This window comes from Granulicella arctica (genome assembly GCF_025685605.1).
Taxonomy (GTDB): Bacteria; Acidobacteriota; Terriglobia; order Terriglobales; family Acidobacteriaceae; genus Edaphobacter; species Edaphobacter arcticus.
Window position 1 is genome coordinate 1 of the sequence record NZ_JAGTUT010000001.1, and the last position, 57,365, is coordinate 57,365.

A 57,365-nucleotide genomic window follows, 5' to 3' on the forward strand; every position below is an offset into this window, starting at 1 on the left:
GGATGCATAGGTTCCACTTGCGGCTGCTTGTCCAAAGCCTGGAACATCTGCGTGAACGAACCTGGCGCGGCGGCCAGAGGAGCAGAGGTGATGGACGGTTTCACAGCCTCACTCGCCTGGGGTAAGTCATGACGCTCCGTCACGCCGACAGGCGACGGCTGCACATCAAGCGTCCTGAACATCTGCGTAAACGAAGGTGGCGCGGCGGAGGGTTGAGCGAGACTCTCGCTCTTGACAGGAACCGTATCGAGGCTCTCCGAAGGAAATGACTGAGTCGGAGGGTCTGTGCTGAGCGCCGAGGTTGGCGCCACGACTGCTTGCTCGTCAAGTGTCTTGAACATCTGTGTAAACGAACCAGATGGGGCAGCGGCAAGCATACTCGAACCGGAGGATACGTTGGCTGCACTCTCGGAAGTCGCGGAATGCTGCGCAGACGGTACAGGTAGCCGCCGTTCCTCTGGCTGTACACCTACAGCTTGAAACATCTGCGTGAAGGATCCAGGTAAAGGTGGAGCTTCCAATGAGTGCGCGACGGGAATGACCGCTGACTCCTCGGCGTGCGAACCTTTTGTTTCGATAGATTTCGGATCAAACCCCGCGAAGAGTTGCGTGAATGAGACCGGGGTCTCAGCGGTAGGCGACTTTTCTGCAGGCACGGCGGGGGAGTTCTGGGAAATAGTAGTGGCTGCTGCTATTTTGGCTTGCCTTGCATTCTCCAAAGCACGGAGGGCAGATTGAACTGTCGACTCCGGCACCGCAGCAGGGGGACCCGACGGTTCAATCGCGGCGCGAGTGGGTTCCCAGTCGCCCACAGAAGGCGAGGGCGCTGTTGCTAATGGAGCTTCGGACGAGTCAATGGTTTTTAACAGTTGAGTGATCGACACCGCTGTTGCCGAAGTCGGCAGGGGTGGAGCGGCTATCGCTGGCGCTACCTGAACGGGTGTGATTGCTTCCGGCTTGAGCTGCTCGTAGTTCAGCGCACGTAAAAGCTGAGTGAATCCTCCTGAGGAGGGTTTGGTCGCTACAGGGGGCTGCGCTGCTGCAGTTGGCGGGGGGTCCTGCGCCTTTGCTGACGCAGGCGACGATCGGAGCAGTTGCAGCATTGGATCAGAACCGTCAGCCGAGGAGGCATCGGCCTTGAAGACCACTTCGTGAACAATCGGCGGTGGCGTTCTACTTTGCAGCGGCTCGGACGCAACTTGAGGCGGAGGTGCCGACTTTACCGATTTGGGAAGAGCGGCAGGAATCTCACGAACTGTCGACCACTCCGAAACCTGAGATGGAGGAATTGTTCCAAATATGTCCGTGGCGCTGCCTTGGGACGGAGGTGCGCTCGCTCCATTATTCTCGGTCTGGACGGGCTTCTGTCCCGCGTCGTCGGCGTCTGTATTGGAGAATCGATCGGGGTTCAATTCCTACTCCATCGCGTGTATCGTGCGTTGCAGAATAATAATCGCTTTTCACAACGATTACTTGACACCCACCTTGAAGATTCCTAGTATACCGCTACAGTCAAAGAAGATTTTTCTGCATAGTTACATCTTCGAGCAGTTCGATAAGTCGTTCGCATGAGACGATTACCCGAGCGGATTTAACCACTCTACTTTGCACCTTCGGCACTGATGCCTTCACTTAACTCGCCGAGTAATGGATCGCCCCTATGAAGTTTTTGTCTCGCGTTGTCTGGTCAGAGGGGATGCATCTTGGTCCACATCACTTCCAGACGCAGAGCCGCTACTTCGAGGATTCACTCTGGTTCCACAGTGCCAGCCTCCGGCGCAATCCTTGGGGCCTGATCAGCCTGTCGCTGGACACAGAAGCCATCCGTAACGGCAATGCTGTCCTTCGTTATGCTTCCGGAATCTTTCCAGACGGCCTGATCTTTGATATTCCGGACAGCGATCCGCCTCCGCCTGCCGTAAGTCTTCGCGACCTCTTTGCGGCAACCGACAGCGAGATCATCCTTTTCCTGGCTGTTCCGAAGCGGAGCAACAAGGGTTTTGACTGTGATGTTGACGGAGCGCGCACGACGGCTCGCTACCATTCCGTAGACCGTTCCTTGAGCGATGAGACCATCGGACAGGATGAGTATGTCGTTGCCTTCGGGAATAAGAATCTGACTCTTTGCAGCGAGGCCCAGGTTTCCGCCGAGAGCATCGCATTTCCGATCGCACGCATACGCCGCGACGGCAAAGGCGGATTTCTGGCTGACCCGGACTTCATCCCGCCTTGCCTTCGTATCAGCGCCAATGAAAGCCTCCTGCTGCTTCTCAAGCGCCTCGTCGAATCTCTCAATGAGCGCATGAAGACCGTCACTCGCAACAAACGCCGCGAGGGCCAGTTTGAAGCGGGAACCTCTGCACTTGATGTCTCGAACTATTGGTTTCTTCACGCCCTCTGCTCCTCCATCCCAGCGCTTCAACAACATCTTGAGGCCAAGCGGAGCCACCCGGAAGAGTTGTACGTCGATCTTGCCCGGCTCGCAGGTTCTCTTTGCACCTTCTCACTCGAGTCGAATCCGAGCGATATCCCGGCGTACTCTCACTTAAATCTTTCAGGCGTCTTCCAAGCGTTGGATGATCATATCCGTCGGCACCTGGAGATCATCGTTCCTTCGAACACAGTGACACTCGACTTCCAAAAAGCTGGATCATACATTCATGTTGCGACCGTCCAGGATGAGCGCTGCTTCCGTAGGTCCCGCTGGATCTTTGGCATTCGGTCAAGTCTGGGCGAAGCGGAGCTTCTTCGCATGACGCCGCAGCTTGTGAAGATCTGTTCCGCCGAGGGGGTCGCCAAACTCGTGCAACGTGCCCTTCCCGGCCTTGAACTGCTTCACCTCGCCGTCCCCCCGTCGTCTATCTCGGCCGAGGCCGACATGCACTATTTCAGCGTCAGCGCTGCTGGAGCCTGTTGGCAGCATATTCTGCAGACGAAGCAGGTCGGCGTCTATCTGCCGGGCGATATCCGAGGCGCGTCCTTTGAAGTGATTGTGATTCTGGAGGCAAACGCATGACCTCGCCCCCGCCCGTCAGTGTGGCACTTCCCGTAGCGCGGACCAACAGCCTTGCGCTCTCCTTTCAGGATGTCGTCACCGTAATCCTGCGGATGCGCTACGGCACCCAGCGCGTCGCCGACGCAGCAGGCTTCCGTGCCAGCATTCGCAAGATGATCGCAACAGCCGTCCAGGAGGTGCGCAGCCTTGGCTACTCGGATGCGACCAGCCACATGGCCCTTTATGCCATCATCGGCTTCCTTGATGAGAGCGTTTTGAACTCTCAGGATCCGACCTTCGCGGATTGGGCACGGCGGCCTTTGCAAGAGGAGATGTTTGGCGGCCACTTCGCCGGTGAAACCTTCTTTCGACAGGTATCCGATCTGCTGAATGCGCCCGAGTCCTCCGAGGTCGCCGATGCACTTGAGCTACATGCCATCTGTCTCCTGCTGGGCTATCGCGGCAAGTACGCCTTTGGAGACCATGGTGAGATTCACGGCATCCTGAGCCGCATCCGCGACAAGATCATCCGTATTCGCGGACCGTTCGCCATGGCTCGTCTCTCGGAGGTTCCCGCAATACAGCTTGCAGCCAAGCGCGACAAATGGATTACGGCGCTCTGGGCGACCGCCGCAGTGCTTGTTCTGCTGATCGTGATTCTCTTTGCCATTTACACACTGACCCTTGGGTCCGGCCTCGGCGGCATCCAGCAAAGCGCCATGCTTCTTTTTGTTCCCGCCTTTCGCAGCATGAGGATATCTCTGTGAAACGCATCTGGATCGTCATTCTCGGCTTCGTGATCTACCTGCTGATCGTTGTAGGCACAGGCTTTCTACTTCATCTGCAAGGTTCGAAGCTTGTTTTTTTCATCGTTATTCTGGCTTTGCTTGGCGCAGCAGCTTGCGCAGTCATTCTCTGGTACCTGAAGAAGACCGCCCCGCCTGAGGAGACTGGCGAGGAGAGCAGCGCCACGGATATGGGCAACCTCGATGCCCTGCTCCGTGACGCAGATGCGAAGCTAAAGCAGGCTGGTCGCACAGGTGCCAAGTCGCTTTCGGCGATGCCGCTCATCTATGTGATCGGCGACGAAAACTCGGCCAAGACGCAGACGATCCTGCAGTCAGGCCTTGATCCTGAAGTACTTGCGGGACAGGTTTATCGCGATCAGGTAGTTGCTCCGACGCAACTCGCAAACATCTGGCTTACAGGTTCCGCAGCAATCGTTGAGGCGGGCGGCGCACTCCTCAGACAGCCTGCGCTCTGGCAGAAACTGGTGAAGCTTACTGCGCCGGGAAAGATCGGCGCGGCATTCTCGAAGTCGGCTCTTCAGCCTACGCGGGCCGTAGTCATCTGCGTCAGCATGGAACGTATCCTCGCGCCAAGCACCAGCGAACAGATCCGTGCGCTCGCGCAGACGTTGAACGAGCGTTTGCGTCAGGTCTCGCAGACGCTGGGTATTTCGCTACCTGTGTATGTTCTCTTTACCAAGCTCGACACCGTCTCGGCGTTTGCTGAGTACACGGCAAACCTGACGCAGGATGAAGTCAGGGTTCCGCTTGGCTCGATGCTTGCTCGTCTTGAGACAGGCGCTGGGCTTTACGCCGAACGGGCTGCCACACAGATCGGCACTCGCTTTGACGAGGTAGCTTACCTGCTGTCGGAGTTTCGGCTGGAATTGCTGGCTCGCGGTGGAGAGGCTCCTGCACTTGCTCGCTCCTATGAGTTTCCTCGTGACCTTCGCAAACTGCGAGCCGGGATCGTGGACTTCCTGGTTGAGATTGCGCGACCGAGTCAGCTAGGCGTCAATCCGTTTCTCCGCGGCTTTTTCTTCTCAGGCATGAGGGCTCATATTGTTGAGGATGTTCTCTCGGTGGGAGCACAGCAGTCTGCGCCGACACCTATCGTCGATGCTGGCGCTACGCGGGTCTTCTCCTTCTCGGCTATGCAACAGGCAGCGCCTGCGCCGGTTCACCGGAGTTCCTCGCGCAAGGTGGCACAGTGGGCTTTCCTTCCCTACTTCTTTACACGGCTTGTTCTTTCCGACAAGACTGCCCTTGAGAGTAGCCGGGCAAGCACGAAGGTTTCGGGCGTCAAGCGGGTATTCATTGCCTGTCTCTGCGGCATTCTTGGCCTCTACCTCATCCTGCTGACGATCTCCTTCTTCAAGAACCGGGAGCTTGAGGAGCGCGCTGCCGCAGCCACGAAGCATGTCTCCCTGATGACCGGTAAGGACGTAGCTTCGGTCGCCGAGCTACAGACACTTGATCAGCTTCGCCAGGTTCTGGTCGAGCTGGACGATTATCACAAGAACGGCGCTCCGTTGATGTATCGCTGGGGACTCTACCGGGGCAACGATCTTCGCATTGCAGCTTGCCATGCTTACGGGCAGCGGTTCTACAAGTTGCTGCTCGCGCAGACGCAGGCAAACATCGTGACGAAGCTATCCGCTTTACCTGTCAAAGCGGCTCCAACGGACGAATACCAGGCCAGCTACAAGCCTCTGAAGGCGTGGCTGATTACTACTTCAAACCCAGACAAAAGCACAACTGACTTCCTTCCTCCGGTGCTTGATGGTGAGTGGACTGCAGGAAGGTCGATCACTCCCGAGACGCAGCAGCTTGCGCAGAACCAGTTTGACTACTACGCTGCGGCGCTGACCGAGCGCGATGAGAAGGAGCCGCAATCGTGTCTGGCAGCGCTCGGTGGTGCAAAGCCGGACATGACGCTCGTGGCGAACACGCGAGGTTATCTGAACAGCTTTCAGGGGATCGATCATGTGTATCTGAGCATGAAGGCTGCAGCAGATCGCAAGTTTCCGGCGATCGAGTTCAAGAAGCTTTATCCGAACTCCGTCGGTCTGGTAAGCGCGCCAACGATCGTTGACGGAGCGTTCAGCAAGAACGGTTTCGCGTTTATGCAAGATGCCATCTTGCATCCTGACCAATACCTGACGGGCGAGGAATGGGTGACTGGACCAACGACCGGAACGGTTGATCGAGCAACGATGGCGTCGCAGTTGCCTCCGCGCTATCAGGAGGACTTTCTCACGGCGTGGCGAACCTTCCTCAAGACGGCGAACGTAAACGGCTTCGGCAGTATCGAGGATGGAGCGAAGCGTCTCCATGAGCTTGATGGACCTGCTTCGCCGCTGCTGCAGATATTCGGCGTCGTGTCGCGGAACACCTCAGTGCCGATTCCAGCGTTCTCGCAGCCCTTTCAGGCTCCGCAATCGATCGTTCCGCCGGGAAATGGACCCGCTGTGAATCCTGGCTACAGCGAGAAGCTAATCGCGATCGAACAGGCGATTCACCAGATGCTCTCGAGCCCTGCGACTGCAGACGATCCGACGCAGGTCAATGGCGCTGTCGCAACGGCTTACAGTGCAGTCAGTACCATGCGCGGCGGTTTCCAGCCTCCTGATCCGGCCGGAATCGCTGACTCAAACTCCGAGCGGCTTCTTCGGCAGCCGATTCGCCTGATCGAAGACTTGGCAAGTAAGGCTTCTGCGGGCGGACCAAACAAGGCTGGTGCAGCGATGTGCAAGGCTGCGACGGGTGTTCTTGGGGCGTTTCCGTTCAATCCGGATGCCAAGACGGACGTGTCGCCAGAAGATGCTGCTGCCTTCTTCGGTCCAACTGGGCCGATTGCGGCCTTCGTTGCGACGCAGTCGAAGCTCATTGCCTTCAATGGGACTCTCTACACTCCTGCGTCATCGCAGCCAGTTACTCCTGCCTTGCTCGCCTTCTTGAACACGACCCATGCGGTCGCTGCGACACTCTTCGCGAATGGAAGCACACAACCAGCGATCACCTTCACGATCGCTCAGGAGAAGGCGAATGACCTTTCGCCTGCGACGCTTGAGATTGACGGACAGACACTGGCGAACATCGGCGTTCCTAACCGCGTGAACTGGCAGTATCGTCCGCAGGGCGCTGTGAAACTTACAGGTTCTGGGCAGACGAAGAACAACTTCGGGCCTTGGGCAATCTTCCACTTCGCCTATGGGGCAAAGCACCCTACGCCGAATAAGCTGCAATACATCTTCCAGAACAATGGGATCACTGAGAAGACTCCCAGCGGAACGGACATCATCTACCAGTTCGACATCGAAGATAGTGGGGCGAAGCTACTGAATCCTGACTTCATGCGACGGCAACTGCGTTGTGTTCCGACGGTGGTGAAATGAACGTCTTAACTGCACGACTTTCCTCCAGATCGTCTACCTCCATGAGTTCGACAGGAGCATTGCGTGGCTATTAAGGTGGAGTTTGCAGCCCTGACCGATGTGGGTTGTGTCCGCACCAACAATGAGGACTCCTTTGGGTACGATCTTGGCCGACAGATCTACGTTGTGTGCGATGGAATGGGCGGAATGGCTTCCGGAGAGGTCGCGAGCCAGATGGCTGTAAGCACTTTTCTGGACGTCGTTGCGACGAACGATCGGAGTGTTCCGGTCGAGATGACGCTTCACCAGGCGATCATGTCCGCGAATGACACGGTCTATCGAACGGGAACGATGCCTCAGCACAAAGGCATGGGAACGACACTCGTGGCTGCTTGCGTCGACGATGGCAAGCTGTATATCGGGAATGTTGGCGACAGTCGGGCTTACATGATTCAGAACGGTCAATGTATGCAGCTTACGGTTGACCATTCGTACTTGAATGAACTCATTCGGACTGGCGCTGTTGCGGTCGAAGATGCTGGAACGGTCGACTTGAAGGGTATGGAATCTGTCATTACGCGGGCTGTTGGCGTTACGGCAACGATTGATCCGGACTTCTTCGCGGTGGATCTGACTGCTGGCGATATTGTGCTGCTTGCCTCCGATGGTCTTACGCGGTATCTGAATGCTTCAGATATTGGTGTGCTCGTGACTGCGGGAGATTTGAATCGGTCATGTGAGCATCTGGTTGCGATCGCCAAAGAACGTGGCGGAGCAGATAATATTACCGTTCTCCTTCTCCATATTGCAGATGTACAGAGTGAATTGCTGCCAGCCTAACGAGGGGTTTTTGTTCCTGGCAGGGGTACCCCTACCCCCCGTACATGAAGTACGAAAGTATTCAAAACAAAGATGTTAGGTGCGGACTCAGGTGCGACGGGCGGCGTACCCTTATAGGGTCACGGGCGCGCACTGTGGCCGCGGGGAGAAGCCATCTGTCAAGTGTGATAAGGTTCAGCCGAAGTGCGGCATGACTGATTTACCTTACTCTCCGATGACTCGCCGTGCCTTCTGCACAGGCTCTGCCGTCGTGCTTGCTGGCGGACATCAGGCACTGATGTCGCAGCCAGCTTCGCTCTATGGGTCGGTCCGGCCGAACGTTGCTGCGATCGATCACGACCGCATTCTTGCTGCCGCTGATCGTGCGCTCAAGATTCTGCCGGCTCCTCTTTCGGCGATTCCGGCACCAAAGTCTCCGGGAAGTCGGCAGGACTTCTACTCGGAGGCCGGCGAGGCTTCGCCGTTCACCGCTCATCGGGATGCTGTTTTTGCGCTGAGTCGACAGGTTGCGGCGCTGGCTGCGGCGTTTCGAGTGACGCACGAAGAGCGGTACGCTGCCCATGCGGTCCTGCATTTGCACGCCTGGTTCGTTGATCCTGAGACCCAGATGACGCCAGCGCTTGCGTACGGATCGGTCGCTTCTGCGGTCGGCAAGGCTGATCCTAAGCCCGGCTTCGAAGGGGTTCTGGACACTGTGTTCTTTGCGGAAGTGGCGCAGGCGATCTTCACGCTGAGTACGTCGCAGGCCCTGTCACCCGACGAGATGGCCGGACTCAAAGGGTGGTTCGCGAGCTATCTACAGTGGTTGACGGAATCACGGCAGGCGGGGCTGGCCCGCGATCAACGGGACCACCACGGGAGTTCATGGCTTCTGCAGGCGGCTTCGTACGCTCGGCTGACGGGCAACGATGCCGTGCTGTCTGACCTGCGGCATCGTTTCAAGACGGCTACGCTGCGGGCGCAGATTGTGGCTGACGGCAGTTTTCCGCGCGAGCTGATGACGCCTTATCCCTATCGCAATTCCCTCTTCAACCTGGACATGCTGACGGCATCGTGTGAGTTGCTGTCGACACGCTTCGAGAGCCTATGGGAGTTTGAGCTTCAGGATGGGCCAGGGATGCACATCGTGATGGCACGTCACTTTCCGTTTATGCAGAATCGTCGGTCGTGGCCATATCGAGCCGATCTAACGCATTTTGACGATCTTCCGGTCAGAAATCCGAGCCTGCTCTTTGCGGCGAAGGCGTATATTCGGCCGGAGTATGCCGAGCTTTGGAAGACGCTGAATCCCGACCCAATCGTGCCGGAGATCGAGCGGACGTTCCCGATTAGCCAGCCATTGCTTTGGATTGATCGTCCGCGCTCCTGAGAAGTGCATCTGATGGAGTAGAGGAACACACGCATGTCGTTTGACAATCACCAGAGAGCGCAGGAGCTTCACCTGACTGCCGCGCACGCGCACACCGCAGCCGCAACAGCGCACGGCAAGGGCGATCACCTTACTGCACACGAGATGTCGCGGCAGGCCCATGAACACTCGACCCACGCCTTCGAGGCGTCGAAGAAGGCAGCGGAGGACAAGTCTTAGAGCTACTTCTTGTGGAACCAGCCGTTGAGGACGACGCGGCTCGAGAGAACATCCTCAGCGCTTGACTCGACGGGTGTGACCTCGTGGAGGCGGTCCGACGGAAAGAAAACAGCACAGTTCCTTCTGGGAATGATGCGGGTGAAACCCTGGCCGAGCGGGGGTTCGTCGTGAAGCAGCAGGTCGCCGCCCGTGAAGCCTTTCGGCTCGTCGTGGATAAACCAGACGACTGTCAGGACGCGCCCGTTGTCGACGCTTGGGGCGTTATCGCGGTGGAGCGTGTATTTCCCACCTGAGGCATAGGCGATTGCTTCGACCTCATCCTTGATTTCCGAGATAAGTTCGAGGCCAAGCCGTTCAACGACATTTTGCGCACGGATATGGTTCCAGAAGAACTCGCGGGTCATCTCGCGGAACTGATCGTCCGCGCGAACGTAGACTGCAGCACGGGCGTTGACATCGACACGCTGTTTTTCGTTGTGGCCGACGGTGGCGACGGCGAATCGGTCACGTCGATCCTCGATTGCTTTGCGAATCTTGACGAGTTCTTCGTCCGGCGCGAGATTGTGAACGAGGACGAAGGGCACCACGCCGTCAGCGTCGCTCACAGGAGTTGTGGTGGTTCCCTGCATGAGATCCCGCATCACCTTTGCGCTGATCTCTTCGGGATGGAGATCAGCGTAGGTGGCGAAGGCCTCTCCGGCTGCCTTGAGGTCGCCGAGAGCACGATCAAGTTCGGCCAGACGCCAGAGAATACGGCTGTCTTTCTGGGCTTCGTAGGCGGCTGCTGTGGCATCGCGAAACTTGCCCAGCAGTCCGGGCGAGAGCATTTTGGGAACAGCGGAAGGTACGACGACAGTCACAGGGTCACCACGGTGCTAAGAGTAGGATTTCTGGACGACTTTACCATGCCGGAAGTCTCAACTTGAATCAGCGAGCCATGCAGGCTTGGTTCGCTGAACCTCGGAGGTCGGGCCTAATATCCAACCAGCAAAAAGAAGCAGAGACAAAAAAGGAGTTTGGACAGATTCTAAGAGGATGATCCGTATCCCGTTTGACGACCTCTATGCGGCCCTGCACAGGGCGATGCTTGACCTTGGACTGGCTGGAGAGCGAGCAGCGCTCTGTGCGCGTCTGTTTGCAGAAACGACGCGTGATGGCGTCTACAGCCATGGCCTGAATCGCTTTCCGCGGTTTACGACGATGGTCAAGAACGGAAGCATCAACGTCCATGCGGAGGCTGAGCGGGTCGGAGCGTTTGGGGCGCTGGAGCGTTGGGAGGGGCACTTCGGGCCGGGAAATCTCAATGCCCACTCGTGTATGAACCGAGCGATTGAGCTTTCGCGGGTACATGGAATGGGGGCGGTGGCGCTGGCCCATACAACGCACTGGATGCGTGGAGGGACCTACGGCTGGCTTGCTGCGGAGGCGGGTGTCTTCGGCGTGTGCTGGACGAATGCGATGCCGAACCTGCCGGCGTGGGGCGGGACGAACGCAGCGCTGGGAAACAATCCGCTGGTGCTTGCGGTGCCGCGTCGGGATGGCCCGGTGGTGCTGGATATGGCGATGTCTCAGTTTTCGTATGGAGCGTTGGCAGGCTACATCAAGCGCGGCGAAGAACTTCCTGTGGCGGGAGGTTATGACGCAGCAGGTGAACTGACGCGGGATGCGGTGGCGATTGAGGCGACGCAGCGAGCGCTGCCGATCGGGTACTGGAAGGGCTCGGGGCTGGCGATCATGCTGGATCTCTTTGCGGCGATGCTCTCCGGCGGGCAGGCTACGCATGAGATCTCAAGCGATCCGCAACGGGAGGCCGGCGTGTCGCAGTTTTTTCTGGCAATCGATCCTTCGAGCTTTGCTGGCGTGGAGGAGTTTGAGCGGATCGCCGATGGGATACTGGCGTCGGTGAGAGAGTCGGCGCGTGTGGATGCAGGGAAGGCGGTGCGCTATCCGGGGGAGCAGACGCTGTTCCTGCGTGAGGAGAATCTTCGGCTAGGAGTTCCAGTAGACCCGGATCTTTGGGAGAAGTTGCGAGTTTGAGAAGAGGAATTACAGAACAAAGACGCGGAGCTTGAACATGTCCGTTATTCGGCCAGAATGTGACGTTTTTCCTTTAGAACCATCTACTTATGCAGAGGTTCCAAGATGCCAAGGCCGAATGTAACTCTTATGCTCACCCTGGCGACTATGTTGGTTCCTGCCTTCGGGCAAGGAGCTAACCCAGCCCGCCCAGGGACTCTCAACTATATCGAAGGACAGGCCTCGCTCGAAGGTCATCAACTTTCTCCACGTTCTGTCGGTCATGCGGAGCTTCAACCGGGACAGTATCTGGCTACCGCGGCTGGGAAGGTGGAAATACTGCTGACGCCGGGTGTGTTTTTGCGACTCGATAACAACAGCACGGTCAAGATGATTTCGCCGGACCTGATGCATACCGAGGTGCAACTCTCGCAGGGTCGGGCGAGTGTTGAGGTGGATCAGATCTACAAGCAGAACAACCTGTTGGTCGATTTGACGAACGGACAGGCGCAGTTGCTGAAGCCGGGTTTGTACGAGTTCGACGCTACTGCGAATACAGTTCGGGTTTATGACGGCAAGGCTGCCGTGTTTACCAGTCTCGTGCCTAAGACGAACGAGAAGGCGATCGACGTAAAGGGTGGTAAGCAGTTAACCCTGGTCGGCGAGGTTGTGAAGCCGGTCGGGTTCAACAAGGATAAGACGTCAGCTACGGATCCGCTCTACAACTGGAGCAGTCTGCGATCGTCGTATCTTGGTGAGTCGAACGTTGATCTTGCATCGTCGTACGGTGGCGGGGGATATGCCCCAGGATGGGCTTGGAACCAGGCTGACTATGGCTACACATGGCTTCCCGGCGGTGATGATTTCTTCTTCAGCCCGTTTGGGTATGGCTTCTACTCCCCGTATTACGTCTATGGGGGTGGATTTATCTACGGCGGCTATCGTGGTGGGTACGGTGGGTATCGTGGTGGCTACGGTGGTCGCGGTGGCTACGGAAATCGTGGTGGTGTAGCCGGCGCGCATGCTGCAGGTGCTGGTGGCGGCGGCTTCCACGGAGGTGGTGGTGGCGGCTTCGGTGGGGGTGGCGGCGGTGGTATGCACGGTGGCGGTGGTGGTGGCGGCGGTCATCGCTAACGGCCGCTGAAGTAAGGGGAGAGTCTCGGAGGGTTCGAGTCTCTCCCCTTTTTGCTTTACCTGGAGAGCACCCAAAATCCTGCCTGCCTCATCTGACCTACAATCGAATGCACATGAATTTGATGGCTAAATCCGCGCTGCTTCACAGAACCCTGGAAGAGCTTGGCTCGGTGTTGGTGGCTTACTCGGGTGGGACGGATTCGGCGTTCCTGGCGCATGCGGCGCATGAGGCACTCGGGGAGCGGGTGCTGGCGGTGATCGCTGATTCTGCCTCACTGCCGCGTACGGAGTTAGCGGCAGCGCTGGAGTTTACGGCTAGCAAGGGTATTCCGACCCATATTCTGAGCACGCATGAGTTGGAAAATCCTGATTATCAGCGGAATGATGGCCAGCGATGTTTCCACTGCAAGGATGAGCTGTTTACACAGATGGAGGCGTTCCGGGCGGTACGTGGGTTTGCGCACCTCGCGTATGGGATGAACCTGGATGATCAGGGAGAGTTTCGACCCGGTCAGCAGGCGGCGGCAATGCATCATGCGGTCGCTCCGCTGGTCACGGCTCAGTTGACGAAGGCGGAGATTCGCATACTGGCGCAGCAGGCTGGATTGCGCATCTGGGACAAGCCTGCTTCGGCCTGCCTGGCGTCGCGGGTGGAGTACGGACGGGCGGTTACGCGCGAGACCCTGGGCCAGGTGGAGTTGGCGGAAGAGGCGCTGCACCGATTGGGCTTTCGTCAGGTACGCGTGCGTCACCATGGGGACCTGGCTCGAGTCGAGATTGCCCGGGAGGAGTTGGCGGGTGCGCTTGATCTGGTGATGTTGGATCGGATGACGGTGGCTATACGGGCTGTTGGTTTTCTTTATGTCACGCTGGATATGCAGGGGTATCGATCGGGTTCGATGAACGATGTGCTGCCAGTTTCGGCGATTAGCTCGGCTCTTTGATCAAGCTTCTAGAAGGATGTTGCGGCTCATGCGTATTGCTTATCTCGACTGCTTCGCCGGTATTAGCGGCGATATGTTTCTTGGTGCGTTGATCGATGCGGGGGTTGATCCGCAGGTACTTCACACGGCGACTGCGGCTCTTGGGCTGGGAGCTTCGCTTCGGGTGGAGACGGTTGACCGAAGTGGAATCTCTTGTACGAAGGTGCATGTGCTTGAGGGTGAGCGGCTGGCCGAAGATGCACCGAAGGTTGCTAAGGCACACACTCATGACCATGACGATGGACACACGCATCAGCATCATCCTCGGACGCAGCATGAGCATAAGATCGGCCACGCACATACGCATGATGATGAACACACGCATCAGCATAGTCATGGACGCTCGCTCACGGTGATTCGAGGGTTAATCCAGTCAGCTGCGTTGGCTGCGCCGGTGAAGAGCCTGGCGATACGAGCGTTTGAGTTGCTGGGGGCGTCCGAGGCGAAGATTCACGATGTGCCGGTAGAGCAGATTCACTTCCACGAGGTGGGGGCGGTGGATGCGATCGTCGACATCGTGGCGGCTTCCGCTGGCATTCATGCGCTGGGCGTGGATCGGTGGCATTGCAGTCCATTGAATGTCGGGGGCGGTATGGTGGATTGTGCGCATGGGCGCTTCCCCGTGCCTGCGCCTGCTACGGCAGATCTCTTGAAGGGTATTCCGACCTACTCGGCAACGGTGCAGATGGAGTTGGTGACGCCTACGGGTGCGGCCTTAGTGCGTGCGCTGGAGTGCAGCTTTGGGCAGCAGCCAGCAATGCAGGTAGAGAAGATCGGGTATGGCGCAGGATCGCGGAATCCGGCGGGATTTCCGAATGTGTTACGGCTGAGCGTAGGGGAGGCTGATGAGAAGTCTCTGCAAAGCGGCGCCTCGGACACGGTGATGGTGCTGGAGACAGCACTCGATGATCTGAGCCCGCAGATACTGGCCCATGTGACGGAGACGGCGCTGGCGCTGGGTGCTCTCGACGTAATGTGTACAGCGGTACAGATGAAGAAGGGGCGGATGGGGACGCTGCTGACTGTGCTCGCGGACGAGATGCATGCCCCTGCGCTGGAGAGATTGCTGTTGCGCGAGACGACGACGCTGGGCATACGCGCTCATCGGGAGCATCGGTCGTGTCTTGATCGCTCTTTTGTTAGCGTCACGACGGAATTTGGGGAGATACGGATCAAGGTGGGCTCACTGCGGGGCGAGGAATTGAATGCCGCGCCAGAGTTTGAGGATTGCCGGAGTGCGGCTACGGCACATAAGGTTCCGGTGAAGCAGGTGATCCAAGCGGCTACAGCAGCTTACTTGAACGGGAAGGCGCGATGAATCCGAGTTCCCTGCTCACTCTGCTGGCTGAGGTTCAGCGAGGCACGATAACGCCGGATGAGGCTTCAGCGCGTCTAGCTAATCTGCCGTTTGAAGACTTAGGGTACGCGAAGATCGACCACCATCGTAGCCTCCGAAGCGGGCTGCCGGAGGTGATCTTCGCCGCCGGGAAGACGCCGGAGCAGACAGCTGAGATCTTCGCCCGGATGGCAGCGGCAGGCACCGACGTGATTGCCACGCGGGCTTCGATGGAGGCGTTTGAGGGGGTGCGAGCGCTTGTTCCTGCGGCGAGTTATGAGGCTGTGGCACGGATCATTACGCTTAGAACCTCTACTGCCGAGGCTTCGAAGGGGACGATCGCGGTGGTTTGTGCGGGAACCAGCGATCTGCCGTTTGCGGAGGAGGCTGCGATTACGGCTGAAGTCTTTGGGACTATCGTGACGCGTCTCTACGACGTGGGGGTGGCGGGCATTCATCGTTTACTGGCACAGCGGGACGCACTTACGGCTGTCGATGTGGTGATCGTATGTGCGGGGATGGAGGGTGCCTTGCCTTCTGTCGTCGGCGGTTTGGTGGCTGTCCCGGTGATCGCTGTGCCAACGAGCGTGGGGTATGGAGCCTCGTTTGGGGGTGCGGCGGCGCTGTTGGGTATGCTGAACTCCTGCTCGCCAAATGTGACCGTCGTCAATATCGACAACGGTTTTGGCGCGGCTTATACGGCGACCTTGATTGCGCGGGCAGCACACAGGTAGCGCAGGACGTTTCGGTTGCATCCAATCTCGCAAAACGACGGACATGGGAGAAGAGCATGGAGCGCAGGGACTTTCTGAAATCGGCCACAGTAGCTGGCGTCGCGGCAGTAACAGGAGCGACTGCCTCGGCTGAAGCACAGGCACCGGCACGTACGCTGAACGCAGTTGCGCGGCCACAGTCGCCCGACATGGTCTACCGGCAGCTTGGGACGACAGGCGAAAAAGTGTCGGCGATCGGGATGGGCGGCTTCCATATCGGAAAGCAGGAGAATCCTGACGAATCGATCAAGCTGATCCACACCGCGATCGACCGTGGCATCACGTTTATGGATAACTGCTGGGACTATAACGATGGCACCAGCGAGGTGCGCATGGGCCAGGCCCTACGGAATGGCTACCGCGATAAGGTCTTCCTGATGACGAAGATCGATGGTCGGACGAAGTCGGAGTATAACAAGCAGTTGGAGCAGTCAATGGGGCGTCTGCAAACGGACGTGATCGACCTGGTGCAGTTTCACGAGGTGATCCGGATGGAAGATCCTGACCGGATCTTTGCGGTAGATGGAGCGCTTGAGGCGGCTGTTGCTGCTCGGCAGGCTGGCAAGATTCGGTACATCGGGTTTACGGGTCACAAAGATCCTTCAGTTCACCTGCGCATGCTGGAAATGGCTCAGAAGCATGGCTTCCACTTCGATACGGTGCAGATGCCGGTCAATGTGATGGATGCTCATTTCCGTTCGTTCACTCACGAGGTAATGCCGGTTGCGCTGAAGCAAGGGATTGGGGTGCTGGCGATGAAGACGTTTGGAGACAACTTCATTCTGAGCAGCAACACCGTCAAGCCGATTGAAGCTCTGCACTACGGGTTGACGCAGCCTGTCTCCGTGGTGATTACCGGAATCGACCGAATGGATATTCTTGATCAGGCGCTGGAGGCGGCGAGGACGTTCAAGCCAATGAGTCAGACCGAGGTAGCAAGTCTGCTGGGCCGGACGAAGGTGGCCGCGAGTGAAGGTAAGTTTGAGCTTTTCAAGACGACGTCACACTTTGATGGGACCGCCCAGAACCCAAAATGGCTTGGCTAAACAGGGCAAGTTACCAGGGTTTCCTGTTCTGTTTGTCTAACGCTTGCATCTCATGAGTACGCGAGTATATTGTTTGGGCGCGTAGCAAAGAGGTGTCACCATGCTTCCCTTTGATCGAAAGCCCTGGGCGAAAACAGTCGCGATGGTCGTAGTCATTCTGTCGTTTGTCGGTGCGATTTGCCTGGCGTTGTACTTCCGAAGTGTTGACTCACTGCACATCTCCGAGGTGGTCGGGATCTTCCTGCTGCTCCTGACGATTGTTCCGCCGAACGTGGCGATCCTGATGCGGAGGCCGGGCGAGCCAGAGAGCATGAACGCGCATCTGGGCCATAACCGTTCCACGGTGCGCTAGGCACGGCTTGTTTACTGGTTGACGCCGCTGGCAAGGAAGCCGCCATCTACCACGAGGATTTCGCCTGAGACGAAGGCGGACGCATCACTTGCCAGGAAGATCGCCGATCCCACCAACTCCTCTGTTTTGCCGAACCTGCCCATGGGTGTCCGCATCCTGAGTTCTTTGCCGCGCTCGCTCTTATCGAGCAGTTCTGCGTTGAGCGCGGTGCGGAAGACTCCGGGTGCGATGGCGTTGACGGTGACGCCGAGGGCGCTCCACTCAACGGCGAGCGACTTGGTGAGTGCGCCCACTGCCGCCTTACTGGCAGCGTAGGCGGTGACCTCTTTGAGCGAGACAAAGGTGTTGAGTGAGGCGATGTTGATAATGCGCCCATAGCCCCGTTCCAACATATGCTTGCCGAAGATCTGACAAGCCCGGAGAGTCCCGGTCACATTGGTGTCCATGATGTCGTTCCAGGTCTCTTCGGGAAAGTCGACCGTCGGAGCTCGCTTGATCTTGCCAGCGCAATTGATAAGTATGTCGACCTTGCCGAATACCTTGAGCGTTCCAGCTAGAAGCGCTTCAAGTGAGGAGCGATCTCCTACGTCCGAGGTGAGTCGCAGCGAGCGGACACCTCTGGACTCAATGGCGTTTGCGGCTTCATCGACCTGCTCGGCGCGGCGGGAGCTAGCAACCACGTCGGCTCCTGCTTCAGCGAGACCGATGGCCATGGCGAGGCCGATACCAGAGGTTCCGCCAACAACGACTGCGGTCTTTCCATGCAGATCAAACAAGGGGTGCGACATGGTTACGTCCTCTTCTCGTTACTTAGGTGAAGCGAAGTCATGATCTCCTGGACGACCTCTTCGGGGGTACGGTCGTTGAGGACGTGGAGGGCATTTTCAGGCACTTCAAGGGTGGCGAACTGGCTATCCAGAAGGGCTGGATTCATAAACTCGTGATGGCGTTTCTTGAGGCGCTCGGCGATCTGTTCCTTCGAGAGTTCAAGTGACACGAGGCGGATGATGGCTGGCGGAATGCCATCCATCAATGCGGCCCGGTACTTTTCCTTGAGAGCAGAGCAGGCGAGGACGCCTCCGGTGCCAGAGTCGAACCAGCCCTTCAGCAAGGAATGCAGGGTCTCGAACCACGGCTGGCGATCTTCATCGGTCAAGGCATGGCCAGCCGCCATCTTCTGCTTGTTCGCAGCGGAATGGTAGTCGTCGGCGTCGGCGAAGACAATTCCGGCGTGCTGAGCGAGAAGTTCACCGATCGTTGTCTTACCCGAGCCGCTTACCCCCATAAGGATGACGATCATGGTCAGAGCCCTAGAAACACTGGTTTGATGTGGCGCTCGAAGAGGTTCGTCGTGACGTTCTGCGCAACGATCTGCTCATTGGTCTCCAGGGCATCAAGGTATCGGGAGCCCATCTTCGCTGCAACCTTGAAGCCAACATGAAGAAGTTGGCGGAAGCTTGGGTTGTAGGCGGTGTTCGCCTGATCGTGGCGGAGGGCGGAGGTGAACTGCTCGCTCGTCCAGGCATCTACAAGCTCGGGCGTCGGTAGCTTCGCGGCGTCGATATCGATCACGGTGGCGTAAGGGGCGCAGAGTTCGGCGGCGTGCGCGTATGCCTCGGCGTAGACCTCTTTCGCGATGACGAGGCCGGAGCCGCCCGCTTCGGCGAGTCCGATAAGCTCCTCGAGCCATGTGGTTCCGGCGGTTTTGAGGTGGACGCCGGCGCCGAACTTCTTGACACTTTCGTGGATGGCTTTGTAGATCGAGAACTTGTCAGAGCCGGAGTGGACGCTTAGTTTGAGGTTCTCGGGCAGGCCGTAGGTTTTGATGGCAAAGGCGATGGCTGCCAGGTCTTCCTCAAATTCTTTGGTGAATTGCGCGACGTCGCCCACGTAATCTACACCCTTGTTGAAGCGGCCGGTGAACTTGGGCGCAATGGTCTGGATGGGGATCTTCTCGTCGGCGATTGCGGCAAGGATGATGAGCAGTTCGATCGGTGTCTGGGGGGAGTCGGTCTCGTCCATGGAGATCTCGGCGACAAAATTTCCTTCGCCTTTTCTCTCGACGAGGAGACGGTAGATCTCGCCGGCATGTTGGACGGCGGCGAGGAACTTGTTGGCTACGGATTCTACAAACGATCGATCGGTTTGAAAAGGTTCGGACGTGTTGGGGATGGTGACGGTGCCGAGCAGCTCAGGATGCCTTGTGATGAAGGTTGTAACGTCCTCTGGCTTTGCAGGCTGGCCGATGAGGTCGGCTACGTCGAGGGTGAAGAAGTCGCAGGGGGCCAGGAAGCGCTCGACCGTCTTGAGGTTGATGTGGTCGGCATCGAGGAAGTAGGGGCTGGTCCACCCAAGTTCTTTGATGGCTGCGTCTGCCGCGGTGCGGGTCTGTGCTGGCTCGGAGCCAATGATCGTATGCTCACGATTGGACTTGTTCCAGACGGGAACCACTTCAATACCTGCCTCTGCAGCCAACTGGCAGGCGGCAAGCTGGGCCTTTGCCTGATGAGCAAAGCGATCACCTACCCCGATTGAGAATCGGGGAATCTTCAATCCAACAGACATCACAAGACACCACTTTCCTGGAGACTACTGTTCTCTCCGTCGACCAAGCATACCGACTTGCGATCGTGAGCGGCAAACTGCGAGAGCAGCTAATCCTTAAACCGGCCTTCGTAGGCCCACAAGCCCAGACCGGGGTTGGAGATGTAGAAGATCTCCTCGCCATCGACACGGTTCCAGCCATCGTTAAGGAGTGCGGGGCTGTACTTCGCCATATATTGAGCGAGATCGCCGTACTGAAAGTGGACACTCTCGATCTCATCGCGGGTGAGGTGACCGGGGCAGTAACGAATGGTGAAGCGGCCTTCGCTTGAGCCGTGGATTAGATGCGCGGCTGCGCTGAGATTGGCGGCCAGGTCGGCATCCTGCTTCACGGCGTCCAGCGTGGCTGGGGTGCCACAGTAGCCATATTTTCGAATTAGCTTATCAATAGCAGCATCTTCGCCGAACTCGTGTACACCCGGCGCAAGGACGATCAACTCTGCGTCGTCGGCGAGAGCCATGCGGGTTCGATAGATGCTCTTGTTCCCGAGCCAGGTGCTGCGAAACTCGTGTGGGTCGAGGAAGACAACCGCCTTCTTGATCTCGCGATCCATCATCTGGAAGTTCACCTTGAGGCTGAGTCGGGCGGCATGCTCGAAACACTCCGCGTCGTCTCCTACGTACATGCCACGGATGACGAGTTTTCCAGCGGTATTCTTGCTGACAACTGTCTGGACATAGACCACCTGCGGGAGTTCATGGCCAAAGTGCTTGCTTGCATAGTTCAGGACGCGGCGGACTGGCGTGTCCGCACGGCCCATCATGCGCTCCATGCCGTAGACGGCACCAAGGAAGTGGGAGCGATGGATGCCCATGGCTCCGCCAGTTCCGATGAAGATGTTCTTGTTGCCGTTCGCCATGCCGACCACTTCGTGGGGAACAACCTGCCCGATCGAGAGGATGAGATCGTGACCGCCATCGCGCAGGAGGCGATTGACCTGCGCTGGCCAGGGGTAGTCGAGCTTGCCCTCGCTGACCTCGTGCATAAAGGTTGACGGGACTTCGCCCAGGGTGACGATGTCGTTCCGCCAGTCGTGGACACGGAAGAGCGACCGTGGAGTGTTGCCAAACATGGTGGCAATCTCATGGTCAGTCATTGGCTTATGGGTACCGAGGGCGGGAAGCACGTCGGTAAGGTACTCGTCGTAGAATTCGGCAGCCAACTCCGTCAGGACGCCACTCTGCGAGTGCATCCGGGTGAAGTCAGGAGGCACAATCATGACCTTTTCGCGGTGACCCAGGTTGTCGAGCGCGGAAAAAAGATTGCCCCGGATCTCTTCCGACGACATTTCGGTGGTGGGCGAGCCTGCTGCGAAAAATAAACTCATCGCCAATGATGGTACGCCGTGCTACTATCCGCCCTAGTACTTCATTTTAGGTTACGTTAGTAACGTTACTAGGCCAGTTAGCTGAGCCCTGCCCTCTCAGACACTTTCACTGCTCTGCACCTGAACTTTCGAGGTCTTTATGACACGCTCTACATCATCCGCCGTTCTAAGCCTGGCTGCGCTGAGCTTAGGCATTTTATCGAGTAGTACTTACGCTGCCGAGAGAGCCGTCCTCAAGGATCGTGTCGCGGCATCACAGCCGGTTGCTTTTGATGTCTATCTCCCCGTGCAAAATCGCGTTCAGCTTGAAAAGGATCTGCACGATCTAAACGATGCCAGTTCGGCTAAGTACCACAAATGGCTGACTCCGGCACAGTTCAACAGCCGCTATGCTGCGACGCCAGCGCAGGTCAATGCGATTCAAAGTCAGTTGAAGAGCTATGGTTTGCAAACGAGCGTCATGACCGCGCATCGCATCCATGTCACGGGATCGGCGACGTCTACTGAACAGGCTCTCGGCACTGTTCTAAAACAGGGGACCTTCAGCAATGGCAGGACCGTGGTAGCTGCAGCACAGCCGATGACCAAGCCTGCGGCCCTGCTAAGCACAAATGCCGTCATAACCGGGCTTTCCGGAACAGTTCGCATGCGGACGCACTCCCACCCGAAGGTCGTTCCTCAGAGCCGGACAGGAATCACTGGCGGATACTTCTTTGACGATTTGAAGCAGGCATACAGCTTTCCGAGCTACAAGAATTACACGGGCAAGGGCGTGACGATTGGCATTCTAAGCACTGGAGATTTCAACCAGGCTGATATGGATGCGTACTTCTCGGAGGAGAAGCTCACGACGCCGAGCTACACGACCATTCCCGTGGATGGTGGAGCACCGTTCGACGCAACCGCTTCCTTCGAGACGCACCTCGATCTACAGCAGAGTGGCGGTATGGCTCCGGATGCAAAGGTACTTCTCTACAACCTTCCTAGCCTCGCCGATAACTACATCATCGATGGACTCTCGCAAATTGTCACGGACAACAAGACTGACGTGGTCAGCATGTCCTTCGGCGCTGCAGAAGCTTTTTACACGGCTGACTACAACAGCGGTGAAGACCAGACGAATCTGCTGCAGGAGGAAGATGACCTGATGGCGCAGGGTAATGCCCAGGGGATCACGTTCATTGCATCCTCGGGCGACTCCGGCGCGCTCGCTTCATTCCCCGCATCCTGCTTCGATCCGACGGCTACTGCCTGCGGCGCAGTTGAGGCTGGAGCGCAGTTCCCCGCCTCGAGCCCCCATGTTACGGGCGTTGGCGGCACGAACCTGGTTACAACCTTCCTCGGCTTCCTTGGGGATCTCAGTTCAATCTATGTTCGCGAGAACGCCACTGCTGAGCCGCTGGTGAGCGACATCTTCTACGGCACAACCGCGACGGGCAGCTACTGGGGTTCGGGCGGCGGCGACAGCATTCTCTTTCCGAAGCCGCTGTTCCAGATCTTCACCGACACCGGTAATGCCAACTTCCGGACGGTTCCAGATGTCGCACTCCACATGGGCGGCTGCCCTGCTGGCGTTCTTGGCACCTGCAACCCAGAGGATAGCTTCGACTACATGACAATCGGCGGCCAATACTTCGGCGCAATCGGTACGAGCGCGGCGGCACCGGACTTTGCCGGACTTACGGCGCTGAACATTCAACGGCAAGGCCAACGACTCGGCAACGAGAACTACTACATCTATACGCTCGCGTTGCTGCAGAACCTTGGCTTGCCCATCAACGTCTTCAAGGGCAATATCCCAGGATTCAACGGGCTCTACAGCACCACACCAAAAGGCTACAACCGGGTTCTCGGGAACGGAACACTCAATGGGGTCAACTTCCTGCTGGCTCCGTTCAGCACTGTTGCCGGCACCCCACAGACACCTACTAATCCATAAGGTTGTGATGTGTCTGTTTGCAGAAGGGCCTTCGATCATTGAAGGCCCTTCTGCATGAGTGCCTACTTACTCTTTTGCCAGTCCTCGTAAGAAATTCTTGGGAGATGGATGAAGGCGTCGCGCGTTTTTACATATGCGCCTTGACCGTTCATTCGCCCGACCGCATGCAGGTCCTCTGAAAGAACATACGGTCCAGCCGGGTCTACGAATCGATCTTCTATATACATTGCGACAATCTTGCCGAGGATGATCCGAGAGCGGCCAATCTCGAGCGTAGTGAACTCCACACACTCCATGGCGGCATGTGCCTGCGCAAGTCGGGGAACACTGATGTGTTTCGAAGGCAAGGTGGTAAGACCGGCCATGTCGATCTCGCTGACGTCGGGTGGGAAGTCTGTCGCGCAGATATTCATCTGGTGCATCAGGTCTTCAGTGACGACGTTGATGACGAACTCACCAGTGCGTCGGATATTGCGTGCAGTGTCTTTGGGGATGAAGCCGCCGCCCGGCCGATCCATTGCGCCAATCCCAACGATTGGTGGATCAGTGCAGAGGTAGTTATAGGCGCTGAAGGGTGCAGCATTGAGGCCTCCATCCTCATTCCTACTCGTTACCAGCGCAATTGGCCGTGGGGCAATCAGCCCGATCATCAGGTTGTACGTTTCACGCGCTGTCAGCTTTTCCAGTTCGAAATCCATGCAGTCCTTTCGACTTACCGTGACCCGAAGCTTGAGCGATCAGCGGGTCACCTCTTTCGATGCGCATGCGAGATGCATATCTTCTACAGAAGCAACATGGCCCGCACTGTATGACGGATAACCGGCCAAACCGCGCTTTGTGGGTCGACAACATCGAAGTGGCCTGCGGATGGGACCATGTGAATCGTGACCTCGTCGCCTTGTCTTCGCGCCAACTGTGCCCACCGCGCGGGTAGCTCCGCTGGGATCTGACCGTCGTCGGTACCCTGAATGAGCACCTGTTGTGTCGAAAGGGGAAGCAGGTCCCCCGGATTGCCCGCGCGGTAACGATCGTCGGCGTAACGCGGACCTTCTCCCATAAGGCTGAAGACCTCCTGCTTATCGTGAGCGAAGCTGAAGTAGCCAGCAAGGTCGATCGTGAGTCGCAGATCGACTGCTCCTGCAAGCGAGATGAGACCATGGAGCCCGACGCGAGGTTGAGGATTGTAGATCGGGCTGTGCGGTTCAATGTGGTGCCGGCCTGCGAGCCAGAAGGCCAGGTGCGCCCCAGCGGAATGGCCCATTGCTATGACGCGAGACAGGTCCAGGGGATAGCTTTCGGCGAGGGCAGCGAGGTGGTCGAAGCCCGCGGCGGCGTCCTGAAAGGTTGTCGGCCATCCGCCTCCGCTTGAGCCGACCCTCCGATATTCGACGGACCAGACCGAAATTCCTTCCGCCTTGAGCGCGGCGCAGAGATGTCCACCGTAGTTGAGATCATAGGTGGACTGCCACCATCCGCCGTGAAAGAAGACGACTACCGGAGATCGACCTTGCGACCCCTGATTCGACATTGAAGGCAACCACAGATCGCCAAACTGAGATTCTGACGTGCCGTACGTTATTCGATGATCGGCCAAAGGCGGAGTGCGCGTCAGAATATTCATACAGGCATAGCGCGTGAGCTTCCTGTCTGGATGTTCTAAATGCTAATTCAGGTAAACTTAACTCCGTGACTCTAGCTATTTCCCGCTCTCTGTTTCTCTCGGCCGCACTGGCCGCTTCGCTGCTTTTCGCCTCAGGGCTCTCGGCACAGGAGTCAGCCCGGCTTACGCTTCCTATCCTGCCGGATGCACCACGTCCGCAGTTGGACCCTCTCCTCTCAGCGAACACATTCGATCAGGATTCATCCTCGCAGGCCGTTCCCCAGCAGCCTCCATCTCCAGATACGCAGAAACCGTTGACAGACGAAGAGCGCCGTAAGGAATCCGAAGAGCAGCTACAGCAGCAGTTACACCAGCGAATGGCGGGTGTCGTACCGAACTTCAATGCTGTTCTAAACGGGACGGCTCTGCCTCTCAGCGGACGTCAGAAGATTCGTGCTTCCTTTCGCGGGGCGATTGATCCCTACCAGTTCGGTCTGGCGCTATTTACGTCAGGCTACGGTCAGGCAACCGATTCTCACAGCACGATCGATCCTGACGGATTCCGCCATGGCTATGGGCAGGGTGCGGAGGGCTATGGGAAGCGGTTTGGATCGAGTTACGCGGACCAATTTACAGGGGCTATTCTTGGCAATGGCGTCTTTCCCGCCATCCTGCATCAGGATGCGCGATATTACCGTATGGGGACTGGAAGCTTTAAGAAGCGATTCCTCTATTCGCTAAGCACCTCAGTCGTTTGCAGGGGCGATAACGGCAAGAAACAGCCGAATTACTCCAATCTGCTTGGGAACCTGGCATCAGGTGGAATTTCAAATCTTTACTACCCGGCAGCGGATCGCGGCTTTGGTCTAACGATTGAGCAGGGACTTGTGGTCACGGCAGAGGGATCGTTTGGCGCCCTGCTCATCGAGTTCTACCCGGATATTCGCAAGCACATCCATAAAAATCATGCCGCTGACGCACCGGCCAGCGCGACCCCATAGACGATTGCTAATTGCTGGGTGGTGGAGAAACAGGTGCTGATCCTGCCTGGGCAGGTGTGGTTGGAAGCGTGTAGATAACTTCGCCAGGCCGCGCGTAGTGCAACTCTTCGCGGGCCTGATGTTCAATCGCACTCGGATCGGTCTGCAAGCGATCTACGTGGCCTTTGAGGAGATCGTTCTCCTGGCGCAGGGAGCCGAGCTCTTTATCCAGTCGGACTGCGTTCTGACGCTTCTGCTCATAAGCGGTCAGGCCATTCTGGCCGAAGATCACGTGGTATCCCAAGGCAACAGCAAGCACTGCGGCGGCGCCTGTAGCGACCCTGCGACGCCCTGTGTAGATCTGTTCGCATACACGGACGAGACGTGCGGACATTCCGCGGTGAGTGTGAGTTTTGATTACCTGAGCCATCAAGGATGAGTACAGCGTGATCCTTCACCCGCGTCAAGCGTAAAGCTGGACAAAAACGTAAAGGAATCAACCTGTGTATGCTCTTTCGAATTTGGCCTCAGCTTCAAAGCTGCGGCCTTGTTTCGGTGCGATCCCGATTCCTCCGCACGGCACAGCGCGAAGTTGTTATCCTTGAGATAGCGCTATGCGAATCATGATTGCTATTTCGGTACTCTGCTTTACGACCCTGCTATGGGCTGCGCTGTCCATCCGCAGAGCCCTCCAGTCTTCCGGACCTTCAAACAAGCCGTTTCGCCAGACTCCTTCCACAGGAAACTTCGGGTCTGCACGTCATGCGTCATCTCGTGAAACGCAAACTGCAGCGCGTTCCTGAGCACACAGAAAGGGCGTTCCCATGCAATCCACGCTTAGCACTAATCTCGATTCAGTTGTCAGCGCAAACTCCTTCGCAGACTCACTCGCTGGCAAGGCAGCCTTCGCCGTCGCAGCCACCGGGCTGATGGCGCTCGCAGCACACATCTCGCTGCCACTTCCCTTCTCTCCAGTACCGCTGACTCTTACGCCCTTCGCCGTTCTGATCATCGGCATGACACTCGGTCCAGTCACCGCCTTTGCTGCGATGGTCCTCTACCTTGCTGAGGGTGCAATGGGCCTGCCGGTCTTTACACCGCAAGGTCCGGGAGGCATCGCCCAGTTGCTCGGACCGACGGCTGGTTACCTGTTCTCCTATCCGCTGGCTGCCCTTGCTGCTGGATGGCTCGTACGGAACTTGAAACTCGTTTCATCCCCCCTGGTACGAGGATTGGCTGCCGGCATTATTGCAATTGCGATTGTCTTCACCTGTGGCGCGGGATGGCTTGCAACACTACTGCACCTCAATCTCAGCGCCGCCTGGCACCTTGCAGTAGCTCCCTTCCTGCCAGGAGAGATCGTAAAGATCGCGGCAGCCGCCACCTTGTACAGCACGATGCGCCGCTGGCAGCGATCGTAGCTTGCTCGTTCTCGACTGCACTAATCGCACAATCTCTCAACCGCGCCACCGAAGGATATTAGAACAATGACAGCCTCAAGCACCGCTATTCAAGAGATCAGCATCGCCCATAGCCCCGATTCTGATGACGCATTCATGTTCTACGGACTTGCCACCAATAAGGTCAGGGTTCCCGGCTATAAGTTCACTCATGTTCTAACCGACATTGAGACTCTGAACCATAAAGCTATCGATGAGCAGTTCTATGATGTAACGGCCATCTCGTTCCATGCTTATCCATACCTGCAGGACAACTACACTCTGATGGCGTGTGGAGGCAGTGTCGGCGAGGACTACGGTCCGATGATTGTGGCGCCACGCAAGATCAGTCTTGATGATGTGAAGAAGCTCCGCATCGCGGTTCCAGGCACACTTACAACGGCGTATCTGACGCTCAAGCTTTTTGCACCCGGCATCGAGACCGTGACTGTTCCCTTCGACCAGATCATTCCCGCCGTTGTTGCAGGAGAGTTCGACGCTGGCTTGATCATTCACGAGGGGCAGCTTACGTACGCCAGCGATGGGCTCGTTAAGATCCTCGACCTGGGTGTTTGGTGGAAAGAGCAGACCGGTTTGCCGCTCCCACTTGGAGGCAATGCCATACGTCGCTCGCTGGGCAATGAAGTGATGACGATTACCACAAATGCCTTGCGCGACAGCATTCAGCACGCGCTGGATAATCGTGAGGCGGCACTCGAGTATGCGATGCAATTTGCGCGTGACCTCGACCCTGCACTTGCGAACCGCTTTGTGGGCATGTATGTCAACGAGCGGACATTGAACTACGGTGAAGATGGAAAAGAAGCCATTCGTAAGTTGCTCGACATGGGCTATGAGCGCGGAGTTATTCCGCATCGCGCCAAGGTTGACTTCGTAGGATAGAGAGAACGTTCAGACCTGCTCATGGCCGGCGAACTATGCTATTCTTAGGGGGTGGATGGATGCACGATTCGTCGCTAATCGCGACCGATATTGTCTTTATCGACCCCTTAAATTGCAGGGTGCGTAACTCAAATGGACGCGTAGCTCAGTTGGTAGAGCATTCGACTCTTAATCGACTGGTCGTAGGTTCGATCCCTACCGCGTCCACCAATAACTAACGTAGAATAAATAAGTTGCGGCATCGCGTCGTCACAACCTAGAGCGCGCATTAGGCCAATGGCTGTTGTGGTGGCTGTTCCGTCTTTCTGGCCATCGTTGACTAGGTCTCTCGCCTACAGTGTTGACACGATTCTCGGCGCCTCGCATTGCAATCAGGCAGAAGGCGCAAATGCTTCGTTCGACGAAGTCATCAGTTCCGCGGACGGGGGCAAAGAACGTTCTCACTGATTGCCAAATTGAGTCTCGAAGGTACGCAGAGCTGTTCATCGCAAGGGACAAGTCCGATAATAGAACTTATGTGTAGTCAAGGTATTAGCGCCGGATAGAAATGTCCTACCGTAGCCCGATAGAAATGTCCCAAGTACTCCCCTAGGTCTGGCCTGGGAGACGGATGTTTATGGAATGGGTGCTGATGAGTGAACGGGACGTACGGCGCATCGAGGTTTTGAAGGAAGTGCTGTCTGGCCGGCGGACGGTAGCTTCGGCTGCGGTCGTGCTGGCCATCACCGCTCGCCAGGTCAACCGGCTGCTGATCCGGTTTCTAGAGGACGGTGGCGGCGGGCTGATCCATAAGGGTCGAGGTCAGTCCTCGAACCACAGCATGAGCGCTGGCGTTCGTGAGTACGTGCTCGATCTCGTCAAGTCGAAGTACACTGACTTCGGGCCGACGTTGGCGACTGAAGTTCTGCTTGCGAAGCATGAGATCCAGGTTGTGCGCGAGACCCTCTGATCGTGGATGTTGGAGGAAGGCCTCTGGCAGTCCCGCAAGGAGCGCAAAAGCTTCCACCTGCCCCGCCCGCGACGCGAGAGCTATGGCGAGTTGATCCAGATCGACGGCAGTGACCACAGCAAGTGCAGCGATTTCACACATGCCCACCGCACCGACTACTACGACTTATCAGAAGGACCTATACTGACATTTCTATCCGGCGCCCACAGAGACATTACTATCGGGTGCCAACACGATGCAATTCGGCATGGCCACTCAAGAACAACTCAGCGAACTCCTAACAACGTGGACTGCAGACAGCGACAGGTTCCGCGCGGAAGCTCGTCGACTCGAACTCTCTGACCTCAGCCGTCATGCCACATCGATCGCGATGCTTGAGGCACAGGCGCAAGCCATTGAGCGGTGCATCACCCAAATCGGTCTACTAAGCAGCATCTAAATCTCTGAGAGCGCGGTGCTTCCCTTGTCATCGTTCTTGCTTAAAACCCCGTTTAGCGGGAATGTACTGATCACTGGCGATAAGCCGACATATCGGTAGTAAGGTCGATCATTTCAAGCGCTTCTCATGTCAGCAAGGCGCTTTTTTTCTCAGAACGGGGTTGTTGTGACCTGAGTACCACGGCGGGCTTATCCTTCATTCGATGCATCCAATTGTTTGAATCATTGCAATCACCCGATCGTTCACGTGGAGGTCAGTCGTGGTTCATCAATTCATTGAGGGAAGCTACCGTGAGACGAACCTCACGAATGAGCCAAAAGAATATCTGGCTCGACGTGAGGAACTGCGTCTGGCCGAAATTGCGTTGATGGAACAGCAGGAGCGAGTGGCTGCGATGCGGAGGGCGTTAAGAAAGGAGGAACGTCCACTCGTGATTTACCACATGATGTATGGCAAGAAGCAGAAGACACCTTGCCCCATGTGCACCCTGTGGGTCGATGGATTCAATGGAGTGGCCCGTCACCTGGCCCAGAGCATCGATTTTGCGGTCGTGATGGCTGCGGACCTGAAGGAGATTCGCGAGTTTGCGCGCACACGCGGATCGAATCATCTGCGCCTGCTGAGCGCGGCGTCGAGTATTTTCAAATTCGATTTAGGCAGCGAGGACGTGGAGGGAACTCAGGACTCTACTATCTCCGTGTTTACGAAAGAGAAAGGAGGCGTGATGCGACACTTCTACACGGCGCACCCCCGGATGTCGCCTGAGATCAAGGAACGTGGGATCGATTTGCTGACTCCAGTGTGGGACACGATGGATCTGACACCCCAGGGACGGGGGAAATGGTACCCCGCAGTTGCATACGGAAACGAATAAACCCGCTTAGGAGAGCAATTATTCGTCCTGAGAAATGCCGCTCTCGCCCGTTGAGTAATCACTTCGACAGGCCGACATCACGGTACTAATGTTTCATGCTACTGCACGAACGCCCTTGCGGATCAACCACACCCCAAGAGGGACCTCGTACAGCAGGATCGGGAACCAAAGCCAGTTCACGACTCTTCCCGGCAGGAGAGTGGCTACGTACATAGGCACACAAACCAACTGCAGCCCTATCGCGATGACACCGGTCCAAGCCATCCAACGAGGAATCAGCCGTCCCGCGAGTAGAAGGTAGGCGAAAAGGAAGCCACCTATAACAAAGCAGAACTGACCAAAAAGGTCATCCGGTCGGTTGAAGATCTCACCCGCGACTGCGAGACACACGGCGCTACTCACGCACAGGGGGGTCGAGGCAGTTGCCAGCTTCATCAGCGCCAGTTTGCCCAAGAGCGGCACAAAGCCGGCGAGCCCTTCGCCGAAACGGAATGCCATGGCAAGCAAGGCGAGGGTGGCGTCGACCGTCCGGGAGAGCCGGTACAAGGTCACAGCCAGCACGACGGCACAGATAATCTGCAGCAGGTCGAGAAGGACGGTGACCTGCGCGAGAGCAATCGTGCTGCGCAGGGTGGACAGCATCTGTGAGGTGTCCCCCCGGCTGTGGTCTTTCTAGAAAGGATCGCTGCGGACATTGCGAAGACGATGTAAGCGAGATATGCATAGCCCGCCAATTTACCCTCGGTACGTTGCGTCATTGCCGCTCCTTTGCCACGATTGATGGCTCCGTAATGCGCCATCCCCACCCGAGCAGCCAAACCATAAAGATCAGTTCCGCAGCGAAGATAACCTTGAGGAAGGAAAGATGTGGTTCCGGTACAAAGTAGAGGGCGACGCTGTCGACAACCCACGCCCAACCGGCCAGGAAGAGGAGCCAGCCAATCCATCGCGGAAGATAAAACGATTGAGCAATTAGCCATCCGGTCACCACGAGATGCAAGCCGAAGAGGACTAACGACAGACCCCATCCGGAGTGGTAGGCTCCGAGAAGTTCGGCAATCTGCGTTGGAAGTCCGCCTGTAGAGGTATGCCGCGCATAGGCGGGAACGGCCACCAGACGGTAAATCAGGCCGAGGTTTGAAAGCGCGGACAGCCACGCCGCCGCATACACAAGTTGCAGTACGGACCCGAGCATCGCCAGAGCACGATCGATGGGCCGCAGCAATACGTAGAGAGCCCACGCCATCACAACGTCGCCAACCGCGCTGACGACGTACGAAAGCACAGCTGCAGAAAAGAGGTGTGGGTGAGCCGTTAGGTTCCTTAGGGTCTCTACCGGGTCTGCGGATATCAACCGCGGCATGACATAGGCTTCAGCGAAGGTCACCGGATTCAGCAGGTAGGTGATCCCCGCGACCAGAGCAGCTTGCCTCGGGCTCAGACCACTCGTCCCATTCTCATCGTTGCAGGATGGCATTGTTGCCTCTCAGAAGAGTTCTACGGAGCAAATGAGTAGGGATTGCTGCAAGCGTATACGGAATGGAGAGCGCACGGGTTCCGCGAAGTTCATGCCCAAGTCCCTATAAACGCCATTGTGTTTACTGACCCTGGCGGAGTTCCTGCAAAGTCGGTGTTTTCAGAAAGCTCGACCGGAATAGACTCCGCGAATGCGACGCCTCTCGACTAAAGTAGCCTCGTATAATCTCCTGCATGATAATCGTGTCTGTTCTCTATCCTAAGAGCGCCTCCTCTCATTTTGACCATGAGTACTACACCCGGAAACACATATCGCTGGTTCAATCATCGTGGGGTGGCTTGGGCCTCGAACGCATCGAGCTCATGCAGGGAATGGCCGCTCTAGACGGCTCCCCACCCGCCTATGAACTCATCGGAACACTAACCTTCCTCTCACCCGCGCACCTGCAGATGCAATCGGGAAAGGTGCCGCAGTGTTTGCCGACATCCCGAACTTCACCAACGTCCAGCCGCTCATTCAGACGAACGAGGTCGTGACCATATAAAGCGCGGTAAGGAACCTCTCTAATAATCTTTATCGGTTGACGACATTTCGGCGGTCCCACCCGGACCAAGTTCCGAAAACCCCGTTTTTCAGCGATAAGAATAAACGGGCCACCGTTGCAGTCAGTTCTTCGGCGACGGATGTGATTGTGGTCGACTTGGAACGCGTAGGACTAGTGGTGGTCGTAGCTGATGACGCGTACCAGCTTCCAGTACCCGCTCTCTTTGCTCCAAATAGTAGTGAAGCTTGCTGTTGCATCCAGGTGCTCTTGTCCGTCCTGAGTTCGGGAATAGAACCGTTGGATGCCCGCCTGTATCGCGCCAAATCCAGGTGCCGAGTTCACTACCAGCGAGTTCGGATCAAGTTCTCTACGCAGGCGGATGCCCTCAGCACAGCGATCCTTGAGAGCCTTCAAGTTCTGCTCATATCCGGTCTCCCCCGTACGGTCCTGATAGAACTCGAGATTGTTGCTGAGGAAGCTGGCATAGCCAGCGACATCACAGTTACCAAATGACTCGTAGAGTTGCCGGTCAACCGACATAATCTCCTGTTCGAGACGTTGGTGCGGCATAAGCCCAGGCGCCGGTCTAAGGTCGACTTGTGCTTTGATTCCTGAGCCGGCTGCGGTACCCGCTAGGTGTTCCCCGGCTAGAGCCAGACTGACATTCAGGCCGCCCGCAGCATCGAGATGAAACTTGAGATGGCTGTTCTCAAGAGCTCCCTCAGTCCATGGCGTCAACTGATCGATCGTCCTCCCCATGCCGCCGATAATCTGAGAGCCAGATTTCTCGATGATAAGCACTGCAGTGTCGTGGCTGATCTTACCGTTGATACTGGTGATGACAATGCTTCCGAACCAAGTCCCGACAATCATCGGGGCCGTCTGGGTGTAGGCAGGTTGCATGAGGAAGCTGGACGCACCTAGCAATCCAGTCAGAACTAGGAGGATCTTTTTGCACATAATTCAGCAATACGCTTTAGAGCGACGACGCGTTCCCAAGTTCCTCGAAAGTCGGTGTTTTCGGCAACTCCGGCCGTTATTGCCGAAAACGCCGTTTTGAGGGAGCACGCCGCATCAGTGGGAGCCGTCATAACGCCTCACATCGTCCCAGGAAGAAGCCATTCCGCAGAGCGCGAACGCGATAAAAGGAGCGATTCTCCAAAAAGAACGATCTGCCCAATCGGCAGATTGAAAACTCAGGAAGAAGGCATAGCACCAGAAAAGCAAGCTCAAGCAATGAGTTCTAAGGGATGCTGGAGCGCCAGTCCGCTTCATGCCTCGTAGTCGATACAAATCCCCGGAGATCACGTCGCGCCATTTTCGACTGGTGGAGCCGCACAAACAGGCGCATACCGCCGCGCCAGCCGCCAGACGAAAAACCAAAAGAACCGGGCCAGTGAGCGGGGCGATCAAAGCGAATGTCATCAAGATGCTGGCCTCCTCATCATGATCTTGATCTTCAATATCGTTGCGAGTCTAGCGCAATCAACTAGGCACCGCTGGACTTCCTCGAAAGTCGGTGTAATCGGCAAGAACGATCCGCTATTGTCATGGCATGGCTTTCTCTGACCTCACTCGTTCGGACCTCGAAGTCGTTCAGCAGTGCATCGGGTTGATTGTTGTTGGTCCATACCTAACAGCCACTGAGGTGCAAACACGCACTGGTCTATCGAAAGCAGAACTTGAGGCCGCTCGACGCGCTTTGTCCGGATTGACGCGGGTTGAACCTGGAGATTGCCCCAGCCTAGCAACTAACAACTTCTCAATGAGGTTGTGAATGGGATTTGGATTGAAGCGTCTGATGGGTCTCGGTGGTTCAACGTGAGCCTATCCGAGGTCACTGACGTTCTGCTCCGATGGCAGCGCTGAGGCAAGCTCCAGCAAAGTCGGTATTTTCTGCAACTTCGCCTATGGCCCTCCCGAATCTGGTTCCAAGCCAATCTTGTGGTTGACGGCCGAGGCGCTGGCGTGAGCCGAGATAACGTTCCGTCGTTTCTGCCGACCGATGGCCGGGCAGGAACTGGATCTGCTACAGCTCGCCGCCGGCAGCATGGCACAGGCGGCCACAGGTGCGACGAAGGTAGTGAGGAGCCAATCTCTCAATTCCTGCAGCCTCAGCTCACCGATATCTTGTGCCATCGTGAACAACGATACGTGGGTAACCAGCTCACGTTGCCCTACCGCCTTCTACTCCGACAAGCACGACGGGTTGAGTCTTATCTCACCTGCAGATCTCGCGTCAAGAATGAGATTCGTTTCGGAAACGAGCTCTTCGACACGGTCGTCGCAGCATGGTTGAAATAGTAGCGGGAAACACCGCGGCCAAGGAGTTGATGCAGAAAGCCCCTACTGGGTAGTGGCTAGCCAAGTCGAAGGAAAGCCGCTAAACGACTTCGTACTGGCTTCCGTCTTAATCGGTATGCGACTGAAGCCGGAATCCGCAACTCTATTTCGGTTCCAAGTCCTGTCCTACTCCAAATTTCCAGCCTGCCGCCGATCTTTGCAGCCCGCTCCCTCATTCCAGGCAAACCCCAATGCCCTTCGCGGAAGCCATCGCCCAGGATCGTTCTGTCCAGGCCGATCCCGTTATCACGTATCCGAAGTCGGAACTCACTCCTATCAAAATTGATCTCGGTCTCCATCTCGCTGGCCTCCGCATGCCGAAATCCGTTGGTGAGCGCTTCCTTACCTATGCGGTACGCCTCTTCAAAAATAATTGGATGGAGGGCCTGTATCGAACCATTGCATATTGAACGGAAGGTGACGTTGCCGAGCTTGCGCAACGAAAGTGCCACTTCGGCGAGCGCCTCGGAGAGATCATTCGTATCTCGCGTAGGACTTCGCAGATCGAGCACGAGTTCTCGTCCCTCCAGCATCACGCCATCCGATTGCTGCAAAGCCTCCTCAAAAATGGCCCGCGCGGGTTCGTCTTGCCTGAGCTGTGTGGTCCCAGTGTTGAAGCGAAGTAAAAGGCCTTGTATTCCTTGGAAGAACGTGTCGTGAAGATCTCGGGCAATTCTCTCCCGTTCCCGCATTCGTTCCTCAAGTACCAATCGTGCCTGGTTTACAAGGACGTTTACGCGGAATAGATACAGAGCAGTTATTGCAAAAAGTGCCATGCCTGCCAAGAGCAGGCGAAACCACAAACGTTCATAGAGGAATGCTTGTTGCTGGACGTCATAGGCAAAGTCAGATTTGCCCCAGACGCCATCACTGTTCGTCGAACGCACCAAGAATCGATGTGTACCTGGTGGAATCGTTGTGTAGACCGCGGTCCGAGAAGCGGTTGTATTTTGCCATCTTGAGTCGACTCCTTCGAGACGGTACTGCATGCGAATAGTATCCGGTGCATCAAGGTCCACAGCCGCCATTGTGATCTCAGTGCGGTGTGCTCCCGGCGACAGCGTGAGACTTTGACCCACAGGAACGTCAATGCCCTCGACAGTGATTTCTGGAATAAAGATGATGGGTTTTTGTGTTGCCCTAGGCCATTTGGTCACATCAAGCTCGGCTAGGCCTTTCACGGTGGCTACCCAGACCTTACCGTCCGTAGTCCGAACGATGTTCGGAGATCCCGCACTTGTTTGGCTTGAAAGAAGGCCATCACTGGTATTTATCCAACGATAATCAAGCGGCGACTCAGGGCTAGTCAATCGTTTCGTTATCGATTCAACAGGCAGCCTGTAGATGCCGTACCGGCTACTACACCAGAGCTGAGAGTCAGGCAGTTCGATCATCCCGTTCACATTCAGACTGTCGAAGATCGTTTTGAGCTGACCATTTTCCAGCCTGCTCAATCCGTATCGAGAGCCAGCAATATAAAGGTTGCTCCTTCCGTCCTCGACGAATCGAGAGGGAGGTCCATCGCCTGCGGTCAGGGTTAGGTCAAGGCGCTGAAAACGCTCTTTGACCAAGTGATCGATGCCCTGTGGCGAAGCGACCCAGATTGTATCTGCCTTATCCTCGTGGATGTCGAGCACGTGATCACTGGATAAGCCTTCCGCACGTCCGTAGTTGTGAAATTTCTTACCTTGCATGTGGCTAACGCCGTTAGGAGTCGCAATCCATAACGAATCATCGTGCGCAACAAGAATCTTCGTGACCACCGTATCAGGGAGTCCGTCGGTCTTGGAGAATTGAGTGAAGTGCCCGTTCGTGAATTTGAACAGCCCACCTCCATACGTCCCGATCCACACATTGTCTTTAGAGTCTTGTGCAAGAGACCAGACACAGGTATTGGTGAGACCGTCCTTCTCGAAGTACTTGTGAAAACGCTTCCCGTCGAAGATGGAAAAGCCGCAGTTGCTCCCGACAAATAGCTGTCCATCAGGACGCGCAAGAAGGGCCATCGGCTGATCGTTCGGCAACCCATCCTTCTTGGTATAAACGCGGATTGCTCGTGGTTTGTAGTGCCAAAGTCCGTTCCCATTCGTTCCCAACCACACATCGCCAGATTCGGTGACATAGATTGATCGGGGAAGGTCTAGAGTATCCAGATTCTCTAACCGAGTTCCACTAACCAGGTACAAACCGATGCCGGTGCCGACCCATATGTGGCCTTGGGAATCCTCATAGATGTGGTTCGTCGCCGTATTTCCCACATGACTTGGCGTCAGCGACGAGACAAGACCATTACACTGACGCCTAATGCCGGCATGCGTGCCGTACCAAACGGTACCATCACTCCCTTGGTGAACTTCAAAGACCTGGTCAGGTTGAACCCCAAGTTGCTCGGCCGTCACGGTAGCCGGGATCCTCGTCTTTCCCGCAACTTCAATTAATCCGTCGCTTGTCACAATGTAAAGGTGTCCGTCAGCCGCTTGGCTGATCCTGTTGACGTATACGTTCTCCAGAAGTGGAACCAGCACCTTCCCGGAATAAAGATAGAGTCCGTGCTTGCCTCCAACAAAAATATCTCTATTCCGAGTTTCAAAGATGACTTGGACGTCCTCTGAGACCCCTGCTGCCGTACGAAGCAACTTCAACGTGCCTGGATCGATGTGGTCTTGAGCAGCCTTCGGAAGAACTGTCGCACCGGCGTCAGTGCCAACCCATAGATCTCCGTTAGAAGCCCGGAGAAGAGCGTTAACAGCGCCAGCGGATGCAGACCCCTCGACCTTCAATCGAAGCGGGTGAAACGCAACACCATCAAAGCTTGCAAGGCCGGTACCCGTTCCGATCCACAGCAACCCATTTTCGGTCTGTGCGATCGCATTCACGACGTTGTCGGGTAAACCTTGCTCAACGGTCAATTCAGAGCGAATGTACTTGTTCCGGAGGGGATACTCACTTGAATCTGGATATTCCGCCCGCACAACCTGCGCGCAAAGCAGCACAACGATAAAGCAAAGACAGCTTCCTATGCTTCGGCCCTTTATTTGCCGGAGATGCGAAATGATCTTCATACATTATCTAGCAGGCAAGAAGTTTCTTATCGCCATCTATCGTCCTCGAACCCTCTGCTGAACAGGCAGTAATGGATAAATGATCACAAGAGACAGATGAAGCAATTTGACGGAGGGTGAGGATTGCGCGTTAGGGTTGGCACATTTCGGCGATTAGCCTTTCTCCACCGACTATACAGAATGGTTCTGGTGCAGACCGCGCGATTCGGTCAGCTACAGCGGTCAAAAGGAAGCCCGAGCGGAGGCTGGAAAGCTGAGCAGCATGAATCGCTATTTCCAGGGCGGCAGTCTTTGGAAGCCGGAGTATGGCGGTTCCCACATTACGCACCGCCCTGGACTACGACCCGCTGTGATAACAGGATCACTTTACAGATCCAGCGAAGCTTTAGCTTTGCGGCCTATTGACCCAGCTCAGAAAAGCATCGCGGGAGAGGGTTGATCGCAGGAGTTCATTCTTCACCAACAACTCACAGATGCATTGCTCCAAGGTGCAAATCCTCGATTGCAGATAAACGATTTCAGCTTCAATCGGATCTGTACCAATTAGCATTGCCATGCTCCCGGTTCGAGTGATTAACTTGGAGGTGATTCGAAGGGTGCGCCTCTGTCTGAGGCATAAGGCGCTCCCCCTCCTGTTTGAAAGCAGGACTTCCTACAGGGTACCTGGAGGAGTCGGACTGGACTTCGCTGATGCCGCGTTAGTGATGAAGTCGGCTACTTCATGTGGCTTTGAAATCATCGGAACGTGACTTGTCGAGAGAGTCAAAGTTTTAGCATTCATTCTCTTAGCCGTCACTCGTTCTTGCTCCGGTGCGATCATTCGATCATTTGCAGCCACGACAAACCAAGATGGCTTTGTACGCCAGGCAGCAGTTGTGATGGGGGCTCCCAAGGCAGCACCTTGCGTTGGAACTTGGGTCGCAATCATCAATGTACGGTCTGCGAGAGCAACATCGGGCGCAAAATCTTCCAGGATGCCTTTGTCTGTGAGCACGAGAAACCCATCCGCCAACGGGCGAAGCTCGCCTACGCCCGGCGTTGCTCCGTAGGGTTTCCCGAGGCTACCGGCTGATTCTCCCTGATCTGGAGCGAAGGCGGCGACATAGACGAGTCCAGCCACCTTGGGGTCGTTGCCAGCTTCTGTGATAACCGCTCCTCCGTAGGAGTGGCCGACAAGTAGCACAGGACCCTCCTGCGCATCAATGATCCGCTTTGTGGCTGCAACATCATCTGCAAAGGAGGTGAGTGGGATCTGAGCACAGACGACGTGCAAACCCTCTGCCTCAAGAAGCGGGAGGATCTTCAGCCAGCTTGAGCCATCTGCCCATGCTCCATGCACTAGAACCACGTTCTTGATTGGCTCTTTGGATGGCACCTGCGACAGGCCGGTGACGGGGACGGTGAGAGAAACGAGAGGAGCGCACAGGAATGCCGCAAGGAGATTACGTCGTAAGTTCATGAGGGTGTCCCTTTCACTGTGGAGGACCTGCATCACGGCGTGTTCTCGTGTGCTGCATCCCATCCTGTGCTGAAGGTAAGGCAGGTCCGTCCATTTCGACAGTCTCAATCCGACCATAAGCAGATGGCTCAATAGAGCCACCAAGTCTTACATCTCGATGTAACCACGGCGAATTGCAATGATCGCGGCATCGGTGCGATCGTTGGCGTCCAACTTCGAAAGAATGCTCTTCACGTGGTTTTTGACTGTGTTCTCAGAGATACCAAGCTCCGATGCGATGATCTTGTTAGCTTGGCCTTGAGAAATAGAACGGAGCACATCGATTTCTCTCGACGACAAGGAGTCATCTGCAGCGTGTTCTGCCATCTCCCGAGCAACGTCTGGCGGGATTCTTCGACGTCCTGAGTGAACTACGCGAATCGTATCGACTAGTTCGGTGCGCAACAGGTTCTTCAGCAGGTAGCCCACGGCACCCGCCTTGAATGCTCGAAGCGCAACAACATCTCCGGCTGCCGTCGTAAGAATTACAAATCGCGCATTCGGGAAATCCTTTCGCAAGATCTCAATAGCGTCGATCCCGCCTAGCCCCGGCATACGCACATCCATAAGCGTGACATCAGGACGATGTATATGGAAGAGTTCAATCGCTTCCCTGCCGTCTGATGCCTCGGCAACAACATGCATATCTATTTGAGCGTCAATTTCGCCGCGCAGCCCGGCTCTCATCATCGGATGATCGTCAACAACGAGAACCCGGATTGGCTGTGGGTCAGACATTGGGCTGAGCCCCGATAGACAGTTTTTTACCAACCACGCGATGCATCCAGCTCGGACGGCGTAACGCATGAGAAGCTGCGCCCAAGACAACGAAGGTCGAGGCAATCAGCGCGACCGCGCCTCTGTCGACAAACCGCAAACTTCAGGCTAACGGAGGATGAACGCAATTCGATCCTTTAGAGACGGAGATGCAAGAACAATACTCTCTATTTGGCGCTGTCGATAGGGGCTCAAAATGGCTACAGTTGTCCCTTCATTTAGGGTCTTCAAGCCGTAGGCAAAACCTGCTGAACTCTGAAAGTGCAAAGACTATTCACGATGTTTCCGGCTGGACCGCCGGGTGCCGGATTGATTCTCTTGCGTCTTTGCGCAACAGCGATGGTAGTAGGTTACGCTCTCTGCGTTGGAGGAACGGTCCCGAACTGGGTCTTTTTCGTCCTTTGGCCGGTCGCAGGCTTCCTAGTCGCGGGGCTGATGACACCGTTTGCTTGTGCAGCGGCATTAGCTTTGCAAATGACCGTCGCGTGGGAGACAGGGTTCGGTGGCCTTCCCTGCTGTGTTCTCGGAGTGCTGCTTATCATAGCCGTTCTGTTGCTGGGACCCGGTGCCTATTCGCTTGACGCACTGTGGTTCGGGCGTCGAAGAGTGACTGTCTCGCGCGGTTAGATAGTCCGCAAAGCTTCAGACATGGATTTGTACTGAGACCGCAGCTAAGCGAACATTAGCCCAAAAGGGCCCACGTTCAGCGGCCCAATCTGGTCTTTGCCACATAGATATTTGCACCTAGGCTTGCAACTGAAAGCACACCTTTCCAAGCAGCGACTTTTAGAACGCAAAGAGGAGACAGACTGATGAAGGCTAGCAACGCTCTTTTCACACCGACGGCACTTGGGGCTCTGCGATTGAAGCACCGCGTCATCATGGCGCCTCTTACCCGTTCGCGTTCAGTTCAGCCTGATTCCGTTCCAGGTGATCTGATGCGTGAGTATTACGAACAACGTGCATCGGACGGCGGACTCATTATCACGGAGGCGACGAACATTTCGTTGACCAGCCGTGGTTGGCTCGGTGCCCCGGGGCTTTACTCCGATACCCAAGTTGAGGGGTGGAAGAAGGTGGTGGGTGCCGTCCATGCCAAAGGCGGCCTTATGGTCGCGCAATTGTGGCACAGCGGTCGCTCCTCCCATACGTCCATGACTGGCGGAGCCACCCCAGTGTCGGCTTCTGTCGACTCTAAGTATTGGGAAAACCCCAACCATCTTGTATCTATCCCTGGAGGCTGGGTTCAGCCATCCCCCCATCGTGCCCTAGCGGTGGATGAAATAGCCGGAATCGTTGAGGACTACCGTGAAGCGGCTGAGCATGCGATGTCCGTCGGATTTGACGGGGTTGAACTACATGCCGCCAATGGATACTTGGTGGATCAGTTCTTGCAGGACGGAAGCAATAAGAGAACCGATGAATACGGCGGTTCGCTTGAGAATCGCACGCGGATGCTGTCGGAGATCGTACGTGCGTTGATTTCGGTATGGGGAGCAGATCGAGTTGCCGTTCGTATCGGACCCTGGGGAACTTGGAACGGTATGTCCGACAGCAATCCAGACGCTCTCTTCGCACACGTCGCTAAAGATCTGAATGAGTTTGGTCTTGCCTACCTGCATCTGATTGAGCCCCGGGTCTCCGGGAGTGACGACGTACAGACGGCCGGTGGTCTTGCGGCAGAGCGTCTTCGTCCGTTGTTCAAAGGCAAGATGATTGCTGCCGGGGGCTTCGAGCCAGACACGGCCGAGCGAGTCGTCTCTGATGGAATCCTCGACGCAGTAGCGTTCGGACGCCATTTCGTGTCGAATCCCGATCTCCCTAAGCGTGTTGCCGAGCACCTGGAGCTAACGCCTTACGATCGCTCAACCTTTTACACATTCGACGAAGTTGGCTACACCGATTATCCGGTCTATGCCGCTGTTGCTGCAGCTGTCTGAGCGGCATTTCGCGAGAGACGTTTCCTCATTCACAAGCAAACCTTGGAGATTTTTATGACTAAGAAAGCAAATATCATGCTAGTACACGGAGCTTGGGCAGACGGTTCGTGCTGGAGCAAGGTCATCCTCTTGCTGCAGGCGAAAGGGTACACCGTGAACGCCGCACAAATCCCGCTCACATCGCTTGAGAACGACATCGAAGTGACCCGACGCCTGCTTTCTGACCATTCCGAACCTACCATCCTGGTGGGGCACTCCTACGGAGGCGCCGTGATCACAGGTGCGGCCACGACCACTCCGCAGGTGAAAGCACTCGTATACATTACTGCGTTCGGCCTTGATGAAGGCGAGAGCCTTGAGTCGCTCGCCAACCAAGGTCCTCCGTCGCCGGGTTCTACTTCCATTCAGCCAGATGCTCATGGGTTCCTCTGGATCGACCGTGAGACCTTTCACAAGTCGTTCGCCGGGGACGCAACTGCCGACGAAGCTGCTGTCATGGCGGCAGTTCAGAAACCGCTGGCGCTCGCTGCTTTCGGAGGGAAGGAAGGGATTCCCGCCTGGAAGACGATTCCTTCCTGGTACCTCGTCTGCACTGAGGATCAGATGATTCCGCCGCCAGCCCAGGAATTCCTGGCCAAACGCATGAACGCTACCATTCGGTCCGTTTCTTCGAGCCATTGTCCCTTCATGTCCAAGCCAGAAGCCGTGGCGGACATCATCGCTCTGGCCGCCGAAACGATCAACAACTAGCAGCTCCCCTAGCCGTCGCAGATGCCGCCTCCTTGCGGGGATGGCGGCTTCTTGCCTCCTTTCGATATCTCCGAGGTCCTATGAAGACAAAAGCAAGAGTGCTGGTATTAGGAGCTACAGGTCAGGTCGGTGGTGCTCTCGTGCCGCTGCTCGTAGCGGATCAGAGCGTCGAGGTCATCGCGGCAGCTCGGACACCAGCGAAGGCAAAACACCTGGGAGTCGAGGTTGTTGAGTTCGATCTCGACAGGATTGAAACATTCGCCCCGGCGTTAGAAGGCATCGATCGCATTTTCATGGCAACTGGCTACACGATCGATATGTTGCGCCAGAGTAAGGACTTGGTAAACAGTGCGAAGCGGGCAGGGGTTCAACAGATCGTTCACCTGGGTGCTTGCGGCGATGACGACACGCGTGTCGCTCATTACGGCTGGCACCAGTTCATCGAGCGATATATCGAATGGTCCGGCATTGCGTTCACGCACCTTCGGCCTGAAATCTTTATGCAAAACCTGCTTGGCTATGGTGGCGAGAGTTACGTGCGGCAGGGAGTGATCAAACATTATGTTGGAGCCGCACGGTTGAGTTGGGTTGATTGTGAAGACGTTGCTGCCGTCGCAGCAGTGTGTCTCTCCCATCCGAAGAAACATGCTGGCAAGACCTACCGCATGGGCTATGAGGCGACGACCTACTACGAACTTGCAGAGATCTTTACAAGTGTCCTTGGACAGCCGTTCTCGTATGAACCGCAGCCGCCGTCCGAGTTCCTTCAGAACGTGCTTGCCGCAGGGGCGGAGCCGGCTTATATGAAGTGCGTCTTCGACAGCTACACCGATTTTACAAACGGCAAGGACATCGGTGCCGATGCGACCTTCGATAACTTTCCTGAGCTAACGGGCCGCGCGCCCCGGAGCCTGGCGGACTTTGCCAGAACCTATGCTGACCGCTTTCGTTACTGAACACGCACAACCGAATGAGGTGTGAAATGGCGGTACAAAGCAAAATCCGGGTAGGTCTGGTCGGGGTTGGCAATTGGGCGCGATACGGCCACATCCCCGCGCTCAAACTGTTCCCAGAATACGAAATTGTTGCTGTGTCGAGCAGAAGCCTGGAGAAAGCCAGGGAGATCGGAAAAACCTTCGAGATTCCGTATGTCTACGGCGATATGCAACAACTCGTAGAAGACCCTGCGGTGGACCTGGTTGTTGTGCTTCCCCCCGCTCCAGAACATGCAGCAATCGTGAAGGCAGCGATCCTGGCGGGAAAGGATGTCTACTGCGAATGGCCACTTACCACGAACACGCAGGACTCCAGAGAGCTTCTCCGGCTAGCAGAAGAACGCGGAGTCAGGCACCTTGTGGGACTTCAGCGAACGCTTGGAGCCAGTGCCCTCCATCTCCGCGGACTCCTCTCGGAAGGTTATGTCGGCCGGCTTCGGTCCGTTCGGATGCATGTCAGCATGGCGGGCTTTGGCCCGGTTCGATCGGCGTCACTCGACTGGACAATCCCAGCAAGCAACTTCTCCCATGTGCTTTCAATCTATGGGGGCCACTTCATGGACATGCTTTTCCATGCGACCGGCCAGCCCGCCGCAATCACCTCTCTCGTCCGTACACAGTTCCCTGAGCTCACGAGCAGTACAGGAGAGTCTTTCCCTAACGAGACGCCTGATGGCGTGATGCTCATGGGTACGCTCAAGAACGGTGCCATGTTTCAGATTCAACTCGAAGGGGGCAAGTGCAATCAGACCGGCCTTCAGATCGACATTACCGGCACCGACGGCGACCTCCAGATCACAAACGAAAAAGCTTTTGTCACGAAACATGACGACATTATCCGTGGGGCACAGGGGGACGGCGGCTCCTGGAAGGAACTACCCACGCCGCATCACTTTCACACGATCCCCTTATCGGGACTCGACGCCAGCGTGCAGGATCTAGCTCAGCTCTATGCAGCGTTTGCAAGTGATCGCGTGAATGGAGGTAAGACGACCCGTGACTTCTCGGACGCAGTCGCCATGCACAAGATGATCGACATGATCTACGAGGCATCTTCCACAGAAAGAACAATCGTTTTCAAGGAGCAATCATGACTCTCCCCACTCACGCAAACAACAAAGCAATCGTTCTCGAAGCCTTTGACGCTCTGTTCAACAAGAGAGATTACCAGGCAGCCGAGCGCTTCTGGTCGCCTGACTACATCCAGCACAGCGCACACATTGGCCCCGGACGCGAGGGACTACTCGCTCTGACTAAGGCACTCCCAGAAACTTTGAGGTATGAGAACCATTTCGCCGTAGCAGAGGGCGACCTTGTGATTCTGCATGGCCGCTTTTCTGGCCACGGACTGCCCAGGAACTGGATTGTGGCCGACGTCGTACGCCTTGACAACGGAGTTTTGGCCGAGCACTGGGATGTGATCCAGGACGAGGCCACGGAAGCTGAATCCGAGAGCGGGCTACCGATGTTCGGTGCCTCTTTCGCTTAGGCACCACCAGCCAGACCAAATCACAGAGAACAAAGGAGAACCATGAAAACTAACGGGAACGTAATCTTCATCACTGGAGGCGGCTCTGGCATCGGGCGGGGACTTGCCGAGGCTCTTCACCGTCTAGGCAATAAGGTCATCATCTCAGGCCGCCGCAAGGGACATCTCGAAAAGACTCTCGAAGCCAACTCGGGAATGGATTCGGTCGAGCTAGACGTGACCGATCCGGAGAGCATACGTCGAGCTGCCGAAGAACTGATTGCCAAATATCCGACTTTGAATGTCCTCATCAACAATGCAGGAATCATGCTGATCGATGACGCTTCTACGCTCGTGGACGATGAGTTGGTCGCGTCAACGATTGGAACCAATCTCATGGGTCCTATAAGGATGACAGGAGCCCTCATCGAGCACCTCAAGAAGCAGGAATCCGCTGCGGTGCTGATCGTCTCGTCGGTCCTTGGGTTCACCCCCATGGCGATGACTGCCGTATATTCGTCGACCAAGGCCGCTCTTCACTCCTACGCTCAGTCCCTCCGATTCAAGCTCAGGCATACCCCGGTCCGTGTCCTCGAAGTCATTCCTCCCTGGGTCCGCACGGAGTTGCTCAACAGTAGCGAGGAGCCTCGCGCGATGCCTCTTGATGAGTTTCTCAAAGGAACGATGGTGGCGCTTGCGACCGATGCGGACGAGATCATGGTCCCGCATGCCAAGTTCCTTCGTGACCAGGCCGGCCCCAACGAGGCAGCTTTTGTGTCTTCCTTCAATGAGCAGCTTGAAGCACCCCATCCCTCAGCCGTCTAACGCCGGCTCTAAACATTCGCGTAGCACGCAACGGCACCACGGCAACCCAGGAGCTGACAATGAATGATCTATTGCAGAAAGCAGTTGATGCACACGGCGGTCTGAAACGTTGGAACGAGATCAGCAGCGTTAAGGTTGCTGCTTCGCTCACCGGCGCTATCTGGTTTGTGAAAAGCCAGGGCGATTATCTAAAGAACGTGGTGATGACTATGGATACCAAAACGGAACGGATCACCACAGACTTCCCAGGACAGGACAAACGCTTCCTCTTCACACCAGCGCGACTTGTGATGGAGAAGCGGGACGGCACCGTCCTTCTTGAGCGGAACGATCCCGAGAAGTCATTCGAGGGGCAGACCCGCGAGACTCCATGGGATGATCTTCATGTCGCGTACTTCCAGGGCGAGGCGCTTTGGACTTACCTGAATACGCCCTTTCTCTACACGCAACCCGGATTTGAAACCGAAGAAATTGCGTCCATTGAAGTGAGCGGAGAGACGTGGCGGCGATTGAAAGTCACCTTCCCGGATCGCATCAAGAGCCACACGCGAGAGCAGATCTCATGCTTTGGACCGGATGGCCTGATAAGGCGCCATGACTACACGGTGGACATTCTCGGCGGAGCGACCGGGCTCAACTATGCGTCAGATTACCGGGATGTGGACGGGATCATCTTTCCAACCAAACGCCGGATCTACGCCTATGAAGGCGACTATCAGCTCGTGCCCGAGCCGCTTCTAGTCAAGATTGACATGGGTGAGATCACCCTTCAGTGAGTTTTTGCAACCTTCACCTTCATCAGCTTTTTCCATAAGAGAGGAATTCCATGCCATATCCCTCGCTTTTTGAGCCTCTGCGGTTGGGAAGCATCACGCTTCCCAACCGCATCATCATGGCTCCTCTCACCAGAATGCGCGCAGGCGATGGCAATGCTCCAACAGCTTTGAATGCGGAGTATTATGCGCAGCGAGCAACGGCCGGGCTCATCATCGCTGAGGGCACCGCAGTGAGCCAACAGGGGCAGGGCTATCCGAATGCGCCCGGTATCTACACGCAAGCGCAAGTGGATGGATGGAAGGCCGTGACCGACGCCGTTCACTCCAAAGGCGGACGGATCTTTCTACAAATTGCTCATAACGGTCGAAACTCACACTCTTCGTTCATGCCAGACGGCACCGCACCAGTAGCACCGTCCGCCATTCCACCCACGTTGCCCGGCTTTACTAGCGACGGTCGGCAAGTACCAATTGAGACGCCCCGGCCGTTGCGGTTGGAAGAAATTGCCCCAATCGTCGCCAGCTTTGTACTGGCCAGCCGTAAAGCTATTCAGGCAGGCTTCGACGGAGTAGAGCTACAGGCCTCCAACAGCCACTTAATCGATCAGTTCCTGGAAGACGGATCAAACACCCGGTCGGACACCTACGGCGGGTCCATTGTCAATCGGATGCGCTTCCTTCTTGAGATCACAGAGGGCGTCACAGCCGCAATCGGGTCCGAACGGCTGGGGGTGCGCCTGTCGCCCTTCGGTCAGTATGGCGGTATCTGTGACAGCAACCCAATGCGGTTGTTCCTCTCCATCGTCGAGGAGCTAAATAAACGAACGCTGGCATATCTACACCTCATCGAGGGACGCGGTTCAGAGATCGGGTTGGGCGACGCCCTCCACGAAGACGCACTGAACAACGCAAAGATCTTTCGCCCTCACTTTGAAGGCCCTCTTATCTCAGCCGCAGCCTACACATCAAGTTCCGCGAGCGATACCGTTCGTGCGGAAACAGCAGATGCAATCGCATTCGGCCGGCTCTTCATTTCCAATCCAGACTTGGTGAAACGTATCGCGGCCGATCGCCCGCTGAGTCCGTATGACAGGTCTACCTTTTACGGAGGCCAGGAAAAGGGCTACACAGACTATCCGCCCTCCGGGAGCAGATATGACCCCCGCTAGCGTACTGCGAACGCACCAGGAAGTTTTCTATCAGTCTCTCCTTCATCAAGATTGGGATGCTCTCGCTTCGTTGTATGCCGACGATTACAACCTGGTTCGCTCAAATGGCACTTCCCTGTCAAAGGAAGAAGTTCTGAATGACCTGCAGGTCGGTGCTCTAGTTTTTCGATCCATCAGGCTCATGAATGAGCGTGTTCGAGTGGTCGGGTCGGTTGCAATGCTCACCGGCGAGAGTCAAACGATCACTGAGCGTCGAGGGGTTGTGTTCGAGTCCCATTTTCGCTTGATTGCGGTCTACGTGGAAGCCGAGGGAAGCGCACGCCTTCTATATTTCCAGAGTACTGACATACCAAAAACTCCACAAATCCTGGTATAGGGAATGGCTAAAGCAAGCTGGAGGAGTTCTCATGTCGACGGACAGTGTACTAGCCGCACGAAAACCTTTCGTGGGTGTTTGGACCTTAGAAAGCTTTACTGAGACAACGGGTTCATCGGAAGAGGTAAGTCCCCTGGGGAACGCGCCTTTGGGATTTCTGATCTACACAGCGGAAGGCTTTGTCTCCGCTCAGCTCATGAGGCGAGATAGAGAAGCAGTTGGATCTGATCCATGGGCTGGTGAAAAATCAGATGAGGGCGCAGACCTCACCACAGGCTACATCGCATACTGCGGGCGGTACGAAGTGGACGAGAGCAATTCAGAGGTCCTTCACATCCCCATAGTCGCCCTCCTTCCGAACCTAGTCGATCGGGAACAGCACCGAAGTTTCAAGTTCGAAGGCCGTACGCTTACGCTTGTGATCATGCAAGCAACCTCTACCGGCGTAATGATTAAATCGAGGCTTGTTTGGAACCGCCCTCCGCAGAATGCTAGCGGGTCCGATAGCCTGCCTTATGTATAGTGCAATTGTTATCAGACACTGATGTCCCTATCGCCGAGTTACCGAACGCCTGTTCACAATCCTCTTCTCTAAGTTCGATAGATCTGATGAAGCGGTTGGTGATGGCTGCGCTGGGAGGTCGGGGTTTCATATCTAGTGTCGATGAATGTAGACGAGCCATAGCATCAAGCCGGGAACGAGGACAAGTAGGCTCAGAAGCCCGCAAATGAAGAGCGTAGCGCGATGTTTGCTTTTATCGTCTGGCTGCGTGATGCCGAAAGAGTTAATGAAGGCTTGCGAAAGAAATTCCAATAGTCCCATTTATCCCTTTTTCTGGAAGCAGCACTGTAACGCTGTGTCTGCAACAAAGATCTTCAGTGTCGGCCAGTGACCTGTTTACATATCGTTGGCTTGCAGCTGCCAAGTAGAGATGTCAGGTCTCGTTTAAAGACTTTGGATAGCTGGAAAAGGCAAATGCCAGTAGGGCGATTACGGAGAACGCTAGTGCCGCCTCCAGACTGTAGAACGACAAAGCTTGGCTTCGACTCGATGGAGTTCCTTGGTACCCGGCCCACACACCAATGCACAAACAGAGAAGGCCTAGAACCAAAGCAAACCATTGCTCTTTCTTATACTGCTCAGGCGCTACGATGCAGCGCAGACGTGCAAATAGGCTGTCCATACATACGATTCCTTGACCCTATATGGCGCAAGACCTCGCAAGCGAGGATTCGCGGGTAGTTGCTCCATCGATTGCGATGGCGTGCCTGCCGCCTTCGTCACGAAGGACTTTACCGCTGACCAACCTTGGCTTAGCTTCAGGTTATGCCTGATGCCACAGATCCGTAGTCGCATCGTCGCGGTTGGTCCAAGTGCGAAAAGCGTCCATAGAAAGAGCTGAGCGCAGCCGTTCATTCTTTGCTAAGAGGCCACAGATACAAGCCTGCAGACCAGAGACCTGGAAACGTAAGTATTTCATCTCGGCTGACTCAATCTCGTCTGTCTCGACAGGCATCGTCATTCTCCAGTAAACAAAAAGAAATCCCAGGGGACGGTCACGTTCCTCTTCAAACAAGAACCCGTTAACAGCAAATCTACCCCCCGGTGGCGATTTGCTGAAAGTCCCATTCGGCTCACGCATGACGGGCTCTTTTGAGGGGGCTCTGCTGGTGCTTTCTACTCATAGCGTTGTGCACGGTGCGAACGAGGAGGCAAGCGGCGTTGGACGGATTGTTCCTCTCCACCCATGCCGCTTGCTTCAGGCTACAGAGAAGAAGGAGCGTAAAGCTTTGCAAGATCGGTTTCATATGGTGTCGGCTTGCGGCCAATGAGCCGCTCCAGGTCTTTCGTCACCTCTGTGAACTCTCCAGCTGCTACCGCCTGCCCCCATTCCGCGAGAAATGAAGCCACGGGAACTGGAAAGCCAAGCTTAACCTTTGCATCGATGTACTCCTGAACAGGGGTATCAACGTATGCAATGTTCTTGCTGCAGATGTCGCTCAAAGCGGCTGCGATCTCGGCAAACGAGAAAGCTTCACTTGCACCAAGGGTATAGGTTTTGTTCTCGTGACCACTTTCAGTGAGCACTTTGGCCGCAGCCTCTGCCAGGTCATGTCGCGAGATCATTGTTGCCTTCCCTGTTCCTGCGGGAAGGCGAACACCCTCTTGGCATGCATCCTGACCGACCATGAAGGTGACGGCATCCAAGTAGAGCGAATTGCGCAGAATGGTGTACGTAACGCCAGAGGCTTTGAGAAAGTTCTCCGTCACCACTTCAGTCTGAGTTGTCTCGGTAAGGACAAATGATGATCCCTCAGGGCGTTGCAGGCCGGTGTATACGATCCGTTTGACCCCAGCCTCTTTTGCGGCGAGGATGACGTTTTTATGTTGTGTTTCTCTATCCGTGAAGGAGACGGCAGCTACCATGAACAACGTGTCGACGCCTGCAAAAGCCTGAACCAGAGAGTCAGAGTCGGTGTAATCACCCTGACGCACCTCGACCCCAGGAAGATCCGAGGCAGAGACCTTAGAAGGATCGCGGGCAAGCGCGATGAGGTGATTTGTGGGATCAGTTTTCAAGAGAAACTGTAGAGTCTGCCGACCAAGATGACCTGTGGAACCTGTGACCAGAATTGTTGCCATGACGATTACTCCGTGACTTCTCTGCAGAACGATAGATTGAATAAGGTGCGTAATGGGGCCAAGACCCTCACCAGTTGGGGTGGGGACCGAATATAGATTTGCGTGTCAGCTTGTTAGATCGCCAGGAGTTTAGACCTGTGCCATGCCACCGTCGACAAAGAGTTCCGTTCCAGTGACGTAGCTGCCATCTTCGGACGCAAGAAAGAGAACAGCTTTTGCAATCTCCTCAGCATGTCCGAGGCGGCCGAGTGGGACCACCTGCGAGAAGCTCTCCTTCCGTTGCTTCCCTGCTGCCGAATCTCCCAGAAGCTCGCGTAGACCTTCTGTATCGATGGGTCCGGGACTGACTACGTTAACGCGGATCTTTCTTTCCTTGAGATCGGTTGTCCAGGTGCGTGCAAAGGACCGTATGGCCGCCTTTGTGGCTGCGTACACGGTGTTGGCTGGCAAGCCCTTGCTCCCAACAATCGAGCCGGTCATTACGATGGATCCCCCGTCAGGCATCAATGGCAATGCCTTTTGAACGCTGAACAGTAGACCCTTGACGTTGCCGTCGAACATGCGGTCGAAGTGCGATTCTTCCACAGTCCCGAATGGAGCAAATTCGGCTGCGCCCGCATTGGCAAACACAATGTCCAACTTCCCTTTTTCTTGCTTGATCTGTTCAAAGAGTCTGTCGAGGTCCTCCATATTCGCCACGTCACCCTGTACGCCGGTTACGCCGGCACCGATCTCCTTCACAGCTTCGTCCACCTTCGCCTGACGGCGGCCAGTGACATAGACACGAGCCCCTTCGGCGACGAAGAGCTTTGCTGTTGCGAAGCCGATTCCGCTTGTTCCACCTGTAACCAACGCTACCTTACCATTTAGCTTTCCCATCTCTCATTCTCCTGTGTGTTGGTCCGCTCGTTACTAATCAGCGGCACATTGTTGACTGCTTCATCGATGCCTTGACGGCATCGAGAACTTGTTTTGAGAGGTCCGGTTCATCCACCATGCGCGAAAGGATGAGCCCTCCGACGAGACTGGCCAAGGTCGCTATGGCTAAGTCGTGCCTCTGCTTCCCGGTCCGGCCCGGAAGGTGCTGTGCCGTCTCATCGAAAAGTGTTCGGAGCTGCTCGGTTGCTGCGTGACGAACAGCGCCTGACTGGTGGGTCACCTCGCTGCCCAGGGCCGCGAGAACGCAACCTTTCGGTAGATTGTCCCGATGGCCGGGTGAAAGATATTGATTGACCATCTTCATGTAGGCGTTCTCGTCTGTCTGACTCAGAAAACCAACCATCAGATCCTTCGTGGCACCGACTGCCCTTGCGAAGGTCTCTGCGACGAGTTGGTCTTTGGACTCGAAGTATCCGTAGAACGATCCAAGGGACATACCTGCAGCTTTCATCAGGTCGGCTACTCCCACACCGTCGATGCCGTGTTCCCGGAACTGATCTGTGGCAGTCTGGAGAAGATGCTCACGATTCTCAACTACCTTTTGCCGAGTGATTCTCATCTAAGCTCCTCTACTCTTTATTACGTATGATCATACTGAATAGATGAACTTGTTCAGGTAAGGATTCACAGAGCTACAAGAAATCGTTGGTTCATCAGCCCTCGTTCAGGCTGAAAACTGTTTGAAGTGATAGTCAATGTGACTGAACATGAGCTTGCCCCATTTCTTTGTCGTCGTCTTTCCCGATATGCAATGGGGTTCCATGCCTCAGCGGTTCGCGCATGCCAGGCCGTATCGAGAATCGTAATCAGTAGATCCTTCTCAACCGAAACGTCATACTGCATTTGCAGTGGAATTTTGAAGTTCGCTGGGAGCCGAGCCCAACTGGCTGCTCAGAGAACCATTCAACCAGAATCCATCGAAATATGGTGCGCGAGACGAGGTAGCTCTCATCTGGAAGATTTGAAAATCCGAGTGAACTTTCGCATGCCGGGTTGAGATGATGGAGCATCTGGCAGACGCTCATGGCTCCCCATTGCCGCGGTTGATTTGCGTTGATCCCTGCAATGCGAGTTCGAAAGCTTTGCAGTGTCGACTCTAAGAAACAGTTTGCTCCATCGACCGGCTTGATCTGGAATGACCGAGGGATGTACCGGGCGATTGCCCATCCGGAGATTCAGAAATTACTTGTGAAGATTGCTTCAGCAAAGCTGGCCATGTGTTGACCCCGATGTTGAGTCACGGGTGCAAACGCGCGGCGAAAAGCTATATGCCATTTGCGAGTGAAATGCCATTACCGAAGGACCAGTTTTCGAGCACAGGATTGACGTCAAGAGTGACGAGCACGTCCTGAGGGGAGATCCCGGGGGAATCTGCGAGATTCTTGACCAAGGCTTTATAAAGGGCTTCTTTTCCCGCAGCGTCCCCGCTCCGGTCTTGATGTGCACGATCATAAAGTTGTCTGACCGAGGCGTCCGGGTCATATAGCCACGATCGAACAGGAACTCAGGGGGGTCAAACTGGTCGATGGTTTGAAATAGATCGTCAGGATGCATTCCAACCGAATCGACGAGCGCTAAATGGATACTCGCAGAGATGGCCTTGATGCGTTCAGGTGACTTCCCTCTCAGCATCGAAAATACGGATCAGCGGCATTGGAACTCCTTCATACGTGTTGTTGCGTCCAGAGAGCGGCAGAATTCGAGTGGTCGTTTATCCATGCACTCTTTGGAGGTAGGACGATGCAGAATCTGCCATGGTGACAAGCGCAGCGCCAAACATAATCGTGTCTTTGATAATGAGTCTTCCAACACCGGAGAGGTAAGGAAAGCCGTGCGCACCATCTCCAAGCGCGGGGACCCAGGCTTCAGGGGTGGTCACCAGGAACGACAGCGTCGTGCAGGCCATCAGAACCAGGAGGAGACTTCCGACCGGAGGGAAGAGGGGGTGCATTGCAATCAAAAGAGCAATGAAGATAATTGCGATTCCCAAACCATAAGAAAAACGGTAGGTTCCATTCGTCCCGTGCCATTGTCGGTGAGCTTGATTCAGCTCCCCCCTTGTTCATGTATGCGTGATATTCAGGAGGCGGATGACGGTAGAAGAAGCTCATGGCAGGGCTGTTTGCTACGAGTGGAACGATGCTGTCAGCTTCATACTTTACAGACTTCAGTCCTCCGATCCAGAGCAAGACGATGATTAGCGCCAGGCGGAGAAGGCTCATAGCAATTTTGTTCGTGCTTGCTGCTGCCTTGTAAGAGCTTCTACGTCGTGTGCTTGCGGGGTTATCATCTGTTCCTCTTCAAGGCAACTGGCTAGCCGTGTTACTGGTCGTTGTTGCTAGGGAGCGAGCGTCGCGGCTGCCTTCTCAATGAAGGAAGTAACGGCCGCTGGCTGAGCCAGCATCGCGACGTGGCTCGAATCCACACTGAGGACGGTAGCTTTCATGCGTGTCGCCATCGTCTTTTCGAGTGTCGGCCCGATCACTCGGTCGTTATTGGCGATGACATACCAGGATGGGAGGGTCTTCCAGGCCGGGGTCGCGGTGATGACACCTGCAAGCGCATTCGGGGCGTTTGTTGGTCCCTGTGTCACAGCAAGACCAGCTTGCTCAGCCGGGGTAAGATCCTGCGCAAAGTCGCTTGCGATTCCAGCAGTCGTCAACTTCAGGAAGCCGGTTGCATCCTTCGTGAAGTCATTCATGATGGGCGTCGCAGGGACGGTTGCTCCCAGGGACAGGACGGACTCACCCTGATCCGGACCATATGCCGCAACGTACACGAGTCCCTCTACTTTGGGATCACTGCCGGCCTGCGTAATGACGGCTCCACCATATGAGTGGCCGACAAGAAGCACATGCCCGGTCTGGATCGCCAAAGCTCGCTGCACCACGGCGGCGTCATCCGCAAGCGAGGTCAGTGGAAGCTGAACAGCCACGACGTTGTAGCCGTCGGCCTGCAACAAAGGGATCACCTTCGACCAGCTCGAACCGTCACTCCACGCTCCATGGACCAGCAGGATGTTCGCAACGCCTGTCGGGCCAGCAGCGTGGACTGGAACAACTCCAGAGCTGCAACCCAACAGCGTCGCCGTGCTTACAAGAGCTCCGAGTGACGTGCAGAATGATGGAAATTTCATTGTTGGTCCTCCATTGAACATGGGTCAACGCTGCTTGGATTAGGATGACGACTCAGCTCAGGGGTTGAGTCGCCATCGCCCTAGCCGCGTAAGAAGAGGTTGGTGTGCTCGACGAACAACGCCGGATACTGGAACAAGGACCCATGGGCGGCATCCGGGTAGAGGATCAACTGGGCATTGGGCAGATTCTGCTCAAGATAGAAGGAGTTGATGGTGTAGAAGATGATGTCTGACTTGCCGCCTGCAACGAGAACGGGAATCCTGATGTTCTTCAGATAGGCAAAGCGTTCTCCGACCGGATTGCCCCACTCTGTGAGTGCCGCAAATTGAGCTGGCTGGACCTTCTCGTTGATCGGCGTATCGCGATTTTCAACTCGTGCATCCCTGCGCTTCAGGAAGGTTCGGCCAGCCGCCTGACTTTCGGGTGACGCTGTAAAGAAACCGTCGATCCAGAAATCATCCAGGTTGCCGTACTTGTTCGTGAAGATTGCCTGCGATTGAGGATTCAACGGAATACCGTCTCCATTACGTGGTCCACTCCCTACGATCACGAGCTTGCGAACCAGATCCGGCCGCTCCAGTGCGACATTCTGCGCGATCATGGAACCGATCGAGAAGCCAAGCACATCCACCTTGGTCAGGCCAAGCGCATCGATGAAGACGCCTGCACCCTTTGCCATCTCCGCGAACGTAGTCGGCACCTCACCGCTGGAGCTGGCGATTCCGGCATTGTTGAAAAGGATGACCTCACGCCCCTGCGCGAGACCATCCGTGACGGAAGGATCCCAGCTATCCATGTTGCCAAGAATGTGAGGAATAAAGACAAGAGGCAGGCCTTCTTTCTTCCCAAAACGACGGTAAGCAAAACGAACGCCGTACGCTTCTACGAACTGTGTTGGGGCTGTGTGGTGGGTATAGATTTCCATGTCTGTCTTCCTTGCGTGCCTGTCATTATGGGAGCCTAAGGGGAGCTGAGCGTAGGTAAAAGAACTCAGCAGGGGTGTTGTGACGGCGAAAGCACTGGCCGTTTTTAAGAAGTGCCGTCGAAACATGTCGCGCTCTCTTTCTTGTGCACTCTGCAGGGCAGGGTCAGTCCCCTGTTATCCCTTCCAGTCAGATCTTCGGATCATGCTGCAGAAATTGATCCGTTCGAACTTTTGATCTTTCTCCGCGAGAACATCTGCCTTTACATTGCCAAAGGTGGTCTGAGGCTTATGCTTAATGCCCTCAAAGAAAGCCTGAATGATGTCTTCCTTGAAGTTGTCCGGGCGAGGAAATCTGCGAACGATCTCACCGAGGCTTAGCTCGTTCAAGGCTGCAAGACCGATCCCGAGTACGTCCAGCTCGACTCCAGCGGTGACTAAAGCGATGAGGGGATGCATGTACTGGGGGATGCCCGGAGTCGTATGCAATGCGATGGCAGTCCACACTGTGTCGATATCCTGCTGGGCGATGCCGTGGCTCTTGAGGAAGTCTCGTGCAGCGTTCGCGCCGTCAACTTCAAACCGATCTTCAGGACTGCTGTACTTCGGTATCAGACCAACATCGTGAAACATGGCACCGACATAGAGCAACTCAGGATCAAAGGTCAGACCCTGATCCCGACCGGCCAAGGACGCAAAACAGAAGACACGGCTGGAGTGATTGAAAAGAAGAGGTGGTTCGGTGTCACGGACGAACTCGGTGGCCTCTCGAACAAGTGTGCTATCCGGAGGAGCAACGCCGGTGATCCACTGCGGTTCTGCAAGTGAATTCGTCATAAAGGGACCTCTTCCGTGTAAGTAGCGGTTTGGCAGCTTGGGTAGGTGAGCCGATCAGGATGGTTGATTTTGCTACGAGCGATGCCCTTACAAACGCGAGCAAGCGAACACCGCTAAACCGATGGCCGCAACATCCTCGATGAGCGCGGCGGGTAGATCCCGACCGAATAACGTTGCCCCGAACGCCCTTGCCTTTGATCCACCGAAAGTGCCGACAACGCTTCCCAGCGCCCCGGCGAGTAGACCAGCAAGCAGGTGATCTGTGGACAGCCCCAGAGCTACTCCACAGATCGTGCCCATTACAACCCTTGTGATGAACTGAGAAGGGATGAGGCGGCTCGGAGTCTTCGGGAGCTTGTCGTTCACGAGTTCGCCAAGTGCCATCAGGCTCAAGATGTAAGGTGTGAAGGCAAAACCTAGAAAAGCCAGCCAGGTGTTGGTCAGGGGAAGAACTCCCAGGCGGGCAGCCCAACTCACGATGGCAAGTCCAGTCAGAGCGCGGAATCCAGAGGTAATCCCAATCAGGAATGCGATAAAAGGGACAAGCATTGGTGTTTCTCCTTGTCCCAAAAGTATGCTTTGCCAGCCATCCTCGAAAGTCCC

Annotated in this window: 53 protein-coding genes, 1 tRNA gene and 5 pseudogenes; 32 read left to right on the forward strand and 27 right to left on the reverse strand. The window is 55.9% G+C overall.

What is annotated here, in order from left to right; translation table 11 throughout:
• Window positions 1-1,412, reverse strand: a pseudogene (locus OHL20_RS00005) (hypothetical protein); the annotation flags it as partial.
• A gap of 248 nt (window positions 1,413-1,660) precedes the next feature.
• Here OHL20_RS00005 and tssK point away from each other — a divergent pair.
• The 6 genes from tssK (at window position 1,661) to OHL20_RS00035 (ending at window position 9,588) form a co-directional block, all read left to right on the forward strand.
• Window positions 1,661-3,016, forward strand: coding sequence for a type VI secretion system baseplate subunit TssK (tssK, locus tag OHL20_RS00010; RefSeq protein ID WP_263381167.1), 1,356 nt, complete (start codon window positions 1,661-1,663; stop codon window positions 3,014-3,016).
• Window positions 3,013-3,762 (forward strand): DotU family type IV/VI secretion system protein, encoded by a 750-nt coding sequence (locus OHL20_RS00015; protein WP_263381168.1) that lies wholly within the window; start codon window positions 3,013-3,015, stop codon window positions 3,760-3,762. Before tssK ends, OHL20_RS00015 begins: the two co-directional genes overlap by 4 nt.
• Window positions 3,759-7,181, forward strand: coding sequence for an ImcF-related family protein (locus OHL20_RS00020; protein ID WP_263381169.1), 3,423 nt, complete (start codon window positions 3,759-3,761; stop codon window positions 7,179-7,181). The genes OHL20_RS00015 and OHL20_RS00020 overlap by 4 nt, the downstream gene beginning before the upstream one ends.
• Window positions 7,182-7,244: 63 nt before the next feature.
• Entirely contained in the window at window positions 7,245-8,000 is a 756-nt protein-coding gene (locus OHL20_RS00025) for a Stp1/IreP family PP2C-type Ser/Thr phosphatase (RefSeq protein WP_263381170.1), read from the forward strand.
• Window positions 8,001-8,190: 190 nt separating this feature from the next.
• Entirely contained in the window at window positions 8,191-9,369 is a 1,179-nt protein-coding gene (locus OHL20_RS00030; RefSeq protein ID WP_263381171.1) for an alginate lyase family protein, read from the forward strand.
• Window positions 9,370-9,402: 33 nt separating this feature from the next.
• Window positions 9,403-9,588 carry a hypothetical protein gene (locus tag OHL20_RS00035; protein ID WP_263381172.1) on the forward strand — a complete coding sequence of 62 codons (186 nt, stop codon included), beginning with the start codon at window positions 9,403-9,405 and terminating at the stop codon, window positions 9,586-9,588.
• A gap of 2 nt (window positions 9,589-9,590) precedes the next feature.
• On the opposite strand, the gene OHL20_RS00040 is transcribed toward OHL20_RS00035, so the two are convergent.
• Window positions 9,591-10,448 carry a 2OG-Fe(II) oxygenase gene (locus OHL20_RS00040; RefSeq protein WP_263381173.1) on the reverse strand — a complete coding sequence of 286 codons (858 nt, stop codon included), beginning with the start codon at window positions 10,446-10,448 and terminating at the stop codon, window positions 9,591-9,593.
• 175 nt (window positions 10,449-10,623) lie between these two features.
• Here OHL20_RS00040 and yiaK point away from each other — a divergent pair, with 175 nt between their 5' ends.
• The 7 genes from yiaK (at window position 10,624) to OHL20_RS00075 (ending at window position 17,228) form a co-directional block, all read left to right on the forward strand.
• Window positions 10,624-11,625, forward strand: a complete 1,002-nt coding sequence (yiaK, locus tag OHL20_RS00045; protein WP_263381174.1) for a 3-dehydro-L-gulonate 2-dehydrogenase — start codon at window positions 10,624-10,626, stop codon at window positions 11,623-11,625.
• A gap of 105 nt (window positions 11,626-11,730) precedes the next feature.
• On the forward strand, window positions 11,731-12,738 hold the full coding sequence (locus OHL20_RS00050) for a FecR domain-containing protein (RefSeq protein WP_263381175.1): 1,008 nt from the start codon (window positions 11,731-11,733) through the stop codon (window positions 12,736-12,738).
• A gap of 113 nt (window positions 12,739-12,851) precedes the next feature.
• Window positions 12,852-13,682 (forward strand): ATP-dependent sacrificial sulfur transferase LarE, encoded by an 831-nt coding sequence (larE, locus tag OHL20_RS00055; RefSeq protein WP_396271445.1) that lies wholly within the window; start codon window positions 12,852-12,854, stop codon window positions 13,680-13,682.
• A gap of 28 nt (window positions 13,683-13,710) precedes the next feature.
• Window positions 13,711-15,039, forward strand: coding sequence for a nickel pincer cofactor biosynthesis protein LarC (gene larC, locus OHL20_RS00060; protein WP_263381177.1), 1,329 nt, complete (start codon window positions 13,711-13,713; stop codon window positions 15,037-15,039).
• A complete protein-coding gene (gene larB, locus OHL20_RS00065; protein ID WP_263381178.1) occupies window positions 15,036-15,791 on the forward strand; it encodes a nickel pincer cofactor biosynthesis protein LarB in 756 nt (251 codons plus the stop codon). Before larC ends, larB begins: the two co-directional genes overlap by 4 nt.
• A gap of 56 nt (window positions 15,792-15,847) precedes the next feature.
• Window positions 15,848-16,876: an aldo/keto reductase gene (locus tag OHL20_RS00070; protein ID WP_263381179.1), complete on the forward strand. Its 1,029-nt coding sequence runs from the start codon at window positions 15,848-15,850 to the stop codon at window positions 16,874-16,876.
• Window positions 16,877-16,976: 100 nt separating this feature from the next.
• Window positions 16,977-17,228, forward strand: coding sequence for a hypothetical protein (locus tag OHL20_RS00075; RefSeq protein ID WP_263381180.1), 252 nt, complete (start codon window positions 16,977-16,979; stop codon window positions 17,226-17,228).
• A gap of 11 nt (window positions 17,229-17,239) precedes the next feature.
• Here OHL20_RS00075 and OHL20_RS00080 read toward each other — a convergent pair whose 3' ends face one another.
• The 4 genes from OHL20_RS00080 to OHL20_RS00095 form a co-directional block, all read right to left on the reverse strand.
• The gene (locus OHL20_RS00080; protein ID WP_263381181.1) at window positions 17,240-18,016 is read right to left on the reverse strand and encodes an SDR family NAD(P)-dependent oxidoreductase; all 777 of its coding nucleotides are present in this window, start codon (window positions 18,014-18,016) and stop codon (window positions 17,240-17,242) included.
• 2 nt (window positions 18,017-18,018) lie between these two features.
• Window positions 18,019-18,528 (reverse strand): gluconokinase, encoded by a 510-nt coding sequence (locus tag OHL20_RS00085; protein WP_263381182.1) that lies wholly within the window; start codon window positions 18,526-18,528, stop codon window positions 18,019-18,021.
• 2 nt (window positions 18,529-18,530) lie between these two features.
• Window positions 18,531-19,793, reverse strand: coding sequence for a tagaturonate epimerase family protein (locus OHL20_RS00090; protein ID WP_263381183.1), 1,263 nt, complete (start codon window positions 19,791-19,793; stop codon window positions 18,531-18,533).
• Between the two features lie 89 nt (window positions 19,794-19,882).
• A complete protein-coding gene (locus tag OHL20_RS00095; protein ID WP_263381184.1) occupies window positions 19,883-21,160 on the reverse strand; it encodes a lactate racemase domain-containing protein in 1,278 nt (425 codons plus the stop codon).
• 139 nt (window positions 21,161-21,299) lie between these two features.
• Between OHL20_RS00095 and OHL20_RS00100 the strand changes: the two genes are divergently transcribed.
• Window positions 21,300-23,099, forward strand: coding sequence for a S53 family peptidase (locus OHL20_RS00100; RefSeq protein ID WP_263381185.1), 1,800 nt, complete (start codon window positions 21,300-21,302; stop codon window positions 23,097-23,099).
• A gap of 62 nt (window positions 23,100-23,161) precedes the next feature.
• Here the strand turns inward: OHL20_RS00100 and OHL20_RS00105 are convergent, their stop codons facing one another.
• Complete coding sequence (locus OHL20_RS00105; protein WP_263381186.1) at window positions 23,162-23,797, reverse strand: flavin reductase family protein; 636 nt, start codon at window positions 23,795-23,797, stop codon at window positions 23,162-23,164.
• A gap of 83 nt (window positions 23,798-23,880) precedes the next feature.
• Window positions 23,881-24,627 (reverse strand): alpha/beta hydrolase, encoded by a 747-nt coding sequence (locus tag OHL20_RS00110; RefSeq protein WP_263381187.1) that lies wholly within the window; start codon window positions 24,625-24,627, stop codon window positions 23,881-23,883.
• Window positions 24,628-24,785: 158 nt separating this feature from the next.
• Here OHL20_RS00110 and OHL20_RS00115 point away from each other — a divergent pair, with 158 nt between their 5' ends.
• Complete coding sequence (locus tag OHL20_RS00115) at window positions 24,786-25,700, forward strand: hypothetical protein (RefSeq protein WP_263381188.1); 915 nt, start codon at window positions 24,786-24,788, stop codon at window positions 25,698-25,700.
• Between the two features lie 7 nt (window positions 25,701-25,707).
• Here the strand turns inward: OHL20_RS00115 and OHL20_RS00120 are convergent, their stop codons facing one another.
• The gene (locus OHL20_RS00120) at window positions 25,708-26,073 is read right to left on the reverse strand and encodes an FtsB family cell division protein (RefSeq protein WP_263381189.1); all 366 of its coding nucleotides are present in this window, start codon (window positions 26,071-26,073) and stop codon (window positions 25,708-25,710) included.
• A 430-nt stretch (window positions 26,074-26,503) separates the two neighbouring features.
• Here OHL20_RS00120 and OHL20_RS00125 point away from each other — a divergent pair, with 430 nt between their 5' ends.
• From OHL20_RS00125 to OHL20_RS00150, 6 genes are all read left to right on the forward strand, one after another.
• Window positions 26,504-27,100, forward strand: coding sequence for a biotin transporter BioY (locus OHL20_RS00125; protein WP_263381190.1), 597 nt, complete (start codon window positions 26,504-26,506; stop codon window positions 27,098-27,100).
• A 66-nt stretch (window positions 27,101-27,166) separates the two neighbouring features.
• Window positions 27,167-28,021, forward strand: a complete 855-nt coding sequence (locus OHL20_RS00130) for a menaquinone biosynthesis family protein (RefSeq protein ID WP_263381191.1) — start codon at window positions 27,167-27,169, stop codon at window positions 28,019-28,021.
• Window positions 28,022-28,155: 134 nt separating this feature from the next.
• Window positions 28,156-28,231 (forward strand) — tRNA-Lys (locus OHL20_RS00135).
• Between the two features lie 400 nt (window positions 28,232-28,631).
• Entirely contained in the window at window positions 28,632-28,970 is a 339-nt protein-coding gene (locus OHL20_RS00140) for a helix-turn-helix domain-containing protein (protein WP_263381192.1), read from the forward strand.
• Window positions 28,971-29,217: 247 nt separating this feature from the next.
• Window positions 29,218-29,409, forward strand: a complete 192-nt coding sequence (locus tag OHL20_RS00145; protein ID WP_263381193.1) for a hypothetical protein — start codon at window positions 29,218-29,220, stop codon at window positions 29,407-29,409.
• Between the two features lie 259 nt (window positions 29,410-29,668).
• Window positions 29,669-30,283, forward strand: coding sequence for a DUF899 domain-containing protein (locus OHL20_RS00150; protein ID WP_263381194.1), 615 nt, complete (start codon window positions 29,669-29,671; stop codon window positions 30,281-30,283).
• A gap of 93 nt (window positions 30,284-30,376) precedes the next feature.
• Here OHL20_RS00150 and OHL20_RS00155 read toward each other — a convergent pair.
• Window positions 30,377-30,931: pseudogene (locus tag OHL20_RS00155) on the reverse strand (DUF4386 domain-containing protein); the annotation flags it as partial.
• A 106-nt stretch (window positions 30,932-31,037) separates the two neighbouring features.
• The gene (locus OHL20_RS00160; protein WP_263381195.1) at window positions 31,038-31,760 is read right to left on the reverse strand and encodes a DUF4386 domain-containing protein; all 723 of its coding nucleotides are present in this window, start codon (window positions 31,758-31,760) and stop codon (window positions 31,038-31,040) included.
• 233 nt (window positions 31,761-31,993) lie between these two features.
• Between OHL20_RS00160 and OHL20_RS25055 the strand changes: the two genes are divergently transcribed.
• Complete coding sequence (locus OHL20_RS25055; RefSeq protein ID WP_396271446.1) at window positions 31,994-32,296, forward strand: EthD family reductase; 303 nt, start codon at window positions 31,994-31,996, stop codon at window positions 32,294-32,296.
• Between the two features lie 179 nt (window positions 32,297-32,475).
• Here OHL20_RS25055 and OHL20_RS00165 read toward each other — a convergent pair whose 3' ends face one another.
• The 5 genes and pseudogenes from OHL20_RS00165 to OHL20_RS00180 form a co-directional block, all read right to left on the reverse strand.
• Window positions 32,476-33,207 carry a nuclear transport factor 2 family protein gene (locus tag OHL20_RS00165; RefSeq protein WP_263381196.1) on the reverse strand — a complete coding sequence of 244 codons (732 nt, stop codon included), beginning with the start codon at window positions 33,205-33,207 and terminating at the stop codon, window positions 32,476-32,478.
• 1,457 nt (window positions 33,208-34,664) lie between these two features.
• A complete protein-coding gene (locus tag OHL20_RS00170) occupies window positions 34,665-37,289 on the reverse strand; it encodes a sensor histidine kinase (RefSeq protein WP_263381197.1) in 2,625 nt (874 codons plus the stop codon).
• A 189-nt stretch (window positions 37,290-37,478) separates the two neighbouring features.
• A pseudogene (locus OHL20_RS25060) lies at window positions 37,479-37,709 on the reverse strand (two-component regulator propeller domain-containing protein); the annotation flags it as partial.
• A 652-nt stretch (window positions 37,710-38,361) separates the two neighbouring features.
• Entirely contained in the window at window positions 38,362-39,168 is an 807-nt protein-coding gene (locus OHL20_RS00175; protein WP_263381198.1) for an alpha/beta hydrolase, read from the reverse strand.
• Window positions 39,169-39,315: 147 nt separating this feature from the next.
• The gene (locus tag OHL20_RS00180) at window positions 39,316-39,945 is read right to left on the reverse strand and encodes a response regulator (protein ID WP_263381199.1); all 630 of its coding nucleotides are present in this window, start codon (window positions 39,943-39,945) and stop codon (window positions 39,316-39,318) included.
• A gap of 851 nt (window positions 39,946-40,796) precedes the next feature.
• Between OHL20_RS00180 and OHL20_RS00185 the strand changes: the two genes are divergently transcribed.
• The 10 genes from OHL20_RS00185 to OHL20_RS25070 all read left to right on the forward strand — a co-directional run bounded on the left by OHL20_RS00185 (window position 40,797) and on the right by OHL20_RS25070 (window position 48,806).
• Window positions 40,797-41,924, forward strand: coding sequence for an alkene reductase (locus tag OHL20_RS00185; RefSeq protein ID WP_263381200.1), 1,128 nt, complete (start codon window positions 40,797-40,799; stop codon window positions 41,922-41,924).
• Window positions 41,925-41,978: 54 nt separating this feature from the next.
• Window positions 41,979-42,674 (forward strand): alpha/beta fold hydrolase, encoded by a 696-nt coding sequence (locus tag OHL20_RS00190; protein WP_263381201.1) that lies wholly within the window; start codon window positions 41,979-41,981, stop codon window positions 42,672-42,674.
• A gap of 80 nt (window positions 42,675-42,754) precedes the next feature.
• Entirely contained in the window at window positions 42,755-43,630 is an 876-nt protein-coding gene (locus OHL20_RS00195; protein WP_263381202.1) for an SDR family oxidoreductase, read from the forward strand.
• Between the two features lie 26 nt (window positions 43,631-43,656).
• Window positions 43,657-44,763, forward strand: coding sequence for a Gfo/Idh/MocA family protein (locus tag OHL20_RS00200; RefSeq protein WP_263381203.1), 1,107 nt, complete (start codon window positions 43,657-43,659; stop codon window positions 44,761-44,763).
• Window positions 44,760-45,158, forward strand: a complete 399-nt coding sequence (locus tag OHL20_RS00205; protein WP_263381204.1) for a nuclear transport factor 2 family protein — start codon at window positions 44,760-44,762, stop codon at window positions 45,156-45,158. Before OHL20_RS00200 ends, OHL20_RS00205 begins: the two co-directional genes overlap by 4 nt.
• A gap of 42 nt (window positions 45,159-45,200) precedes the next feature.
• Window positions 45,201-45,962: an SDR family oxidoreductase gene (locus OHL20_RS00210; protein WP_263381205.1), complete on the forward strand. Its 762-nt coding sequence runs from the start codon at window positions 45,201-45,203 to the stop codon at window positions 45,960-45,962.
• A gap of 59 nt (window positions 45,963-46,021) precedes the next feature.
• A complete protein-coding gene (locus OHL20_RS00215) occupies window positions 46,022-46,738 on the forward strand; it encodes a hypothetical protein (RefSeq protein WP_263381206.1) in 717 nt (238 codons plus the stop codon).
• 50 nt (window positions 46,739-46,788) lie between these two features.
• Window positions 46,789-47,907: an alkene reductase gene (locus OHL20_RS00220; protein ID WP_263381207.1), complete on the forward strand. Its 1,119-nt coding sequence runs from the start codon at window positions 46,789-46,791 to the stop codon at window positions 47,905-47,907.
• Window positions 47,894-48,283: a nuclear transport factor 2 family protein gene (locus tag OHL20_RS25065; protein ID WP_396271447.1), complete on the forward strand. Its 390-nt coding sequence runs from the start codon at window positions 47,894-47,896 to the stop codon at window positions 48,281-48,283. The genes OHL20_RS00220 and OHL20_RS25065 overlap by 14 nt, the downstream gene beginning before the upstream one ends.
• Before the next feature lie 31 nt (window positions 48,284-48,314).
• The gene (locus OHL20_RS25070; RefSeq protein WP_396271448.1) at window positions 48,315-48,806 is read left to right on the forward strand and encodes a lipocalin-like domain-containing protein; all 492 of its coding nucleotides are present in this window, start codon (window positions 48,315-48,317) and stop codon (window positions 48,804-48,806) included.
• Between the two features lie 802 nt (window positions 48,807-49,608).
• Here OHL20_RS25070 and OHL20_RS00225 read toward each other — a convergent pair.
• From OHL20_RS00225 to OHL20_RS00270, 11 genes and pseudogenes are all read right to left on the reverse strand, one after another.
• Complete coding sequence (locus tag OHL20_RS00225; protein WP_263381208.1) at window positions 49,609-49,800, reverse strand: hypothetical protein; 192 nt, start codon at window positions 49,798-49,800, stop codon at window positions 49,609-49,611.
• 248 nt (window positions 49,801-50,048) lie between these two features.
• A complete protein-coding gene (locus OHL20_RS00230; RefSeq protein WP_263381209.1) occupies window positions 50,049-50,927 on the reverse strand; it encodes an SDR family oxidoreductase in 879 nt (292 codons plus the stop codon).
• Window positions 50,928-51,056: 129 nt separating this feature from the next.
• Window positions 51,057-51,806, reverse strand: a complete 750-nt coding sequence (locus OHL20_RS00235) for an SDR family NAD(P)-dependent oxidoreductase (protein ID WP_263381210.1) — start codon at window positions 51,804-51,806, stop codon at window positions 51,057-51,059.
• 37 nt (window positions 51,807-51,843) lie between these two features.
• On the reverse strand, window positions 51,844-52,425 hold the full coding sequence (locus OHL20_RS00240; protein WP_263381211.1) for a TetR/AcrR family transcriptional regulator: 582 nt from the start codon (window positions 52,423-52,425) through the stop codon (window positions 51,844-51,846).
• Between the two features lie 705 nt (window positions 52,426-53,130).
• A pseudogene (locus tag OHL20_RS25075) lies at window positions 53,131-53,271 on the reverse strand (tautomerase family protein); the annotation flags it as partial.
• Window positions 53,272-53,577: 306 nt separating this feature from the next.
• Window positions 53,578-53,916, reverse strand: a complete 339-nt coding sequence (locus OHL20_RS00245) for a DUF417 family protein (RefSeq protein ID WP_263384919.1) — start codon at window positions 53,914-53,916, stop codon at window positions 53,578-53,580.
• A 31-nt stretch (window positions 53,917-53,947) separates the two neighbouring features.
• Window positions 53,948-54,109: pseudogene (locus OHL20_RS25080) on the reverse strand (DUF417 family protein); the annotation flags it as partial.
• Window positions 54,110-54,204: 95 nt separating this feature from the next.
• Window positions 54,205-55,002, reverse strand: coding sequence for an alpha/beta fold hydrolase (locus tag OHL20_RS00255; RefSeq protein WP_263381212.1), 798 nt, complete (start codon window positions 55,000-55,002; stop codon window positions 54,205-54,207).
• Between the two features lie 80 nt (window positions 55,003-55,082).
• Window positions 55,083-55,928 carry an alpha/beta fold hydrolase gene (locus tag OHL20_RS00260; RefSeq protein ID WP_263381213.1) on the reverse strand — a complete coding sequence of 282 codons (846 nt, stop codon included), beginning with the start codon at window positions 55,926-55,928 and terminating at the stop codon, window positions 55,083-55,085.
• A gap of 174 nt (window positions 55,929-56,102) precedes the next feature.
• On the reverse strand, window positions 56,103-56,762 hold the full coding sequence (locus tag OHL20_RS00265) for an HD domain-containing protein (protein WP_263381214.1): 660 nt from the start codon (window positions 56,760-56,762) through the stop codon (window positions 56,103-56,105).
• 87 nt (window positions 56,763-56,849) lie between these two features.
• Entirely contained in the window at window positions 56,850-57,311 is a 462-nt protein-coding gene (locus OHL20_RS00270; protein ID WP_263381215.1) for a DUF4126 family protein, read from the reverse strand.
• Window positions 57,312-57,365: the final 54 nt, after the last annotated feature.

Coding starts and splice junctions, on each gene's coding strand:
- tssK (WP_263381167.1), top strand. CDS start 1,661: ATGAAGTTTTTGTCTCGCGTTGTCTGGTCAGAGGGGATGCATCTTGGT.
- OHL20_RS00015 (WP_263381168.1), top strand. CDS start 3,013: ATGACCTCGCCCCCGCCCGTCAGTGTGGCACTTCCCGTAGCGCGGACC.
- OHL20_RS00030 (WP_263381171.1), top strand. CDS start 8,191: ATGACTGATTTACCTTACTCTCCGATGACTCGCCGTGCCTTCTGCACA.
- OHL20_RS00035 (WP_263381172.1), top strand. CDS start 9,403: ATGTCGTTTGACAATCACCAGAGAGCGCAGGAGCTTCACCTGACTGCC.
- yiaK (WP_263381174.1), top strand. CDS start 10,624: ATGATCCGTATCCCGTTTGACGACCTCTATGCGGCCCTGCACAGGGCG.
- OHL20_RS00050 (WP_263381175.1), top strand. CDS start 11,731: ATGCCAAGGCCGAATGTAACTCTTATGCTCACCCTGGCGACTATGTTG.
- larE (WP_396271445.1), top strand. CDS start 12,852: ATGAATTTGATGGCTAAATCCGCGCTGCTTCACAGAACCCTGGAAGAG.
- larC (WP_263381177.1), top strand. CDS start 13,711: ATGCGTATTGCTTATCTCGACTGCTTCGCCGGTATTAGCGGCGATATG.
- larB (WP_263381178.1), top strand. CDS start 15,036: ATGAATCCGAGTTCCCTGCTCACTCTGCTGGCTGAGGTTCAGCGAGGC.
- OHL20_RS00070 (WP_263381179.1), top strand. CDS start 15,848: ATGGAGCGCAGGGACTTTCTGAAATCGGCCACAGTAGCTGGCGTCGCG.
- OHL20_RS00075 (WP_263381180.1), top strand. CDS start 16,977: ATGCTTCCCTTTGATCGAAAGCCCTGGGCGAAAACAGTCGCGATGGTC.
- OHL20_RS00080 (WP_263381181.1), bottom strand. CDS start 18,016: ATGTCGCACCCCTTGTTTGATCTGCATGGAAAGACCGCAGTCGTTGTT.
- OHL20_RS00085 (WP_263381182.1), bottom strand. CDS start 18,528: ATGATCGTCATCCTTATGGGGGTAAGCGGCTCGGGTAAGACAACGATC.
- OHL20_RS00090 (WP_263381183.1), bottom strand. CDS start 19,793: ATGTCTGTTGGATTGAAGATTCCCCGATTCTCAATCGGGGTAGGTGAT.
- OHL20_RS00095 (WP_263381184.1), bottom strand. CDS start 21,160: ATGAGTTTATTTTTCGCAGCAGGCTCGCCCACCACCGAAATGTCGTCG.
- OHL20_RS00100 (WP_263381185.1), top strand. CDS start 21,300: ATGACACGCTCTACATCATCCGCCGTTCTAAGCCTGGCTGCGCTGAGC.
- OHL20_RS00105 (WP_263381186.1), bottom strand. CDS start 23,797: ATGGATTTCGAACTGGAAAAGCTGACAGCGCGTGAAACGTACAACCTG.
- OHL20_RS00110 (WP_263381187.1), bottom strand. CDS start 24,627: ATGTCGAATCAGGGGTCGCAAGGTCGATCTCCGGTAGTCGTCTTCTTT.
- OHL20_RS00120 (WP_263381189.1), bottom strand. CDS start 26,073: ATGTCCGCACGTCTCGTCCGTGTATGCGAACAGATCTACACAGGGCGT.
- OHL20_RS00125 (WP_263381190.1), top strand. CDS start 26,504: ATGCAATCCACGCTTAGCACTAATCTCGATTCAGTTGTCAGCGCAAAC.
- OHL20_RS00130 (WP_263381191.1), top strand. CDS start 27,167: ATGACAGCCTCAAGCACCGCTATTCAAGAGATCAGCATCGCCCATAGC.
- OHL20_RS00140 (WP_263381192.1), top strand. CDS start 28,632: ATGTTTATGGAATGGGTGCTGATGAGTGAACGGGACGTACGGCGCATC.
- OHL20_RS00145 (WP_263381193.1), top strand. CDS start 29,218: ATGGCCACTCAAGAACAACTCAGCGAACTCCTAACAACGTGGACTGCA.
- OHL20_RS00160 (WP_263381195.1), bottom strand. CDS start 31,760: ATGCCATCCTGCAACGATGAGAATGGGACGAGTGGTCTGAGCCCGAGG.
- OHL20_RS25055 (WP_396271446.1), top strand. CDS start 31,994: ATGATAATCGTGTCTGTTCTCTATCCTAAGAGCGCCTCCTCTCATTTT.
- OHL20_RS00165 (WP_263381196.1), bottom strand. CDS start 33,207: ATGCAACCTGCCTACACCCAGACGGCCCCGATGATTGTCGGGACTTGG.
- OHL20_RS00175 (WP_263381198.1), bottom strand. CDS start 39,168: ATGAACTTACGACGTAATCTCCTTGCGGCATTCCTGTGCGCTCCTCTC.
- OHL20_RS00180 (WP_263381199.1), bottom strand. CDS start 39,945: ATGTCTGACCCACAGCCAATCCGGGTTCTCGTTGTTGACGATCATCCG.
- OHL20_RS00185 (WP_263381200.1), top strand. CDS start 40,797: ATGAAGGCTAGCAACGCTCTTTTCACACCGACGGCACTTGGGGCTCTG.
- OHL20_RS00190 (WP_263381201.1), top strand. CDS start 41,979: ATGACTAAGAAAGCAAATATCATGCTAGTACACGGAGCTTGGGCAGAC.
- OHL20_RS00195 (WP_263381202.1), top strand. CDS start 42,755: ATGAAGACAAAAGCAAGAGTGCTGGTATTAGGAGCTACAGGTCAGGTC.
- OHL20_RS00200 (WP_263381203.1), top strand. CDS start 43,657: ATGGCGGTACAAAGCAAAATCCGGGTAGGTCTGGTCGGGGTTGGCAAT.
- OHL20_RS00205 (WP_263381204.1), top strand. CDS start 44,760: ATGACTCTCCCCACTCACGCAAACAACAAAGCAATCGTTCTCGAAGCC.
- OHL20_RS00210 (WP_263381205.1), top strand. CDS start 45,201: ATGAAAACTAACGGGAACGTAATCTTCATCACTGGAGGCGGCTCTGGC.
- OHL20_RS00215 (WP_263381206.1), top strand. CDS start 46,022: ATGAATGATCTATTGCAGAAAGCAGTTGATGCACACGGCGGTCTGAAA.
- OHL20_RS00220 (WP_263381207.1), top strand. CDS start 46,789: ATGCCATATCCCTCGCTTTTTGAGCCTCTGCGGTTGGGAAGCATCACG.
- OHL20_RS25065 (WP_396271447.1), top strand. CDS start 47,894: ATGACCCCCGCTAGCGTACTGCGAACGCACCAGGAAGTTTTCTATCAG.
- OHL20_RS25070 (WP_396271448.1), top strand. CDS start 48,315: ATGTCGACGGACAGTGTACTAGCCGCACGAAAACCTTTCGTGGGTGTT.
- OHL20_RS00225 (WP_263381208.1), bottom strand. CDS start 49,800: ATGCCTGTCGAGACAGACGAGATTGAGTCAGCCGAGATGAAATACTTA.
- OHL20_RS00230 (WP_263381209.1), bottom strand. CDS start 50,927: ATGGCAACAATTCTGGTCACAGGTTCCACAGGTCATCTTGGTCGGCAG.
- OHL20_RS00235 (WP_263381210.1), bottom strand. CDS start 51,806: ATGGGAAAGCTAAATGGTAAGGTAGCGTTGGTTACAGGTGGAACAAGC.
- OHL20_RS00240 (WP_263381211.1), bottom strand. CDS start 52,425: ATGAGAATCACTCGGCAAAAGGTAGTTGAGAATCGTGAGCATCTTCTC.
- OHL20_RS00255 (WP_263381212.1), bottom strand. CDS start 55,002: ATGAAATTTCCATCATTCTGCACGTCACTCGGAGCTCTTGTAAGCACG.
- OHL20_RS00260 (WP_263381213.1), bottom strand. CDS start 55,928: ATGGAAATCTATACCCACCACACAGCCCCAACACAGTTCGTAGAAGCG.
- OHL20_RS00265 (WP_263381214.1), bottom strand. CDS start 56,762: ATGACGAATTCACTTGCAGAACCGCAGTGGATCACCGGCGTTGCTCCT.
- OHL20_RS00270 (WP_263381215.1), bottom strand. CDS start 57,311: ATGCTTGTCCCTTTTATCGCATTCCTGATTGGGATTACCTCTGGATTC.